57 protein-coding genes (2 of these 57 cut by a window edge) are annotated in these 55,787 nt (G+C 72.3%); 38 read left to right on the top strand and 19 right to left on the bottom strand.

The window, feature by feature from the left end; all coding sequences use genetic code 11:
- Positions 1-195, bottom strand: the start of a protein-coding gene (locus EUA06_RS09445) for a DEAD/DEAH box helicase (RefSeq protein WP_242498058.1). Its footprint begins 1,245 nt before the window's first position; 195 of the gene's 1,440 nt are visible here — the first part of the coding sequence; its start codon is at positions 193-195; its stop codon lies beyond the left edge, outside the window.
- 169 nt (positions 196-364) lie between these two features.
- Here EUA06_RS09445 and EUA06_RS09450 point away from each other — a divergent pair, with 169 nt between their 5' ends.
- Complete coding sequence (locus tag EUA06_RS09450; protein WP_129474916.1) at positions 365-1,039, top strand: ferritin-like fold-containing protein; 675 nt, start codon at positions 365-367, stop codon at positions 1,037-1,039.
- A gap of 95 nt (positions 1,040-1,134) precedes the next feature.
- Here EUA06_RS09450 and EUA06_RS09455 read toward each other — a convergent pair whose 3' ends face one another.
- The 3 genes from EUA06_RS09455 to EUA06_RS09465 form a co-directional block, all read right to left on the bottom strand.
- Positions 1,135-1,419: a GlsB/YeaQ/YmgE family stress response membrane protein gene (locus EUA06_RS09455; RefSeq protein ID WP_129474918.1), complete on the bottom strand. Its 285-nt coding sequence runs from the start codon at positions 1,417-1,419 to the stop codon at positions 1,135-1,137.
- A 118-nt stretch (positions 1,420-1,537) separates the two neighbouring features.
- Positions 1,538-1,756 (bottom strand): DUF3107 domain-containing protein, encoded by a 219-nt coding sequence (locus EUA06_RS09460; RefSeq protein ID WP_129474920.1) that lies wholly within the window; start codon positions 1,754-1,756, stop codon positions 1,538-1,540.
- Between the two features lie 77 nt (positions 1,757-1,833).
- Positions 1,834-2,421, bottom strand: coding sequence for a TetR/AcrR family transcriptional regulator (locus EUA06_RS09465; RefSeq protein ID WP_129475064.1), 588 nt, complete (start codon positions 2,419-2,421; stop codon positions 1,834-1,836).
- A gap of 237 nt (positions 2,422-2,658) precedes the next feature.
- On the opposite strand from EUA06_RS09465, the gene moeZ reads away from it, so the two are divergent.
- Genes moeZ through EUA06_RS09505 form a run of 9 tightly spaced genes read left to right on the top strand, consistent with a single transcriptional unit; the run spans position 2,659 to position 9,897 of the window.
- Positions 2,659-3,858 carry an adenylyltransferase/sulfurtransferase MoeZ gene (gene moeZ, locus EUA06_RS09470; protein ID WP_129474922.1) on the top strand — a complete coding sequence of 400 codons (1,200 nt, stop codon included), beginning with the start codon at positions 2,659-2,661 and terminating at the stop codon, positions 3,856-3,858.
- A gap of 58 nt (positions 3,859-3,916) precedes the next feature.
- The gene (locus tag EUA06_RS09475) at positions 3,917-4,792 is read left to right on the top strand and encodes a hypothetical protein (protein WP_129474924.1); all 876 of its coding nucleotides are present in this window, start codon (positions 3,917-3,919) and stop codon (positions 4,790-4,792) included.
- A 58-nt stretch (positions 4,793-4,850) separates the two neighbouring features.
- Complete coding sequence (locus EUA06_RS09480; protein WP_129474926.1) at positions 4,851-5,648, top strand: DUF4129 domain-containing protein; 798 nt, start codon at positions 4,851-4,853, stop codon at positions 5,646-5,648.
- Positions 5,645-6,082, top strand: coding sequence for a hypothetical protein (locus EUA06_RS09485; RefSeq protein ID WP_129474928.1), 438 nt, complete (start codon positions 5,645-5,647; stop codon positions 6,080-6,082). The genes EUA06_RS09480 and EUA06_RS09485 overlap by 4 nt, the downstream gene beginning before the upstream one ends.
- A complete protein-coding gene (locus EUA06_RS09490) occupies positions 6,069-7,082 on the top strand; it encodes an AAA family ATPase (protein WP_129474930.1) in 1,014 nt (337 codons plus the stop codon). The genes EUA06_RS09485 and EUA06_RS09490 overlap by 14 nt, the downstream gene beginning before the upstream one ends.
- Positions 7,083-7,089: 7 nt before the next feature.
- The gene (locus tag EUA06_RS09495) at positions 7,090-8,367 is read left to right on the top strand and encodes a DUF58 domain-containing protein (RefSeq protein WP_129474932.1); all 1,278 of its coding nucleotides are present in this window, start codon (positions 7,090-7,092) and stop codon (positions 8,365-8,367) included.
- A complete protein-coding gene (locus tag EUA06_RS22970) occupies positions 8,364-8,888 on the top strand; it encodes a hypothetical protein (protein ID WP_242498059.1) in 525 nt (174 codons plus the stop codon). Before EUA06_RS09495 ends, EUA06_RS22970 begins: the two co-directional genes overlap by 4 nt.
- Positions 8,885-9,214 carry an MGMT family protein gene (locus EUA06_RS22975; RefSeq protein ID WP_242498060.1) on the top strand — a complete coding sequence of 110 codons (330 nt, stop codon included), beginning with the start codon at positions 8,885-8,887 and terminating at the stop codon, positions 9,212-9,214. The genes EUA06_RS22970 and EUA06_RS22975 overlap by 4 nt, the downstream gene beginning before the upstream one ends.
- Positions 9,211-9,897 (top strand): lysophospholipid acyltransferase family protein, encoded by a 687-nt coding sequence (locus EUA06_RS09505; RefSeq protein ID WP_242498061.1) that lies wholly within the window; start codon positions 9,211-9,213, stop codon positions 9,895-9,897. The genes EUA06_RS22975 and EUA06_RS09505 overlap by 4 nt, the downstream gene beginning before the upstream one ends.
- Before the next feature lie 305 nt (positions 9,898-10,202).
- Here the strand turns inward: EUA06_RS09505 and EUA06_RS09510 are convergent, their stop codons facing one another.
- Genes EUA06_RS09510 through EUA06_RS09520 form a run of 3 tightly spaced genes read right to left on the bottom strand, consistent with a single transcriptional unit; the run spans position 10,203 to position 13,791 of the window.
- The gene (locus EUA06_RS09510; RefSeq protein ID WP_242498062.1) at positions 10,203-11,588 is read right to left on the bottom strand and encodes a YlbE family protein; all 1,386 of its coding nucleotides are present in this window, start codon (positions 11,586-11,588) and stop codon (positions 10,203-10,205) included.
- Positions 11,585-13,066, bottom strand: a complete 1,482-nt coding sequence (locus tag EUA06_RS09515; protein WP_129474936.1) for an FdrA family protein — start codon at positions 13,064-13,066, stop codon at positions 11,585-11,587. The genes EUA06_RS09510 and EUA06_RS09515 overlap by 4 nt, the downstream gene beginning before the upstream one ends.
- Positions 13,063-13,791, bottom strand: a complete 729-nt coding sequence (locus EUA06_RS09520; RefSeq protein WP_129474938.1) for an oxamate carbamoyltransferase subunit AllH family protein — start codon at positions 13,789-13,791, stop codon at positions 13,063-13,065. Before EUA06_RS09520 ends, EUA06_RS09515 begins: the two co-directional genes overlap by 4 nt.
- A gap of 81 nt (positions 13,792-13,872) precedes the next feature.
- On the opposite strand from EUA06_RS09520, the gene EUA06_RS09525 reads away from it, so the two are divergent.
- Positions 13,873-15,132 carry a PucR family transcriptional regulator gene (locus EUA06_RS09525; RefSeq protein WP_129474940.1) on the top strand — a complete coding sequence of 420 codons (1,260 nt, stop codon included), beginning with the start codon at positions 13,873-13,875 and terminating at the stop codon, positions 15,130-15,132.
- A 77-nt stretch (positions 15,133-15,209) separates the two neighbouring features.
- Here the strand turns inward: EUA06_RS09525 and EUA06_RS09530 are convergent, their stop codons facing one another.
- The 3 genes from EUA06_RS09530 to EUA06_RS22730 all read right to left on the bottom strand — a co-directional run bounded on the left by EUA06_RS09530 (position 15,210) and on the right by EUA06_RS22730 (position 17,008).
- A complete protein-coding gene (locus tag EUA06_RS09530; protein WP_129474942.1) occupies positions 15,210-15,602 on the bottom strand; it encodes a hypothetical protein in 393 nt (130 codons plus the stop codon).
- 134 nt (positions 15,603-15,736) lie between these two features.
- Positions 15,737-16,015 carry a hypothetical protein gene (locus EUA06_RS09535; protein ID WP_129474944.1) on the bottom strand — a complete coding sequence of 93 codons (279 nt, stop codon included), beginning with the start codon at positions 16,013-16,015 and terminating at the stop codon, positions 15,737-15,739.
- A 12-nt stretch (positions 16,016-16,027) separates the two neighbouring features.
- The gene (locus EUA06_RS22730; RefSeq protein ID WP_207208276.1) at positions 16,028-17,008 is read right to left on the bottom strand and encodes a GNAT family N-acetyltransferase; all 981 of its coding nucleotides are present in this window, start codon (positions 17,006-17,008) and stop codon (positions 16,028-16,030) included.
- A 161-nt stretch (positions 17,009-17,169) separates the two neighbouring features.
- Between EUA06_RS22730 and EUA06_RS09550 the strand changes: the two genes are divergently transcribed.
- The 11 genes from EUA06_RS09550 to EUA06_RS09600 all read left to right on the top strand — a co-directional run bounded on the left by EUA06_RS09550 (position 17,170) and on the right by EUA06_RS09600 (position 31,903).
- Positions 17,170-18,657, top strand: a complete 1,488-nt coding sequence (locus EUA06_RS09550) for a uracil-xanthine permease family protein (RefSeq protein WP_129474946.1) — start codon at positions 17,170-17,172, stop codon at positions 18,655-18,657.
- A 3-nt stretch (positions 18,658-18,660) separates the two neighbouring features.
- The gene (locus EUA06_RS09555; RefSeq protein WP_129474948.1) at positions 18,661-19,512 is read left to right on the top strand and encodes an FAD binding domain-containing protein; all 852 of its coding nucleotides are present in this window, start codon (positions 18,661-18,663) and stop codon (positions 19,510-19,512) included.
- Entirely contained in the window at positions 19,509-20,009 is a 501-nt protein-coding gene (locus EUA06_RS09560; RefSeq protein WP_129474950.1) for a (2Fe-2S)-binding protein, read from the top strand. Before EUA06_RS09555 ends, EUA06_RS09560 begins: the two co-directional genes overlap by 4 nt.
- Positions 20,006-22,435 (top strand): aerobic carbon-monoxide dehydrogenase large subunit, encoded by a 2,430-nt coding sequence (cutA, locus tag EUA06_RS09565; protein ID WP_129474952.1) that lies wholly within the window; start codon positions 20,006-20,008, stop codon positions 22,433-22,435. Before EUA06_RS09560 ends, cutA begins: the two co-directional genes overlap by 4 nt.
- On the top strand, positions 22,432-23,058 hold the full coding sequence (locus tag EUA06_RS09570; protein ID WP_129474954.1) for an SRPBCC family protein: 627 nt from the start codon (positions 22,432-22,434) through the stop codon (positions 23,056-23,058). The genes cutA and EUA06_RS09570 overlap by 4 nt, the downstream gene beginning before the upstream one ends.
- Complete coding sequence (locus EUA06_RS09575) at positions 23,055-24,449, top strand: amidase (RefSeq protein ID WP_129474956.1); 1,395 nt, start codon at positions 23,055-23,057, stop codon at positions 24,447-24,449. Before EUA06_RS09570 ends, EUA06_RS09575 begins: the two co-directional genes overlap by 4 nt.
- Positions 24,450-25,012: 563 nt before the next feature.
- Positions 25,013-27,094, top strand: coding sequence for a hydantoinase/oxoprolinase family protein (locus tag EUA06_RS09580; RefSeq protein ID WP_129474958.1), 2,082 nt, complete (start codon positions 25,013-25,015; stop codon positions 27,092-27,094).
- Positions 27,094-29,076 carry a hydantoinase B/oxoprolinase family protein gene (locus tag EUA06_RS09585; RefSeq protein ID WP_129474960.1) on the top strand — a complete coding sequence of 661 codons (1,983 nt, stop codon included), beginning with the start codon at positions 27,094-27,096 and terminating at the stop codon, positions 29,074-29,076. Before EUA06_RS09580 ends, EUA06_RS09585 begins: the two co-directional genes overlap by 1 nt.
- A 7-nt stretch (positions 29,077-29,083) precedes the next feature.
- Entirely contained in the window at positions 29,084-29,737 is a 654-nt protein-coding gene (locus EUA06_RS09590; protein ID WP_129474962.1) for an SDR family oxidoreductase, read from the top strand.
- Positions 29,738-29,822: 85 nt separating this feature from the next.
- Positions 29,823-31,148, top strand: coding sequence for a lanthionine synthetase LanC family protein (locus EUA06_RS09595; protein ID WP_207208277.1), 1,326 nt, complete (start codon positions 29,823-29,825; stop codon positions 31,146-31,148).
- Positions 31,145-31,903: a class I SAM-dependent methyltransferase gene (locus EUA06_RS09600; protein WP_129474965.1), complete on the top strand. Its 759-nt coding sequence runs from the start codon at positions 31,145-31,147 to the stop codon at positions 31,901-31,903. Before EUA06_RS09595 ends, EUA06_RS09600 begins: the two co-directional genes overlap by 4 nt.
- A gap of 2 nt (positions 31,904-31,905) precedes the next feature.
- On the opposite strand, the gene EUA06_RS09605 is transcribed toward EUA06_RS09600, so the two are convergent.
- Positions 31,906-32,550, bottom strand: coding sequence for a response regulator (locus tag EUA06_RS09605; protein ID WP_207208278.1), 645 nt, complete (start codon positions 32,548-32,550; stop codon positions 31,906-31,908).
- On the bottom strand, positions 32,547-33,497 hold the full coding sequence (locus EUA06_RS09610) for a sensor histidine kinase (RefSeq protein ID WP_242498063.1): 951 nt from the start codon (positions 33,495-33,497) through the stop codon (positions 32,547-32,549). The genes EUA06_RS09605 and EUA06_RS09610 overlap by 4 nt, the downstream gene beginning before the upstream one ends.
- A gap of 85 nt (positions 33,498-33,582) precedes the next feature.
- On the opposite strand from EUA06_RS09610, the gene EUA06_RS22355 reads away from it, so the two are divergent.
- Genes EUA06_RS22355 through EUA06_RS09625 form a run of 4 tightly spaced genes read left to right on the top strand, consistent with a single transcriptional unit; the run spans position 33,583 to position 36,576 of the window.
- The gene (locus EUA06_RS22355; RefSeq protein ID WP_165354322.1) at positions 33,583-34,119 is read left to right on the top strand and encodes an SPFH domain-containing protein; all 537 of its coding nucleotides are present in this window, start codon (positions 33,583-33,585) and stop codon (positions 34,117-34,119) included.
- The gene (locus EUA06_RS09615; RefSeq protein WP_165354323.1) at positions 34,116-34,544 is read left to right on the top strand and encodes a TrkA C-terminal domain-containing protein; all 429 of its coding nucleotides are present in this window, start codon (positions 34,116-34,118) and stop codon (positions 34,542-34,544) included. Before EUA06_RS22355 ends, EUA06_RS09615 begins: the two co-directional genes overlap by 4 nt.
- Positions 34,541-35,833 carry an ArsB/NhaD family transporter gene (locus EUA06_RS09620; protein WP_340640785.1) on the top strand — a complete coding sequence of 431 codons (1,293 nt, stop codon included), beginning with the start codon at positions 34,541-34,543 and terminating at the stop codon, positions 35,831-35,833. Before EUA06_RS09615 ends, EUA06_RS09620 begins: the two co-directional genes overlap by 4 nt.
- A gap of 14 nt (positions 35,834-35,847) precedes the next feature.
- Positions 35,848-36,576: an SDR family oxidoreductase gene (locus EUA06_RS09625; protein ID WP_129474969.1), complete on the top strand. Its 729-nt coding sequence runs from the start codon at positions 35,848-35,850 to the stop codon at positions 36,574-36,576.
- On the opposite strand, the gene EUA06_RS09630 is transcribed toward EUA06_RS09625, so the two are convergent.
- Positions 36,573-37,058: an AAA family ATPase gene (locus EUA06_RS09630; RefSeq protein ID WP_129474971.1), complete on the bottom strand. Its 486-nt coding sequence runs from the start codon at positions 37,056-37,058 to the stop codon at positions 36,573-36,575. The two genes, EUA06_RS09625 and EUA06_RS09630, sit on opposite strands and share 4 nt — an antisense overlap.
- A 91-nt stretch (positions 37,059-37,149) precedes the next feature.
- Between EUA06_RS09630 and EUA06_RS09635 the strand changes: the two genes are divergently transcribed.
- The 4 genes from EUA06_RS09635 to EUA06_RS09650 all read left to right on the top strand — a co-directional run bounded on the left by EUA06_RS09635 (position 37,150) and on the right by EUA06_RS09650 (position 45,717).
- Positions 37,150-38,085, top strand: a complete 936-nt coding sequence (locus EUA06_RS09635; RefSeq protein WP_129474973.1) for a carbamate kinase — start codon at positions 37,150-37,152, stop codon at positions 38,083-38,085.
- A 20-nt stretch (positions 38,086-38,105) separates the two neighbouring features.
- On the top strand, positions 38,106-39,212 hold the full coding sequence (gene bar, locus EUA06_RS09640) for a barbiturase (protein ID WP_129474975.1): 1,107 nt from the start codon (positions 38,106-38,108) through the stop codon (positions 39,210-39,212).
- Between the two features lie 65 nt (positions 39,213-39,277).
- Positions 39,278-42,508, top strand: coding sequence for an ATP-dependent helicase (locus EUA06_RS09645; RefSeq protein ID WP_242498064.1), 3,231 nt, complete (start codon positions 39,278-39,280; stop codon positions 42,506-42,508).
- The gene (locus EUA06_RS09650; protein WP_242498065.1) at positions 42,505-45,717 is read left to right on the top strand and encodes an ATP-dependent helicase; all 3,213 of its coding nucleotides are present in this window, start codon (positions 42,505-42,507) and stop codon (positions 45,715-45,717) included. The genes EUA06_RS09645 and EUA06_RS09650 overlap by 4 nt, the downstream gene beginning before the upstream one ends.
- 300 nt (positions 45,718-46,017) lie before the next feature.
- On the opposite strand, the gene deoD is transcribed toward EUA06_RS09650, so the two are convergent.
- Together deoD and aztD are read right to left on the bottom strand one after the other, a co-directional pair.
- Positions 46,018-46,728 carry a purine-nucleoside phosphorylase gene (deoD, locus tag EUA06_RS09655; protein ID WP_129474977.1) on the bottom strand — a complete coding sequence of 237 codons (711 nt, stop codon included), beginning with the start codon at positions 46,726-46,728 and terminating at the stop codon, positions 46,018-46,020.
- 17 nt (positions 46,729-46,745) lie between these two features.
- The gene (gene aztD, locus EUA06_RS09660) at positions 46,746-47,978 is read right to left on the bottom strand and encodes a zinc metallochaperone AztD (RefSeq protein WP_129474979.1); all 1,233 of its coding nucleotides are present in this window, start codon (positions 47,976-47,978) and stop codon (positions 46,746-46,748) included.
- A gap of 62 nt (positions 47,979-48,040) precedes the next feature.
- Here aztD and nudC point away from each other — a divergent pair, with 62 nt between their 5' ends.
- Positions 48,041-48,964: an NAD(+) diphosphatase gene (gene nudC, locus EUA06_RS09665; protein ID WP_242498066.1), complete on the top strand. Its 924-nt coding sequence runs from the start codon at positions 48,041-48,043 to the stop codon at positions 48,962-48,964.
- A 15-nt stretch (positions 48,965-48,979) separates the two neighbouring features.
- Here nudC and EUA06_RS09670 read toward each other — a convergent pair whose 3' ends face one another.
- Together EUA06_RS09670 and EUA06_RS09675 are read right to left on the bottom strand one after the other, a co-directional pair.
- Positions 48,980-49,435, bottom strand: coding sequence for a ScoMcrA-related endonuclease (locus EUA06_RS09670; protein WP_129474980.1), 456 nt, complete (start codon positions 49,433-49,435; stop codon positions 48,980-48,982).
- Positions 49,436-49,478: 43 nt separating this feature from the next.
- On the bottom strand, positions 49,479-49,730 hold the full coding sequence (locus tag EUA06_RS09675) for a mycoredoxin (protein WP_129474982.1): 252 nt from the start codon (positions 49,728-49,730) through the stop codon (positions 49,479-49,481).
- A gap of 127 nt (positions 49,731-49,857) precedes the next feature.
- Here EUA06_RS09675 and EUA06_RS09680 point away from each other — a divergent pair, with 127 nt between their 5' ends.
- The 5 genes from EUA06_RS09680 to EUA06_RS22360 all read left to right on the top strand — a co-directional run bounded on the left by EUA06_RS09680 (position 49,858) and on the right by EUA06_RS22360 (position 53,260).
- Positions 49,858-51,900, top strand: a complete 2,043-nt coding sequence (locus EUA06_RS09680; RefSeq protein ID WP_242498067.1) for an ATP-dependent DNA helicase UvrD2 — start codon at positions 49,858-49,860, stop codon at positions 51,898-51,900.
- A 140-nt stretch (positions 51,901-52,040) separates the two neighbouring features.
- A complete protein-coding gene (locus tag EUA06_RS09685) occupies positions 52,041-52,223 on the top strand; it encodes a hypothetical protein (RefSeq protein ID WP_129474986.1) in 183 nt (60 codons plus the stop codon).
- A gap of 120 nt (positions 52,224-52,343) precedes the next feature.
- Complete coding sequence (locus tag EUA06_RS09690; RefSeq protein WP_129474987.1) at positions 52,344-52,727, top strand: WhiB family transcriptional regulator; 384 nt, start codon at positions 52,344-52,346, stop codon at positions 52,725-52,727.
- 52 nt (positions 52,728-52,779) lie between these two features.
- Positions 52,780-52,974: a hypothetical protein gene (locus tag EUA06_RS09695; RefSeq protein ID WP_129474989.1), complete on the top strand. Its 195-nt coding sequence runs from the start codon at positions 52,780-52,782 to the stop codon at positions 52,972-52,974.
- 112 nt (positions 52,975-53,086) lie between these two features.
- Positions 53,087-53,260, top strand: coding sequence for a hypothetical protein (locus EUA06_RS22360; protein ID WP_165354304.1), 174 nt, complete (start codon positions 53,087-53,089; stop codon positions 53,258-53,260).
- 13 nt (positions 53,261-53,273) lie between these two features.
- Here the strand turns inward: EUA06_RS22360 and EUA06_RS09700 are convergent, their stop codons facing one another.
- Positions 53,274-53,789, bottom strand: a complete 516-nt coding sequence (locus tag EUA06_RS09700) for a hypothetical protein (RefSeq protein ID WP_129474991.1) — start codon at positions 53,787-53,789, stop codon at positions 53,274-53,276.
- 127 nt (positions 53,790-53,916) lie between these two features.
- Positions 53,917-54,075: a DUF5679 domain-containing protein gene (locus tag EUA06_RS22365; protein ID WP_090969683.1), complete on the bottom strand. Its 159-nt coding sequence runs from the start codon at positions 54,073-54,075 to the stop codon at positions 53,917-53,919.
- Between the two features lie 192 nt (positions 54,076-54,267).
- Between EUA06_RS22365 and EUA06_RS09705 the strand changes: the two genes are divergently transcribed.
- Both EUA06_RS09705 and EUA06_RS09710 read left to right on the top strand, forming a co-directional pair.
- The gene (locus EUA06_RS09705) at positions 54,268-55,095 is read left to right on the top strand and encodes an enoyl-CoA hydratase/isomerase family protein (RefSeq protein ID WP_207208280.1); all 828 of its coding nucleotides are present in this window, start codon (positions 54,268-54,270) and stop codon (positions 55,093-55,095) included.
- A 304-nt stretch (positions 55,096-55,399) separates the two neighbouring features.
- Positions 55,400-55,787 carry the start of a PHP domain-containing protein gene (locus tag EUA06_RS09710; RefSeq protein ID WP_242498068.1) on the top strand. It continues 662 nt past the right edge of the window, so 388 of the gene's 1,050 nt are visible here — the first part of the coding sequence; the start codon lies at positions 55,400-55,402; its stop codon lies beyond the right edge, outside the window.

Genomic DNA, 55,787 nt, shown 5'->3' on the forward strand with positions numbered 1-55,787 from the left:
GACGCTGCGCTGCAGCACCGGGATGCCGAAGGCGAGCGTCTTGCCGGTGCCCGTGCGGGCCTGGCCGATCAGGTCGGTGCCGAGGAGCGCGACCGAGAGGGTCATCTCCTGGATGGCGAAGGGGGTGGTGATGCCGGCGCGGTCGAGCGCGTCACAGATCTGGGCGTGCACGCCCAGTTCGCGGAAGGTGGTCACAGAGAGGTGTCGCTTTCAAGAGGTCTCAGACGAGAATGGATGTCCCACGCGTATGCGGTCAGCCACTCGAAAGGACCCTCTGGGGCTCTGCCAACCGCGCACATACAGGCGGCCACCGGCACGGTTCACCGGGGCTCGGTCACCCCGATCCTATCGCTAGGCTGCGAGCATGACTGAATCGCCCGACGAGGACTACCGCCGCGCCGCCGTCGACCTCCTCGGTGCGATCGCCTACGGCGAGCTGTCGGCCTTCGAGCGGCTCGTCGAGGACGCCAAGATGGCGCCCGGGATCGGCGACAAGATCGCGATCGGCGCGATGGCCACCTCGGAGTTCGCCCACCTGCAGAAGCTCGTCGGCCGGCTCGAGGAGCTCGGCGCCGACCCGGCCGAGGCGATGCAGGCCTTCCAGGCCAGCTTCGACAGCTTCCACGCCCACACGGCGCCGTCGGACTACTACGAGGGCCTGATCAAGGCCTACGTCGGCGACGGCCTCGCCGCGGACTTCTACCGCGAGATCGCGGCCTACCTCGACCCCGAGACCCGCGAGGTGATCATCGCGTCGCTGGAGGACTCCGGGCAGACCGCGTTCATCGTCGAGCGGGTCCGCGCGGGCATCGCCCACGACCACCGGCTCGGCGGTCGGCTCGCCCTGTGGGGCCGCCGGCTGATGGGCGAGGCGCTGACCCAGGCCCAGCGGGTCGCCGGCGACCGGGACTCCCTCACGGCACTCCTCGCCGGGGGAGTCGACCGCCCCGGTCTCGACCTGGCCGCGCTCGGGCGGATGTTCACCCGCCTCACCGAGCTGCACGCTGCGCGGATGGCGGAGCTGGGCCTGGACTCCTGAGCCCGCCCCGCACGCTCGTCAGCACGAAGGGGCGTACGACGTGACGAGGCCCCGCACCCGAATCGGGTGCGGGGCCTCGTGCGGAAGTGCGTGGGTCAGACGCGCGTGCGGCTGCCGCTGTTGCGTCCGGTGACCGTCGAGGCGATCACCACGAGGACGGCCGCGGTGATGACCGAGACGATCCAACGCGTCCAGTCGATGCCGCCGGAACCATCGCCACCGAAGAACGAGTAGATCGCGTAGCCGAGAAGGACGCCACCGATGCCGCACAGGATCGTGAGCCAGATCGGGATGTTGTCCTTGTCGCCCGGCGCGACGAGCTTGCCGAGCAGACCGATGATCGCGCCCACGATGATGAGGACGATGATTTCTACGACCATTGTTGGCCACCTTTCTTTGCCACGGGTTCGTGGACCTGGGTGCCGGCATGGTGTGCCGACGTGTTCATGATGCCGGTACCCCGTGGTGCAGGAACAATGCGCCACGCCCGAAGGGGTGTCAGCGGAAGCCGACCGCGCTCGAGGTGGGGGAGCCCAGCTCGAGGTAGGCGATCTTGTCGGCCGGCACGATGACGGTGCGGCCCTTGACGTCGGCGAGGCGCAGCACGCCGTTGCCGGCGAGTGCGTCGGAGAGGTGCTGCTCGACATCCTCGGGCGTGCTGTCGGTGTCGAGCACCAGCTCGCGCTGGGCGTTCTGCACGCCGATCTTGACCTCCACGGTGTAGCTCCTTGCTGAGTTTCGGGGGTTGCGGGGTGGTGTTCGTCCTGCCCAGTGTGTCGGGCCGGTGGTTGTGATCAGTGGTCGTCGGTCCTCGGGTAGCCGCGGATGCCGCGCCAGGCCAGACCGGAGATCAGGGACGCGGCGTCCTCCCGGGGGATGGTGCCGCCGCCCGCGAGCCAGAACCGCGCGGACACCTGCGCCATTCCCACCAGCGAGACCGCCAGCAGCTGCGACGGCTCGTCGGGCAGGCCGGTGTCGGTGCGGATCACGTCGGCGATCATGGAGGCGCACTCGGTCGTCACCCGGTCGACCCGCTCGCGCACGTCGGGCTCGCTGGTGAGGTCGGACTCGAAGACCAGCCGGAACGCGCCCTCCTCGGACGCGACGTAGCTGTAGAACACCTGCATGGTCGCTGCCACGCGGTCCTTGTTGTCGTTCGTGGACGCCAGCGCGGCGCGGCAGTTGTCGATGATGAGGTCGCACGAGGTGTCGAGCAGCGCGAGGTAGAGGTCGAGCTTGCCCGGGAAGTGCTGGTAGAGCACGGGCTTGGAGACACCGGCGCGCTCGGCGATGTCGTCCATCGCGGCCGCGTGGTAGCCCTGCGCCACGAACACCTCGAGCGCCGACTCGAGGAGCTGGGCTCGGCGCTCGCGCCGGGGCATCCGGCCGCCGCGCGGGCGCGGTGCGTCGGTGTCGGTGTCGGTGCCGCCTGCGGTCACGTCCTTCTCCTGCTGCTGGGGGTACTGCTGAGTAGTGGTGGCCGAGCCTATAGGCCACCGGCCGGGTGGGGGCACGTCCGGATGCCGGGACGTCGTACGCCGGGCTTGGGACGCGGCGGGAACATGGACGAGGTCCCGCCTGTTGTCCCGGGACCTGGTCGCCACCCTTGAGGAGTCCCCGTGTCCTACCCGCCGCTCGTCGAGCCGGCTGCCGAGCTCACCACCGACGAGGTGCGCCGCTACAGCCGCCACCTGATCATCCCGGACGTCGGGATGAGCGGACAGAAGCGCCTGAAGAACGCCAAGGTGCTCGTCATCGGCGCCGGCGGCCTCGGCTCTCCCGCCCTGCTCTACCTGGCCGCGGCCGGTGTGGGCACCCTCGGCATCGCCGAGTTCGACACGGTCGACGAGTCCAACCTGCAGCGCCAGGTGATCCACGGGGTCAGCGACATCGACAAGCCCAAGGGGCTCTCGGCCAAGGAGTCGATCGCCGAGATCAACCCGTACGTCGAGGTCGTCCTCCACGAGGAGCGGCTCGACAACGACAACGTGATGTCCGTCTTCGAGGGCTACGACCTCATCGTCGACGGCACCGACAACTTCGCCACGCGCTACATGGTCAACGACGCGGCGTACTTCCTGCAGATCCCCTACGTCTGGGGCTCGATCTACCGCTTCGACGGCCAGGCGAGCGTGTTCGCGCCGTCGCTCGGCGAGGACCTTCCCTGCTACCGCTGCCTCTACCCCGAGCCGCCGCCGCCGGGCATGGTGCCGAGCTGCGCCGAGGGCGGCGTCCTCGGCGTCCTGTGCGCCGCGATCGGCTCGATCCAGGTCAACGAGGCCATCAAGCTGCTCACCGGCATCGGCGACCCGATCGCGGGCAAGCTGATGATCTACGACGCCCTCGAGATGGAGTACCGCAAGCTGAAGGTCCGCAAGGACCCCAACTGCGCGCTCTGCGGCGAGAACGCCACCGTCACCGGGCTCATCGACTACGACGCCTTCTGCGGCGCCGTCTCCGACGAGGCCGCCGAGGCCGCCGCTGGTTCGACGATCTCGGTCAAGCAGCTCGAGCAGATGCTCGGCGAGCGCGAGGCGGGGGAGCGCGACTTCGTGCTCGTCGACGTCCGTGAGCCCAACGAGGCGGAGATCAACCACATCCCCGGTGCGGTGCTGATCCCGAAGGGCGAGTTCCTCAACGGAAACGCGCTCTCCCAGCTGCCGAGCGACAAGCAGGTCGTCATGCACTGCAAGTCGGGAGTCCGCTCGGCCGAGACGCTCGCGATCGTCAAGGGAGCCGGCTACGCCGACGCGGTGCACGTCGGCGGTGGCGTGGTCGCCTGGGTCAACCAGATCGACCCGAGCCAGCCGTCGTACTAGTAGTCCGGGATGACTACTCGCGCGTAACCCGTTCGGGTGGGGCCTCGTTGGGAATGGCATGCCCACTCCCACGAAGCTCCTGACCCTCGCTGCCGCGGCCGGACTCGTCGCGGCAGCCGCGACCAGCGCCCCTGCGTCCGCCGCGCTCGGCACGACGCAGGCCGCTGCCGCCTACGCGCCCGCCGACACCGCGACGATCCACCCCGGCGTCCAGATGTACACCGAGGGTGCCCAGTGCACGGCGAACTTCGTCTTCACCGACGGCGCCGGTGCGACGTACGTCGGCTACGCCGCGCACTGCGCCGGCCTCGGTGAGGCCACCGACACCGACGGGTGCACCTCGCCGTCGCTCCCGCTCGGCACCAGGGTCGACTTCGTCGAGGGTGGCTCGCTGGTCGGCGAGGGCACGCGCGTGGGCGGCGGCACCCTGGCCTACTCGTCCTGGCTCACCATGCAGCAGCGCGGCGAGACCGACGCAGATGCCTGCGCCTACAACGACCTCGCCCTGGTGAAGGTCGACGCCGCGGACGTCGCCAAGGTCAACCCGTCGATCCCGTTCTGGGGCGGCCCGGTCGGACTCAACACCACGGGCACGGCCGCGGGCGACACCGTCCACAGCTACGGCAACTCCAGCATCCGCGCCGGGATCGAGCAGCTCTCGCCCAAGCAGGGCGTCAGCCTCGGCACCGACCCGAGCGGCTGGACGCACCCGGTCTACACGGTGACGCCCGGCGTCCCCGGCGACTCGGGCAGCGCCTTCCTCGACGCCGAGGGCAACGCGCTCGGCACGCTGTCGACCCTCGCGCTCGCGCCGCTCGCCGGTTCGAACGGCGTCGGCGACCTCGCCCACGAGCTGGCGTACGCCCAGGCCAACGGTCCCATCGCCGGCCTGAGCCTGGTGCCGGGCACGGAGCCGTTCAGCCCCCTCCTCTGAGGCACACGCCCCCGCAACCCCCCTCGCACGGCGCGACCCGGTGACCTAGGGTCGCGCCATGCGTGCGCTCCGGGACGTCTCGCCTCCCGTACGCGCTGTGGTGACGGTGGCCGCGACCAGCCTCTTCATGGTGCTGGTCGCGTGGGCGACGCTGATCGGACCCGACGAGGTCTTCACCGGCCCGGGGCCCCGCCCCGCGCAGGACGTCACGACACCGACGTCGTGCATCCCGTTGCCGGAGGAGACCGCCCCGGACGGCATCATCACCTACGGCGTGCCCGACGACATCAACGAGCGCGACTACTGCGACCCACCGGGCGCGAGCATCGACGACTACCGCGACCTCGCCGAACAGAACCCGCCGCCCTGGTGGGTCAAGGTGCTGGTCTACGTCATCCTCTTCGGCCTCCTCGGGCTGGTCGCCGGAGGCGTGCTCTGGCTCCTGGTGACGGTCGTGCGCGCGGCCCTGTCGCGTCGCGGCGGCGAGGAGCGGGTCGACGTCGCGCTCACCGTTCTCGACGAGCCCGACCGCGTGGCCGCAGCGGTCGTCGCCGACGCGGAGGAGCAGGACGCGCTGCTGCGCGACGGTGACGCCCGCAACGCCATCGTGGCCGCCTGGCACCGCTTCGAGGTCCAGGGCGAGGCCGCAGGGGTGCCGCGCCACGGAGCAGAGACCTCGTCCGAGTACGCCCTGCGGTTCCTCGACCTGGCGGACGCCGACACCGGACCGGTGCGACGCCTCGCCGAGCTCTACCGCGAGGCGAGGTTCTCCGAGCACGAGATCACCGAGCAGCACCGCGCGGAGGCGCTGGACACCCTCGCTGCGATCCGCCGCAGCCTGGGGGTGCGCGCGTGAAGGTGTCCCGCCGCTGGAGCGGCCGGATCGGCGGCGCGGTGGTCCTCGCCGCGATCGGCTACGCGGTCGCCATCTGGCTCGACTTCGAGCCCCGCCCCTTCCCGTACGCCGTCTGGGCTCTCGTCGTGATCGCGATGACGTACCTCCTGATCGACACCGTCGAGGCCCCGGTCTCCCACTGGCAGCACCAGGTCCCGCACCACCGCTCGGACCGCGTCGACGAGGTCACGTCCGACCTGCGCGTCCTGTCCAGCCACCAGCACGCCGACCACCCCTCGACCGCGCTGGCCGAGCGGCTGGTCGCCCTGGCGAGGGGCCGCGACCCGGACCTCGCCGCCGAGATCCAGCGCGACCTCACCGGCCGGGACCGCATCCGGCCCGCCGACATCGACACCATCCTGACCCGAATCGAGGAGTCCCGTGACCGACGCTGACCACGACCCGACCGCAGCCGCTCACGTTGCAGCCGCCCCCACGGAGGTGGCCCAGTTCGCCGAGAGGGTGCTCGACGAGGTGGGCAGGGCCGTCGTCGGCAAGCGCGACGCGTTGACGCTCGTCCTCGCAGGCATCCTCGCCAAGGGCCACGTGCTGCTCGAGGACTTCCCGGGCCTCGGCAAGACCCTCGCCGCGCGCTCGTTCGCGGGCGCGCTCGGGCTGGAGTTCTCGCGCGCCCAGTTCACCCCCGACCTGCTGCCCGCCGACCTCACCGGGTCCTACGTCTACGACCAGCGCAGCGCCGAGTTCGACTTCCGGCCCGGACCGATCTTCGCGGGCCTCCTGCTCGCCGACGAGATCAACCGCACCCCGCCGAAGACGCAGGCGGCGCTGCTCGAGGCGATGCAGGAGGGGCAGGTCACCGTCGAGGGCCAGACCCACCGGTTGCCCAGCCCCTTCCACGTCCTCGCGACCGCGAACCCGGTCGAGTACGAAGGCACCTACCCGCTGCCCGAGGCCCAGCTCGACCGCTTCCTGCTCCGGGTCGCCTTCGGCTATCCGACGGCCGGGGAGGAGCACGACGTCCTGCGGCGGCGGCTGGACCGCCAGCGCGAGGAGGTCGACATCGAGCAGGTGACCGACGCCGGCGGCCTCGCCGCGGCGCAGGCGGCCGTCGAGAGGGTCGCCGTCGACGACTCGGTCGCGCGCTACTGCGTCGAGCTGGTCGGCGCGACCCGCTCGCACTCCGACGTGCTGACGGGCGCGTCGCCGCGCGGCAGCCTCGGGCTCGTCCTCACCGCGCGGGCCTGGGCCGCGATCCGTGGCCGCGACTACGTCGTGCCCGAGGACGTCAAGGTCGTCGCGCGGGCCGTGCTCGCGCACCGCATCACCATCAAGCCCGACCTCTGGATGACGCAGGCGTCCGGCTCCCGGGTCGTCGATGCCGTCCTGTCGTCGGTCGAGACGCCCCGCGCCCTCGAAGCCCGCGGCGCCCGGTGACCTCGCGGTGACCTCCTGGCGGCCCACTCCCGCGCTCGTCCGTTCCTGCCTGCTGGCGCTCGGCGGGATGACCGGCGGGGTCGTGCTGGGCCAGGAGGTGCTGGTCGTCCTGGCCGCTCCCTTCGCGGTCCTGGCCGCCATGGGGCTGGCCGCGCGACCGCGCACGGCACCGCTGGTGTCCGCCCAGCTCGACCACGTCCGCCTGCACGAGGGCCAGGCCACGACGTCGCGCCTCGAGGTCGCCGACCTCGACGGGGTCGAGCACATCGCCCGCGTCGCCCTCCCCGCGCCGCACGTCGCCACCCGGCCGGCGTACGGGGCCGCAGGGTCGTTGGTCGACGAAGAGCTGCCGACGATCGTCTTCAGCCCCCGACGCTGGGGTCGACGTGCAGTGGGCGCCGAGCGGGTGGCCCTGACCTCCGCCTGGGCGGGGTGGGTCTGGGGCCCGCTCGACCTGCCGGAGCGGGGCTTCAACGTGCTGCCCCAGACGGCGCCGTACGACTCCCGCGCTGAGGTGCCCCAGCCCGACGGGCTCGTCGGCCGGCACCGGTCGCGGCGGCTCGGCAGCGGCACCGAGTTCGAGGGGATCCGGCCGTTCGCGACCGGGGACCGGCTCAAGCGGATCACCTGGCCGGTCTCGCTGCGCACCGGTGAGCTCCACGTGATCACGACCCGGGCCGAGCAGGACGCCGGTGTGTGGCTCGTGCTCGACGGCCTCGGCGACATGGGTGTCTCGGGCGGCATCGACGGCGCGGCCAGCACGCTGGACCTGACCGTGCGAGCGGCCTCGGCGCTCGCCGAGCACCACGTCCGCACCGGCGACCGGGTGGGGATGCTGGTGGTGTCGGCGGACGGCACCCGGGTGCCGCTGGGCTCCGGTGCCCGCCACCTCCAGCGCCTGCAGGGCACGCTCGCCCGGGTCCGTACGGAGGCGCGCGGCGTCGCGCCCGACCGCCTCGACCTCGGGGCGGGAGCCGGCAGCGTGGTCTACGTGCTGTCGCCGATGTTCTTCACGCCGCTGGTCACCGCCACCGCGACCCTCCAGCGCGGCGGCGGTTCGGTGGTGGTCATCGACACCATCGGGGACGCGATGACGACACGCGACGGTGACCGGCTCGAGCTGGCCTCGCTCGCCTCCCGCATGCAGAAGGTGGAGCGCGACGACCGGTTGCAGCGCCTGGCCGAGCTCGGCACCCCGGTCGTGCCGTGGCGTGGACCGGGCACGCTCGACACCGTCCTGCAGCAGCTCGCGCGACGCGGTCGCGCGCCCAAGGTGCGTGCGTGATGGCGACGACCGGTCGGCTGGTGGCGCCGGGCACCACTCGGCCCGCGATCGCCCTGCGCGCGCTGGTCATCGCGCTGCCGTGCCTCGCGCTCGCCCTGGCGATCCCGCAGGTGCCGCACTGGTTCGTCCTCGTGTCCGTTCCGCTGAGCGCCGCCGCATGGGCCCGGACCCCCGACCACGCGGTGGGCATCGTCCCGCTGGTCCTGGTCGCCGGCTGGTGGGCCGCCCACGGTGTCGTCGACTGGCGGGTGCTGGTGGTCGCCGTCCTGCTCCTCGGGGCGCACCTGTCCGCGGTCCTGCTGTCGTACGGCCCGGGGACGCTGCCGGTCGACCCCCGGCTGGTCAGGCTCTGGCTGCGTCGCGCCCTGCTCGCCCTGGTCCCGGCGCCGGTCGCGTGGCTGTCCGTGCGGGGGATCGACCCTGCCCTCGCCCCCTCCTGGTTGTGGCTTGCGGCCGCGTCGGCGACCGCCGCCCTGCTGCTGGCGACCGCCCGGCTGACGCGCTCCGGGTCCTCGTCGTGACGACCGAGGAGGAGCGTGAGCTCTACGCCGAGCTGGTGCTGCAGTGCGCCGAGTCGGTGCCGCGGGGCCGGGTGACGACGTACGGCGCCATCGCCGACGTGGTCGGCCACCGGCTCGGGCGCGGCGGGCCGCGCCTGGTCGGCAACGTGCTGGCCACGCACGGGGCGGCCGTCGCCTGGTGGCGGGTCGTCCGCGCCGACGGTTCGCTGCCGCCGTCGCACGACGAGGAGGCACGCCAGGCGTACCTCGAGGAGGGCACCCCGCTGCGCCCGAGCGGGTCGGTCGATCTGGGACGTGCGTTCCACCAACCGACCCTCCGGGCATGATGAGCCCCATGCTCTACACGGTCGCGCACGGAGTCATCCCGCCGGTCGCCCGAGCCGTCTGGCGCCCGAAGGTCGAGGGCCTGCACCACGTCCCGACGTCCGGGCCCGTGATCGTGGCGAGCAACCACCTGTCCTTCTTCGACAGCGTGGTGATCCCCGTCGTGGTGCCCCGGAAGGTCGTCTTCCTCGCGAAGTCCGACTACTTCACCGGCACCGGCGTGAAGGGCACGCTCGTGCGGGCGTGGTTCGAGGGGCTCGGCATGCTGCCGGTCGACCGCGACGACACCAAGGCCGCGATCGCCAGCCTCGACACGGCCCTCGAGGTGCTGGGGAAGGGCGAGGCGTTCGGCATCTACCCCGAGGGCACGCGCTCGCGCGACGGCCGGCTCTACCGCGGCCGCACCGGCGTCGCGCACCTCGCCCTGACCTCCGGCGCACCGGTCGTACCCGTCGGGCTGATCGGCACCGAGGACATCCAGCCGGTCGGCGCCAACCGGCCCCGGCTCGGCAGGGTCGACGTGACCGTCCGCGTCGGCGAGCCGATCCAGGTCGCGGGCGAGTACGACGGCGTCCCCACCGGCCGCGCGCGCCGCGAGCTCACCGACCGGATCATGGCCGCGATCGCCGGGCTGACCGGCCAGGAGTCGGCGGGCGTCTACAACGAGCGACCGGCCGACGCCTGAGCTCCCGTCCGGCTGCCGCTCGAGCGGTGGTCCAGCCACATTCGGCCGCCGCCAGATGTGGCTGTGCCACCGCTGGTCGGCGCGACAGAGTGCGACACGCGAGTGAGCGGTGATCGACCTACCCTCGAGTGGTCAGGAATGTGGCTCCACCACCGCTCAGCCGGCTGACCGAGCGGTGCGTGAGGGGGAATCGGGGAGCTGCGAATGCTCCTCACGCACCGCCCTCGCGCGTGTCGGCGTACGCCGCTCCGGCCGGCGGTGCCTCAGGGGGATTCGGCAGGCGCAGAATCCTCGTCACTCACCGCTCAGCCGGGGACCCGGGCCGCCAGCGCGGCCAGCGCCTTCGGGAAGATCTCCGCGGGCGGGGTGACGAGGCCGGCGCCGACCTGGCCGACGCCGGCGACGCGGCCGGCCATGCCGGTGTTGATCTGCGGCAGGATCCCGGTGCGGCACACCTTCGTCACGTCGATGCCGGTCGGGGTCCCCTGGAACTCCAGCACGGGCACGGACCAGCGCGGGTTCTCGGCGAGGGTGATCTCGTGCATCCGCCGGGTGGTGGCCAGGGCGTCGGGCACGGAGCCGCCGACCAGGCGCACGATCGCCGGTGCGGTCGCCATCGCGAAGCCGCCGATGCCGGCGGTCTCGGTGATCGCGGAGTCGCCGATGTCGGCGTTCGCGTCGTCGGGGCCGTAGTCGCCGAGGAAGAGGCCCTCCGCCACCTGGGCCGGACCGGTGAACCACTCGTCCCCGGTGCCGGAGACCTGGATGCCGAAGTCGGTGCCGTTGCGCGCCATCGCCACGACCATCGTCGAGCCGGGCACGTCGCGCCCGGCGTCGAGCGCGAGCTTGCAGGCGGGCATCGCGAGGTTGAGGAAGAAGTGGTCGTTGCCGCCGACGAACCGCAGCACCTCGGCGACGTCGCGGCTCTCGAAGCCCGACGTGACCATCGCGGGGGAGAGGTCGCGCAGCAGCATCAGGGTGCCGGCGCGGTTGCGGTTGTGGGCCTCGTCGCCCATCTGCAGCATCTGGGTGAGGATGCCGGTGACGTCGGACGCCTCGGCCGTGCCGCGGACGGCGGCCTGCAGCAGCGGGCCGAGCACGTCGCCCATCCAGCGCAGCCGCGTCAGCACCTCGGGGCCGTACGCGCCGTAGCGCAGCACCTTGCCGAGCCCCTCGTTGAGGGAGCAGTACGTCCGCGCGCCGGTGGCGCGGTCCTCGAGGACCCACATCCACATGGACGGGGTGACCACGCCGGCCATCGGGCCGACCGCGTTGCGGTGGTGGCACGGCTCGAGGCTGACGCTGCTGCCGGACTCGAAGAGCGCGACGGCGTCCTCGGGGTCGTCGACGAGGCCCTCGAGCGCCGCGCCGCCCATCAGCGCGCCGCGCAAGGGACCGGAGGTGCGGGCCCACTCGATCGGCGGGCCGGCGTGGAGGAACTGGCCCTTCTCCAGACCGAGCACCTCGCTGGCGGGAGCGACGTCGACGAGGTGGGCGGTGACGCCGAGCATCGCCTGGACGGCCTGCGCGTTGGCGGCGATCCGGCGGGGGTCGGTGGCGACCCGGGCGAGGTCCGCCTCGGTGCCCGGCATGGGCGGGCGCCAGTCGACGCGCTCCACCTCGACGGCCTGGCCCTCGACGGCATCCGCGAACATGCCTGCGCCGACGGTCACGACGGTGGTATCGCTCACTGGAACGCTCCGATCAGGTCGAGGGCGCGGCGGGTGGCGGCCGCGTTGGAGAGGTGCACCTCGGCGCCGGCCGCGACGAGGGCGTCGCGCTGCGCGTCGAGGCCCTGCGGGTCGAGGTCGGTGCCGACCAGGCTCACGACCACCGGAATCGGGCGCTCGCTCCGGGCCGCCTCGATCGCCGGGGCGAGGAGGGCGGCCGGGTCGGGCTCGGCGCCGTGGCCGAGCACCAGGTCGAGCAGGATCACCCCGGTCGACGGGTCGGCCGCGGCGCGGGCGAGCTGCTCGTTGCGGAGCGTCGGGTCGATCATCGGGTGGGCGCGACCCTGGGTGAGGGCGTCGTCGCCGAAGTCGATCATCACGTGGCTGTCGGCGAGCAGCTCGTCGCCGAGCGCGAGGTCATCGGTCAGCGGGATGTTGGAGCGCACCGGGCCTAGGACGTCCGTCGCCATCAGCATCGACTCGTCGCACAGGGTGCCGCCGACGAAGAGGCCGCGGAGCAGCGGCCCGGTCGCCGGTCCGGTGTTGTCGGCGCCGTGCACCGGCCAGTCGGGCGCGTCGTGGCCGAGCCGCGCGAGCACCGCCTCGGCGACCGCCGTGAGGTCACGCTGGCCGCGGCCGAGGAGGCCGAGCTCGACCGGCGTGCCCAGCGTGTCGACGTACGCCGTGAGCTCGCCGGCCACCTCGGCGGCCGGCGGCTTGGAGACCACGACCACGAGGTCGACGTCGGGATCGGCGTCGAGGCGGCTCAGCGCCTCGCGGGTGGCGAGCCCGCCGACGGCCGACGAGAGGTCGCGGCCACCGACGCCGAGGGCGTGGCGGACGCCGACCTCGGCGCAGGTCCCGCCGGCGTGGTGGAGCAGGGCGAGGAGCTGCTGGCAGCCCGTGCCCGACGCGGCGACGATGCCGATCCGGCCGGGACGGACGGCGTTCGCGAAGCCGAGCCCGACGCCGTCGATCACGGCCGTGCCGCAGTCGGGACCCATCACGAGCGCATTGCGGGTCGCGGCGTAGGTCTTGAGCGCGACCTCCTCGGCGACCGGGACGTTGTCGCTGAAGACCATCACGTCGTGGCCGGCCTCCAGCGCATCCATCGCCTCGACCGTCGCGCTGGCGCCGGGCACCGAGACCAGCACGACCGCACCGGTGCCGCCGCGCCTGAGCGCCGCGCCGGTCGTGCGTGGCGGCGCGACAGTCGCGTCGCCACTGGTCGGCCGCCTCGGGACGAGAGCCGCGTCGACGGCCGACAGCGCTGTCGCCACGTCGGCGTCGTCGTCGAGGCGGAGCGCGACGACCATGTCGTTGGGGGAGGACCCGGGAACGTCGAAGCCCATGCCCTCGAGCACCTCGAGGTTGAGGCCGGTGGCCATCGCGACCTGCGCGGCCACCACGCCGGGCGTTGTCTGGACGGCCCGACTGACCTGGAGAAGGGTCACCGAGTCGGCGTACGCGCCGGAGCGGAGCTCGACGTGGTCCTTCATGCAACTCTCCCGGGGTTGGTGACGTGGTCGGTGGCGACGGAGGTGAGCGCGAGCGAGGCGCCGGTCAGCAGCCCGGCCCCCGAGGTCGCGCCGACGGCGAGCAGTGCGTGGCGGGTGGCGACCGACGGGGCGGCCAGCCACGCGGCGAGCTCGGGCAGGGCCTCGCCGCGGACGGCGCAGTCGATGAGCGTGGCGGAGAGCAGGGTGGTGACGCCGAGGCGACGGCGTACGGCTCCGGCGAGCGCAGCGTCGGGCTCGCCCAGCGCGGCCCGGGTGGCGAACCAGCCGGCGAGCACGTCGTCGCCCAGGGGCGTCAGGCCCGGACCGCGGCCGAGCAGCCGATCGAGGTGAGTGGTGGTGAGCCGGCCGTCGGCGGGCAGGTCGAAGCCGGGCGGCATCGCGGAGGGCGCTCGGCCGTGCCGTCCGACTGTCGTGGCGCGTGGGTCGGCCAGCCGGGTGATCCGCAGCTCGTCGTCGCCGAGGAGGAGGGCTCCACCGCGGACGACGACCGGGCGGTCGGCGTACGCACCGAGGTCCGGGAGCATCGACCAGAGCGCGCAGGGCACGTGCGTCGCGGTCGCGGAGACCACCCCGAGGCACCAGCCATCGAGGTCGACGTAGATCGCCGTGGCGCTCGCGTGGACCACCGGGCGCGGGCCGTCAGTGGCCTCGAGGAGCCGCTGGCGCACGCGGGTCGGCGCGGCCACCGGGATCTGGCGAGGCATCACTCGTCAGACGCTAGCGGCCCGTGTCACACTCCTCCGATGTGAGTTTGTGACAGGGAAGGGGCAGAAGTGGGCCAAGACTTGATAAGCGACCCCGAGGCGATCGCCGCACTGCACCGGGCCGACGCGCTCCACACCGCGCTGACCCACATCGTGCTCGAGGGCGGCGACCTGGGCGCGATCGCCGAGGCGGTGGGCGACGCGCTGGGCTGCGGCGTGGTGTTCACCTCGACCGACGGCCGCGAGCGCGCGGCGCACCTCGACGAGGCCCAGCGCGAGACGCTCGCGGCGAACGACCTGGTCGACCCGACCGGCCGCCTGCGGGTGGAGCGGATCGACCCCGACGGCACCGCGGTGGGCAAGGGCGAGGCGCTCGTACGCCGCGTGGTGGCCGCCGGCGTCGACCTCGCGCGGCTGGTGGCGGTGCGCCTCGACGGGAGCATCCACTCCTCCGACGCGCACGCCCTCGAGCGCGCGGCGATCGTGGCGGCCCTGCTGGTGACGCGCGTCGAGGCGGTCACCGCGGTGGAGAACAAGTACCGCGGCGACTTCCTGCGCGACGTGTTCCTCGGCCGGGCCGGCGAGGACGACTACGTCGCCGAGCACGCGCAGGCCTTCGGCTGGCAGCTCGACCGTCCGGTCATGGTCGTCGTCGCCGTGCTCGACCCCGATGCGATCGCGGCCCTGGCGCCCGGGCCGAGCGAGCGGCGGGCGTGGCAGGACCGGTTCGCCCATGCGTGGCGGCAGGTGGCCGCGACGGTCGACGAGAGCATCGCGTCGGTCAACTTCAGCCGCGAGGTGGTCACGCTCGTGCCGGTCGACCCCGAGGCGGGGGCGGGCGACGGCCACGTCGCCGTCGACCGGATCGTCCAGGCCGTGCGCGGCGACCGCGGCGGCGGGCGGATCTCGTTCTCCGCCGGTGTCAGCCGGGTCGCCCAGGACCTGAGCGAGCTGCCGGAGGCCTTCCGGCAGGCGCAACGGTCGGTGGAGATCGGCCGCCGGGTGCACGGCACGGGCTCGGTGACCCGCTTCGACCAGCTCGGCCTGCACCGGCTGCTCGCGCTCGTGCCCGACAGCGCCGAGCTGACGGCGTTCGCCTCCGACGTCCTCGGCCCGCTCGCCGAGCGGACCCCCGAGGCGGCCGACCTGCGCGAGACGCTGCAGGTGCTGCTCGACACCAACTTCAACGTCGCGGAGGCCGCCCGCGCGCAGTTCTTCCACTACAACACGATGCGCTACCGCGTCGGTAAGCTGCAGCGGCTCCTCGGCCCCGTCGCCACCGACCCGCACCTGCGCCTCGACGTCGCGGTGGCGCTCCGGGCCCTGGAGATCGTCGGCTGACGGCGTACGCCCCGGACGTCATACGGACGGGACGAGCGGTTGCCCCGTCCGTATGACGTCACGAGAAGATCAGCGGGTCAGGCTGGGGCCTCGGTGGCCGGCGGCTGCTCGGCCTGGCAGGTCGTCAGGCGCTCGGTGGCCTTGGCGAGGCGCTGCTGCTGCGCGCGCTTGGTCACCTTGGTCTCGGTCTTCGCCTGGCGGGCGTCGGCGAGGGCCTTGCGGGCGTCGGCCTTCTCCTGGCCGGCGGTCGCCTCGGCGACGTCCTCCTTCGCCGCCTCGACGCGCTCCTGCTGGCGAGCGAACACGGCCGTGACGCGGGCGAGGGCCTCGGTGGCCTTGTCGACCTTGGCCTGCTGCTGGGCGCACGGGTCGGTCGGCGGGACCTCGTCGGCGGATGCGGTGGCGCCGAATGCCGCGAGGGCGATCGCCGCGGACGCGACGACTCCGGCGAGTCGGGTGGTGAGAGTCATGGGACGAAACCTCCGGACGGGGCGTGGCCCACTGCCACACCGCTCATTCCGTTCAGCGGCAGCGCGGACGCTCGCGTTACGGCCGAGTCGGACAAATCTTCGTCATCCCTTGACTGTTTCTTGATGCCGACGGATCACGGGCGACCGCGGAAGTCGTCGCCGTACCACCGGTCGTAGAAGAGCTGGTGGCCCTCGTCCTCGACGCCGCCGCCACGCGCGGAGACGAGCCCGCCGAGCAGGAAGGGCAGCGCGAGCGCGCCGGCGAGGAGGCCGAAAACCGCTCCGTTCCGAGCTCCGAGCCAGCCGCCCACCGCGAGCCCGACGAGCCCCATCAGCAGGGCGACGACCAGGCACTGGAGGACGAGTCGCAGCAGCACGCCCCGAAGCGTGGTCGACCAGCCAGGACGCCTCATGCGACCACTGTCTCAGAGCACCTTCTCGTAGAACACCCGCACGAGACCGCCCTCCCCGCCACGGTGGGTCTCGACGTAGCCGAGCCGCTCGTAGAGCCGCTGGTTCTCCACCATCGTCACGTGGGTGAAGAGGCGGATCCGGTCCAGCTCATGGGCCCTCGCCCGTCCCTCGGCGAGGGTGAGCAGCGCGCGCCCGATGCCCGTGCCGTGGTGCGAGGGGAGCACGGCGACGTTGTCCAGCAGCAGGGCGTCGTCCTCCGCGACCAGGAGCAGGAAGGCGACGACCTCGCCGTCCCGCTCGACCACCCACGCCTCGGTGTCCGTCACGGCGGCGGCGTAGTCGGCGTCCAGCGGGCCGGGCCGCGCGCCGTCCATCCGCTCGAGGTAGGGGGAGTACGCCGCCACGGCGACCTGCGCCATCTGCGTCGCGTCCGCCGGGGTCGCGCGACGCACGCCCGGGTGTCGTACGCCGAACCACTGCTCCGCCCCGAACTCCTCGAACCGGGCGACCTCGATGAACCCGAGGCGCCCGGCGAGGGCGAGCGACCGCGCGTTGCTGCTCTGGGTGCAGAGGACCACGGGTTCGCCGAGGACCGCGTCGGCCCACGCGAGCACACGGGTGGCCGCCTCGGTGGCGTAGCCGTGGCCCCATGCGGACTGCGGGGTGACGTAGCTGAGCTCGAGGTCGGGCCGGTGCTCATCGACATGGCCGGCACCGGGGCGAGCCGGGTCGCGGCGACCGAGGCCGACCCACCCCACGAAGGCGCCGTCGTGCTCCACCACGAACTGGCCGGGCCGGTCCGCCGGCACCGCCGGCAGCTCGGCGTCGAGCGTGGCCCGGTCGCGGCCGCCCCCGAGGTGGCGGTTGACCTCGTCGTCCGTGCCCAGGTCGAGGAAGTCCGCCCGGTCGCGGGCCGCGGGCGCGCGCAGGACCAGCCGCGCCGTGCGGATCGGCGGCGGGGGCCAGTCGTCGACAGTGAGGGGCGCGGACATGCACGCAGGCTAGTGAGGGCTGGGAAGTGGCCCGAACCGCCCAAGAACTTGTCGTCGGGACCGGCGTTCCTTCGGCAGATCTCGCCAGTGAGGGTGTGAGATGTAGCGCACTAGTTTGTGCCTTCTCGGGTATCCACCCCTGCGAATCTGGAGGCCTGCACATGTCGATGTTCAAGTGGGACGTGGTCGATCCCGGCCCGGGTGAGGCGGTAGCGCCGCACCAGCGGTTGGCCTGGGGCAAGACCGTCGGTCTGGGTGCCCAGCACGTCGTGGCGATGTTCGGCGCCACCTTCGTCTTCCCGATCGTGATGGGGTTGAACGCCAACCTCGCGATCATGATGAGCGGTATCGCGACGATCTGCTTCCTGCTGATCGTCAAGGGCAAGGTCCCGAGCTACCTCGGCACCAGTGCCTCCTTCGTGGGTGGTGCGGCGGCGATCTACGCCCAGGGCGGCGGCCCGGCCGACGTCACCGGCGCGATCATGGTCTCCGGCATCGTGCTGGCGCTGGTCGGTGTGGCCATCCACTTCGCCGGCCCCGGCTTCGTCAACAACCTCTTGCCGCCCGTCGTCACCGGCGCCGTGGTCATGCTCATCGGCTTCAACCTCTGCCGCGTCGCCACCGGGATCTACATGCCGGCCGACCGCTGGGTCGCGCTGATCACCATGTTCGCCGTGGTCCTCATGGCCGTCGGCCTCAAGGGCTTCTTCGGTCGCATCGCGATCTTCCTCGGACTCATCTTCGGCTTCGTCCTCTCGCTGGTCTTCGACGCCATCGGCGTCGGTGGCGTCGAGGGTGACCGCGTCGACTGGACCAACGTCAAGACCGCGGACTGGCTGGGATTCCCGCCGCACACGGCCGAGGGTCTCGTCGGCAACCAGAGCCCCTTCTCGGGTGGTGAGAACTACGCGCTGGTCGGCTGGCACCTGCCGAGCCTGTCCCTCACCTTCACCCTGCTCGCTCTCCCGGCGGTGATCGCCCTGGTCGCGGAGAACATGGGCCACGTGAAGGCGGTCTCCGGCATGACCGGTCAGGACCTCGACCCGGTGATGGGCAAGGCCGTCGCCGCGGACGGCGTCGGCACCACGATCGCCTCGTTCGTCGGTGGGTCGCCCACCACGACGTACGCCGAGAACATCGGGGTCATGGCGGCCACGAGGGTCTACTCGACGGCGGCCTACTTCGTCGCCGCGGGTGTCGCGATCCTCTTCGGCTTCGTGCCCAAGTTCGGCGCGCTCGTCGCGACGACGCCCAGCGGCGTCCTCGGCGGGATCACCCTCGTGCTCTACGGGATGATCGGCCTGCTCGGCGCGAAGATATGGGTGGAGAACAAGGTCAATTTCGCCAACCCTGTCAACCTTGTTCCCGTGGCTGCCGGACTGACGATGGGCATCGGCCTGGCCGACAACGCCTTCTTCAACATCACGTCGGACTTCCCGCTCGGCGGCATCGCGATGGGCACGCTGATCATCGTGTTCGGCTACCACCTCGCCAGGATCGTGGCCCGGGCGGCCGGCACCGACCACGACGCGGGCGCCGTGATCGCCGTCGGCGACGCGGGTGCGCACCGGACGACCGGCCACACGCACGACCACGACCACGGCCACGGCCACACGCACGACCACGACCACCCCGACGAGACGAAGTAACCCGTGAAGCCAGCACCCTTCGCCTTCCGGCGTCCCGCCACCCTCGAGGAAGCCCTCGCGGCCCTCGCGGAGGAGCCGGGGGCGAAGGTGCTGGCCGGTGGTCAGTCCCTCGTGCCGCTGCTGTCCATGCGGCTGGCCGCGCCGTCGATGCTCGTCGACATCAACGCACTGCCCGGGCTCGGCCACGTCCGCTGTTCATCGGACGGGGGCGCCGCCGGGGTCCGGATCGGGGCCCTCGCCCGGCACGCCCACGTCCTCGCGTCGACCGAGGCGGCAGAGGTCCAGCCGCTGCTGGCGATGGCGCTGTCCCACGTGGCGCACCCGACGATCCGCAACCGCGGCACCACCGTCGGCTCGATCGTGCACGCCGACGCCGCGGCCGAGATGCCGATGGTGCTCCGGCTGCTGGAGGGATCCGTGGACGTCGCGTCGGTGCGCGGACGTCGTACGGTCCCGGCGGGGGAGCTGTTCGCCGGACCCCTCGAGTCCACCCTCGCCCACGACGAGATCGCCGTGGAGGCGTTCTTCCCGGCCCTCCCCGAGGGTGCGGGCGTCGCCTTCCAGGAGATCGCGCGCCGCCACGGTGACTACGCCCTCGTCGGCGTGGCCGCCCTCGTCGAGACCGACGGCGGCGAGGTCGTTCGGGCGCGGGTCGGCTTCGTGTCGGTGAGCGACGTGCCCGTCGTCGTCGACGTGACCGACTCGCTCGACGACCCCGCGGGCAAGGCGCTCGCCGAGCTCGATCCCGCCGCCGACATCCACGCCACTGCCGCCTACCGTGCGCACCTGGTCAAGGTGCTCACCCCCCGCGTCCTCGCCGACGCCGTGCACCACGCCCGGGAGAGGAACACATGAGCGAGCAGCTCCACGACGTCCGCCTGCACGTCAACGGTTCCGTGCACGAGGTGCAGGTGCCGGCCCGTCGGCTGCTGTCCGACGCGCTGCGCCACGACTGCGGGCTGACCGGCACGCACGTCGGCTGCGAGCACGGCGTCTGCGGCGCGTGCACCGTCCTCGTCGACGGCTCACCGGTGCGCTCGTGCCTGATGTTCGCGGTGTCGGCGGTCGACGCCGAGATCACGACCGTGGAGGGCCTGACCGAGGCCGACGACACCCCCGAGGGACGACTGAGCCCGGTGCAGCAGGCGTTCTCCGACTGCCACGGCCTCCAGTGCGGCTTCTGCACGCCCGGCTTCCTCACCACGATCACCGCCGGTCTGAAGGAGAATCCCGACCCGACCGAGGACGAGGCGCGAGAGATGATCGCCGGCAACCTCTGCCGCTGCACGGGCTACCAGAACATCGTGAAGTCGGTCCTGCGCGCCGCGGAGATCGAGCAGGAGCGCTCATGACGACCAAGCTGTTCGGCACCAAGGTCCCGCGCGTCGAGGACCAGCGCTTCCTGCGCGGCCAGGGCCGCTACGTCGACGACCTGCTCACCGACGACCCGCGGCTGCTGCACGCTGCCGTGCTGCGCTCACCGCACGCGCACGCGCGGATCACCGACATCGACGTCGCCGACGTGCTCGACGTCGAGGGTGTGCTGGCCGTCTGGACCTACGACGACCTCGTGGACGCGATGGCGCAGCCGCTGCCGCTGCTGATCCCGCACCCGACCCTGACCCACGGCCGCACGCAGTACGCCCTGGCGAAGGACGAGGTGAACTACATGGGCGAGGCGATCGCCTTCGTGGTCGCGGTCGACCGCTACGTCGCGGAGGACGCGGTCGCCCGGATCCGCGTCTCCTACGACCAGCTCCCGCCCGTCGTCGGCATCGCCGCCGCCCGGGCGGCGGACCGCCTCGTCCACGACGACGTACCCGGCAACGTCGGGGCGCGGATGGAGCAGGAGAACGGCGACGCCCGCGCCGCGATCGCCGACGCCCCGCACACGCTGAGACTCGAGCTCGACGTCGAGCGCTCGGCCTGTACGCCGATGGAGGGCCGCGGCACCGTCGCGAGGTGGGACCCCGACACGTCCCGCCTGACGGTGTGGTCGTCGACGCAGACGTCGACCGGCGTGCGGGGCTGCGTGGCCGCCAAGCTCGGCCTCGACCTGGCGAAGGTCGACGTGATCACGCCCGACGTCGGCGGCGGCTTCGGCGTGAAGATCAACCACCCCTGGCCCGAGGAGCTGCTCGTCCCGCTGGCGGCGATGACGCTGGGCAGGCCGGTGAAGTTCACCGAGGACCGGCGCGAGCACTTCATCTCCTCGGCCCATGAGCGCGCGCAGGTGCACCACGTCGAGGTCGGCTTCGACGACGACGGCCGGGTGCTCGGGCTCAACGTCGAGTTCTGGCACGACCACGGCGCGTACACGCCGTACGGCCTCATCGTCCCGATCATCACCTCGACCCAGCTGCTCGGCCCCTACAAGCCGGCCAACTACCGCGTCGTCTTCGAGTCGCTCTACACCAACACCGTGATCGTCACGCCCTACCGCGGTGCCGGACGACCGCAGGGCTGCTTCGTGATGGAGCGGACGATGGACGCGATCGCGGCCTACCTCGGCAAGGACCGCACCGAGGTGCGCAGCACCAACTTCATCCAGCCCGACGAGTTCCCCTACGAGCACGGCCTGGTGTTCCAGGACGGCCGCCCGCTCACCTACGACTCGGGCGACTACCCGGCGTCGCTGGAGAAGCTCAAGACGCTGGTCGGCTGGGACGAGTTCGAGGACTTCCGTGCCGAGATGGCGGCGCAGGGACGGCGGGTCGGCATCGGCCTCGCCTGCTACGTCGAGGGCACCGGCGTCGGGCCCTATGAGGGCGCCCACGTCCACATCGAGACCTCCGGCAAGGTGAAGGTCGCGACCGGCCTCACCACCCAGGGCCAGGGCCACCAGACCGCCTTCGCGCAGATCGTCGCCGACACCCTCGGCGTGCGGTTCGAGGACGTCGAGATCACCACCGGCGACACCCGCAAGATGCCCTACGCCGTGGGCACCTTCGCCTCCCGCGCGGCCGTGATGAGCGGCTCCGCGATCCACCTCGCCTCGTTGCGGGCGCGCGAGAAGGCGCTGCGGATCGCGGCCGAGGCGCTCGAGGCGGCCGAGGACGACCTCGAGATCGTGGACGGCGTGGTCAGCGTGCGGGGGACCGACGCCTCGATCGACCTCGGCACCGTCGCCGTACTGTCCAACCCGCTGCGCTACGCCTTCGACGAGGCGTCCAAGGCCGCGACCCAGTTCTCCGTCGGCGACCCCGGCAAGCCGCCGGTGGCCGAGGACGACGAGCCGGGCCTGGAGGGCAAGGACTTCTACTCGCCCGAGCGCTCGACCTTCGCCAACGGGATGCACGCCGTCATCGTCGAGACCGACCCCGACACGGCCGAGATCACCATCCTCAAGTACGCCGTCGTCCACGACTGCGGCCACCTGATCAACCCGATGATCGTCGAGGGCCAGATCCAAGGTGGTGTCGCTCAGGGCGTCGGCGGGGCGCTCTACGAGCGGATGGAGTACGACGAGGCGGGGCAGCTGCTCAACGCGTCCTTCATGGACTTCCTGATGCCCTACGTCACCGAGGTCCCGACGACGATCGACATCGACCACCTCGAGACGCCGTCGCCGCTCAATCCCCTCGGCATCAAGGGCGCCGGCGAGGCGGGCGTGATCCCGTCCGCCGCCGTGTTCGCCGCCGCCATCGAGGACGCCGAGCGGCCCTACAAACCAACACTGGCCATCACCGCGATGCCGATCTCGCCGTCCGAGCTCTTCGACCTGCGCCTCGCGCACGCCGACGTACCTGCTGAAGCCATCGCTGAGGAGACCCGATGAAGTTCACCGGAGAGAACGTCCTGGACGCCCCCGTCGACCGGGCGTGGGACGCCCTGCTCGACCCGGCCGTGCTGGTCCGCACGATCCCCGGCTGCGAGCGGCTCGAGGCGACCGGCGAGAACGCCTACGCCATGACCGTCACCGCGGGCGTCGCCTCGATCAAGGGCACCTACGCCGGCTCGTGCGAGCTGCGCGACCTCGTCGAGCACGAGTCGCTGGTGATGAAGCTCGACGGCGCCGGAGCGCCCGGCACGATCGGCGCGACGGTCAGCGTGCGCTTCACCCCCGAGGGATCGACGACGCGCGTCTCGTACGACGCCGACGCCGTCGTCGGCGGGATGATCGGCGGGGTCGGGCAGCGGATGCTGACGAGCGTCTCGCGGCGGATGGCCGGGGAGTTCTTCGGCAACGTGGACGCCGCGATCGCGGGCGGGCCAGTGGTGCCGTTGGTCGAGGGCGCGCAGCGCCCGTCACGAGACCCGGAGCAGGGGCAGGTCTTCACCGCACCCGCCAAGGTCTCCGCCGCCGCTTCGAAGCAGGAGTTCCTCACCGGCGTGGCCGTCGGTGCCGGCCTGGTGCTCGCCGGGGTGATCGTCGGCGGGATCTTCGGAAGGCGTCGATGACCGAGGTCTCCGTCGACTCGACCGCCCGCGACCAGGCCGCGGCGGTCAGGTCGGGCGAGATCTCGGCGGCCGAGCTGCTCGAGCTGCACCTCGACCGCATCGAGGAGCGCAACCCCGAGCTCAACGCGATCGTGTCGCTCGACGTCGAGCGCGCCCGGGTGGCCGCGGCGGTCGCCGACCAGGCGCAGGCGTCCGGCGAGGAGGTCGGCCCGCTGCACGGCCTGCCCTTCGCGGTGAAGGACACGCACGCGCTCGACGGGTGGCGCACGACGTACGGCTCACCGATCTTCGCCGACGCCGTCGCCGACCACGACGACCTGCTGGTCGAGCGGATCCGGCGAGCCGGCGCGGTCTTCATCGGCAAGACCAACGTGCCGGAGTTCGCCGCCGGGTCGCACACGTTCAACACGGTCTTCGGCGTGACCCGCAACCCCGTCGACCCGACCCGTTCCGCCGGCGGCTCCAGCGGGGGAGCGGCGTGCGCGCTGGCCTCCGGGATGGTGCCGCTCGCCGACGGCTCCGACATGGGCGGATCGCTGCGCAACCCGGCGTCCTTCTGCGGCGTGGTCGGCATGCGCCCGTCACTCGGCCGGGTGCCGGAGTGGCCGCTCTACAACCAGTGGGAGTCGACCTCGGTCGGCGGGCCGATGGCGCGCAACGTCGGCGACCTCGCGCTGCTCCTCTCCGTCATCGCCGGGCCCGACCCGCGGGCGCCGCAGGCACTCGGCGACCCCGGCGCCGCCTTCGCCCCGCCGCTCATCCCGGCCCCGCTCGCCGGGCTCCGGGTGGCGACGAGCGTCGACCTCGGCGGCGCCTTCGCGGTCGACCACGAGGTCGCGGACGTCGTACGAGCCACGGCAGTGCGGCTGTCCGACGCGGGCGCCGCGATCGTGGAGGCGCACCCCGACCTCTCGCTGGCCGACGACACCTTCCGCACGCTGCGGGCGTGGCACTTCCAGGCCAAGCTCGGTCGGCTGCTCGCCGAGCACCCGACGTCGTTCAAGCCGTCGCTCGAGGCCAACATCCGCGCGGGCGAGCCGCTGACCGGTGCCGACGTCGCCCGCGGCTACTCCCAGCGGACGGCGCTCTCGGAGACGATGCGGCTCTTCTTCGGAGACCACGACGTGCTCCTGCTGCCGACCTCGCAGGTGCCGCCCTTCCCGGTGGAGCACGAGTTCCCGGAGACGATCAACGGGCAGGAGATGCCGGACTACCTGGCCTGGATGCGCTCGGCGTACTTCATCACCGTCACCGGCTGCCCGGCGATCTCCGTCCCGGCAGGGCGTACGTCGACCGGGTTGGCCGTCGGCGTGCAGCTGGTCGCCCGCCACGGCGCCGACCGGCAGCTCCTCGAGGTCGCCGCAGCCGTCGAGGCCCTGCTGACCCCCTGACCTCTGGATAGTCCGCAGCAAAATGCTGGTCTGGAGGCACCTGCGACCAGCATTTTGCTGCGGACTATCGGGTTGGGGGGTGTGCACGAACCTGTGGACGGAGGTGTGCACAACGACGTCTGGCTGGGGATGAACTGGGGCCGATCTGGGGACGACGCGCCGGAACCCGAAGTATGTGGGAAATGACCACCGAAAGCCCTTGCGCAGCGGTTCCCCGACGGCATAGAACTCTCCCTACGCAGCCCCGCAAGGGGAGGCAGGATGGCTCCGGAAGGACGATCCGCACGATGACGAACCAGCTTGCTGGGGAGGAGTCGCAGACACCGGGTGATGCGGTGACTGGGATCTGACACAGGGAGCGATCGATCAGGACATCACCAGAGAGATCACCCGATGACCTGGACGCTTCGGCGACCTGGACATCACGAAGGGCCCTTGACGCTCATACCGTCGAGGGCCCTTCGGCCATTTCCCGGGGACCGCATGTCTTGCCGACGATGGGCGGTTTCGTCGGCAAGCTCTGCCGTGGTCACTGCGCAGCGTGGTTGAGTTGAATCGTGCCCATGACGCAGCGGCGGATCAGGATCGGCATCGACACCGGCGGCACGTTCACCGACGTCGTGGCCTTCGACGAGGACTCGGGCGAGCTGGTCACGACCAAGACCCCGAGCACGCCGGGCAACCCGGCCGACGGCTTCATCGCCGGCATCGAGAAGATCCTCGACATCGTCGGTGCCGAGGGTGCCGACATCACCGCCGTCTCGCACGGCACGACGGTCGCGACCAACAAGCTCCTCGAGGGCAAGGTCGAGGCGCTCGGCTTCATCACCACCGAGGGCTACGAGTTCATGCTCGAGATCGCCCGCCAGTCGGTGCCCGACGGCTACGGCAACTCCTACTTCTGGGTGAAGCCCGACCGCATCGTCCCGGCCGACCGGGTCCGCACCGTCGGCGGTCGCCTCGACTTCACCGGCGCCGAGATCCGTCCCTTCGACGAGGACGGCGCCGTCGCGACAGCCCGCTGGTTCCGGGACCAGGGCATCACCACGATCGGCGTCTGCCTGATCCACGCCTACGCCAACGACGACCACGAGCTGCGGATGCGCGACATCCTGCGCCGCGAGCACCCCGACGCCATCGTCTCGATCTCGAGCGAGGTGCTCCGCGAGTACCGCGAGTACGAGCGCGCGATGACCACGCTCGTCGACGCGGCGGTGAAGCCCAACGTCAGCCGCTACGTCACCAACATCTCCGAGCGGCTGATCGGGTTCACCGGCAACGTGATCCCGTTCTACGTGATGAAGTCCAACGGCGGCGTGCTGTCGGCTGACGAGGTCGTCCACCAGCCGATCACCACCGTGCTGTCCGGCCCCGCAGCCGGTGCGCTCGGCGCCGCGCTGATCGCCCAGGTCGCCGGCTTCCCGAAGATCCTCACCTGCGACGGAGGAGGTACGTCGACCGACGTGTCCGTCGTCCTCGACGGCGAGCCGACCCTCACCACCGAGGGCACGGTCGGCGCCTATCCCAGCAAGATCCCGATGATCGACGTCGTCACGGTCGGTGCCGGCGGTGGCTCGATCGCCTGGCTCTCGCCCGAGGGCTCCCTCAAGGTCGGCCCGCACTCGGCGGGCGCCGACCCCGGTCCGCTCTGCTACGCCAAGGGCGGCACGCAGCCCACCATCACCGACGCCCACGTCACGCTCGGCCGGATCCCTCCCCACCTCCTCGGCGGCGAGATCCCGCTCGACGTGGAGGCCGCGAGCGCCGGCATCGCCGACCTCGCCGACCAGCTCGGCCTCGACTTCGAGCGGTGCGCCACCGGCATCCTCGAGATCTCCGCGTGGAACCAGGCCAACGCGCTGCGCCAGGTCTCGGTCAAGCGCGGCCTCGACGTCCGCGACTTCATGCTGACGACCTTCGGCGGGTCGGGGTCGCTCCTGGCCTGCCGGCTCGTCGACATCCTCGACCTGGCGGGCGTCGTCGTACCTCCCAACCCGGGCAACGTCAGCGCCTTCGGCCTGCTGACCGTCGACGTCAAGAACGACTACGTCCAGACCCACGTCGCGAAGGAGTCGGTCCTCGACCACATGGGCGTGCAGGGGATCCTCGACGACCTCACCGACCGCGCCCGCGAGGCGCTGGCCAAGGAGGGCTTCACCGCCGACCAGCACCAGTTCCAGCGGACCATCGACGTCCGCTACGTCGGCCAGGCCTACGAGGTGCGGGTCGCAGCTCCCGAGGGCAGCGTCGATGCTGCGTACGTCGCGCAGGTGGCCGAGACCTTCCACGCCGAGCACCACCAGCTCTACGGCTACGACTTCCGCGGCGACGCCACCCAGCAGGTCGAGTGGGTCAACCTGCGAGTCACCGGCATCGGCCCGATCACGCGACCGGAGATACCCACGCTGGACAAGGCCGAGGGCGACGTCGACCGCGCGGTGCGCGGCAGCCGGCAGGTCTGCTTCGACCCCGACGACGGCTACGTCGACACCCCGGTCATCTGGCGCACCGACCTCGGCGCCGGCGACACGTTCACCGGGCCCGCCATCGTCGAGGAGTTCGGCTCGACGATCCCCGTCCACCCCGGCTTCGAGGTCGTGGTCGACGACTGGGCCAACCTCGTGATCCGAAAGGTGGTCAGCTGATGGCCGCAGTCGACCCCGCCTACGTCACCGCGAAGCCGGTCAACCCGGCCGGCCTGCCGACGGCGTACGAGCACGGCGGCCGACTCACGCCCGAGGGCTCGAGCGTCGACCCGATTCTCGTCGAGATCGTCCAGGGCACGCTGGCCAGCGTCGAGATGGAGGTGGAGACGGCCATCGGGCGGACGTCGCGGAGCCCGATGATCCGCGACGCGCACGACTTCCGCGCGGGCATCCACGACCGCCAGCTGCGCAAGCTCACCGGTCGTTCCTACAGCGCGCTCGTGCACCCGATCGTGCGCGACTACCCGATCGAGGAGATGGTCGAGGGCGACGTCTTCTTCCACAACGACGTCTACGAGTCCGAGGGCGGCATCGGCCACCTGCCCGACCTCTGCGTCACCGTCCCGGTCTTCCACCGGGGCGAGGTGGTCGCCTTCGTGCAGGCCTTCGGCCACCACGACGACATCGGTGGCGCGGTGCCGGGCTCCATGCCCAGCAACGCGACCACGGTCTACGAGGAGGGTCTGGCCGTCCCGCCGATCAAGCTGTGGGACGCCGGCGTACCGAACCGGTCCGCGTTGCGGATCATGACGCGCAACTCGCGGATGCCCGACAGCCTCGCCGCCGACCTCGACGCCGAGTGCTCGGCGTGCCTGATGGGTGCGCGGCGGCTCGGCGAGCTGTTCGAGCGCTACGGCCGCGAGGCGATCGAGACGTCCTTCGACGCGATCCTCGACACCACGACCGAGACCTACCGCCGCGAGATCCTGTCCAAGATCCCCGACGGCACCTACGTCTGGGAGGACTACGCCGAGCACGACGGCGTCGACGAGCCGCAGCTGCACACGCAGCGGATCACCCTGACCAAGGTGAGCGACGCCCCGGCGGACCCGGAGAACGGACGTCCTGCCGGACCGCGCCTGATCATCGACTTCACCGGCACGAGCAAGCAGGCGAGGGGGCCGATCAACCACTGCGGCGACTACGTCGGCGGCAACTTCCTCAAGAAGTGGCTCGCGCCGATCCTGCGCAACCTCGCCGACACCCCCGAGCGGATGGCCGAGCTCGACGTCAACGAGGGCATCGTGCCGCTGATCGAGATGCGCTTCCCGGAGAAGGGCACGCTCCTCACGCCGATCCATCCCGGCCCCACCAACGCCCGCACTTTCGTGATCCTCCGGCTGCTCGGCGTGCTCGCCGGGGTCGTGGCCAAGGCCGTCGACGGCAAGATGCCTGCGGACCAGGAGACGATCCGCTACACCGGCGTCTACGGCAAGGACCTCGACGGCAACGACTACCTCATGCGCGAGGTGCTCGGCGGCGGCTCGGGCGGTCGCTACTACGCCGACGGCGAGGACACCATCCACGTCGTGCCCGACTCGCGGAACCTGCCGACCGAGTTCACCGAGTCGCGCTTCCCGTTCATCGTCGAGCGGCTCGGCCTGGCCGTCGACTCCGGCGGCGCGGGGGAGTTCCGCGGTGGTCTCGGCTACGAGAAGCACATCCGGATGCTCAAGGACGGGCACTTCATGTCCATCGCCGACCGCTCGATCCTGGCCTGCTGGGGCGTGCGCGGCGGCAAGGCCGGGATGCCGTTCCAGGTCGTCATCGACCCCGGCGGCCCCGACGAGCGCGAGGTCGACGCCCTCGCCGACGCCGAGGAGATCAAGGCCGGCCAGCTCGTCCGGATCCGTACGACGGGTGGTGGCGGCTGGGGCGACCCGCTGGTCCGCGACCCCGCGTCGGTCGTCCGCGACGTCGTCTGGGGCAAGGTCTCGGCCGAGGCCGCGCTGCGCGACTACGGCGTGGTGCTGACGGGCTCGCGCGACGCAGGGGACCTGTCGTTCGACGAGTCCGCGACGACGGCCGAGCGCGCGGGCCGGTCAGCGTGGAGCCGCGAGGACGACGCGTTCTTCGACCGCGGTCCGGGCTACGCCTCGCTCGCCGACGGCGCGGCGCACGCGGACGTCGACCGGGTCTGAGGTCACGGTGCGGGTCGCGGTGGTCGGTGGCCACGGCAAGACCGGGCGGGCCGTCTGCGCTGCCCTCGACGACCCGGTGCCGCTGGGGCGTGCCGACTGGCCGGACCTCGCACGGGCCGTCGCCGCGTGCGAGGCGGCGTACGTCATCGCGCCGAACCTGCACCCCGACGAGCCGGCGTACGTCGCCGCCGTCCTGCGTGCGCTGACCGCGGCTGGCGTCGGGCGGGTCGTCTACCACTCCGTCGCCTCGCCCTACGTCCCCGCGATGCCGCACCACCTCGGCAAGGCAGTGAGCGAGGACCTCGTCCGCCGCAGCGGCCTGGCCTGGACGATCCTGCAGCCGGGCGCCTACCTGCAGAACCTCGACCTCACCGGTCCGCTCGAGGTGCCGTACTCCCTCGACGTCCGGTTCGGCTTCCTCGACCTCGCCGACCTCGCCCGGGTCGCCGCGCTCGTGCTCTCGGAGGAGGGCCACACCGGTGCGACGTACGAGCTCGCCACCCGCGTCGCGACCGTCCGCGACCTGGCCGCCGAGGCCGGCGTCGAGGCGCGGCAGGTGGCGGATCCGGGCACCCATCCCTGGCTGTCCGCGATGTTCGCCTACTACGACGACCACGGCCTGCCGGTGGGCACGCAGGTCCTGGCGGCTCTCCTTCGCTGATCCCGGACGTCATACGGAAGGGGCAAGCGGATGCCCCGTCCGTATGACGTCGCGCGGGCCCGCGGCCCGGTGCGATCATCGGGGCGTGACCACCTCGGAGCAGTACGCCGACCTCGGCGAGGCCGCGTGGCGGTGGGTGCTCGACCAGGTCCGGTGGGACGACGACGGACCGTGGATCCCCGAGTCCGTGCCGCACGACGGCGGGCCGCCCGAAGATCGCGACGGGATGCACAGCGGCATCGGCGGCCTCGCGCACGTGCTTGCCGAGCTCCGCGAGGCACGACCGTGGACCGACGAGGAGCAACGGCTGGCCGACGGCATCGCCACGCGGATCCGGGGCAACCTCGCGACCACGACGGCGTACAGCTACTTCGACGGGCTGGTCAGCGACCTCGGGGTGCTGTGGGCGCTGAAGAGCGACGGGGCCGAGGAGGCGGTCGCGCGGCTCGCCGAGCTGATGACCGACGACGGGTGGGAGCAGCCCTGGCTCGAATCGCCGCCGTTCGCCGAGCACAGCAGGATCAACGACGCGACCCTCGGCACCGCGGGCAACCTGCTCGGCGCGGTCTGGGCACACCGGCACGGGACGCCGGGCGCGGAGTCGCTGGCGACCCGCGCCGCGGACCTCCTGCTGGCCGAGGCCGAGCCCACGGAGGCGGGCACCAACTGGCGGTTCTTCCCCCGGCGGTTCGCCGACGACGTCCCTCCCGCGCGACGCGACCGGCAGATGCCCAACTGGTCGCACGGGCTGGCCGGCATCGCCGCGTCGCTCGCGGTCGCCGGCACGACGCTCGGCCGCGACGACCTCATCGCGGCAGCCCGCAGCGGAGCCGAGCACCTGGTCACCCTGGGCGACACCAGCGGTGGCGGGTTCGTCGTGCCGCGCGTGATTCCGGACCAGGCCGACACGGACCACGTGACCTACACGTGGTGCCACGGCCCGACCGGCACCTCCCTGCTCTTCACCGCGCTCGAGCACGCGGGCGTCACGGAGGTCACAGGCGAGACGCCCGAGCAGTGGCATCGCCGCTGCCTGCGCAGCATCCGCGTCTCGGGCATCCCCGAGCGGCTGCGCCCCGGCTTCTGGGACAACGACGGCCGCTGCTGTGGCACGGCCGGTGTCGGCGACGTCTTCCTCGATGCCTGGCAGCGCCGCGGCGTGGACGACGACCTCGCCTTCGCGCAGGTGCTCGGCGACGCGCTCGTTGAGCGGGCGGTCGTGGACGGCGACGGTGCGTGCTGGCGTTTCACCGAGCACCGCAACGAGGACCCGCTGCTCCCACCCGGCGTGGGCTGGATGCAGGGCACCGCCGGCATCGCGGCGTACCTCCTGCGCCTTGCGCGCGTGCTCCGCGAGGGACGTACGACGCCCGCTGTCGCACGCCTCGACACCTGGTGGAACCTGCCGTGACCGAACGAGCCCTCACCTTCGGATCCGTCGCCGAGGCCTACGAGCGCTACCGCCCGGGCTATCCCGACGAGGTGGTCGAGACCGTGCTGGCGTACGCCGCGCGCCCCGTCGCGACCGCCCTGGAGATCGGCGCCGGCACCGGCAAGGCGACGCGGGTGTTCGCCAACCACGGCGTGCGCGTCACCGCGACCGACCCGGACGCTGCGATGCTCGCCGAGCTCGTGAAGCACGTCCCCGCCTCGGTGCGCCCGGTGCGGGCGACGTTCGAGGAGCTGCCGCTGACCACCACCTACGACCTGGTCTACGCGGCGGCCGCGCTGCACTGGACGCGACCTGAGGGCCGGTGGGAGCGCGCGGCCGCGCTGCTGGAGCCGGGCGGCATCGTCGCCTCCTTCGGCGCACCCCGAGACCTGGCGGACCCGGTCGTGGAGGAGGCCCTGCGCGTCGCCGGGACACCCTGGCTCCAGGAGGTCGACGTGCCGTCACCCGACGGCACCCCGGAGGACAGCACCCTGCAGTGGCCGAGCACGGAGCTGGCTGCCTCTGAGCTGTTCACCGACGTCACCCAGGTCGTGCTCGAGCAGCGCACTGCGGTGTCCGCGCGTGACTACGTCGGGCTCCTGTCGACGGTCTCCGCCTTCCTGGTCCTGTCACCGGCCGATCGCGAGGCTGCACTGGCGAGCATCCTCGACGCGCTGCCGGCCGAGGTCGACGTCGTCGGCGACATCCGGCTGCACCTCGCACGCAAGGCCTGAGCTCAGGGCTCGATCAGCCCCGCCCTGATGGCGTACCTCGTCAGCTCCACCCGGTCACGCATGCCGAGCTTGCCGAGGATGTTGCCGCGGTGGCCCTCGACGGTCTTCAGTGCGATGTGGAGGTCCTTGGCGATCTCGCGCGACGAGCGGCCCTCGGCGATCAGCTTGATCACCTGGTCCTCCCGCTCGGTCAGCACGGACGCCGGCACCCGCTCGCCGCGGCGCAGCCGGTCGAGGTAGTCGCGCACGAGCGTGCTCTCCGCGCCGGGGTAGAGGAAGGTCTCGCCGCGTAGCGCCGCCCGGCACGCGCCGACGAGGTCCTCGTCGGCGACGGACTTCAGGACGTAGCCGCTCGCGCCCGCCTTGAGGGCCCCGAAGAAGTACTGCTCGTTGTCGTGCATCGACAGCATCAGGATCTTGGGAGGTGTACGCCGTCGGGCGATCTCGGCGGCCGCCTGAAGGCCCGTCATCCGCGGCATCGCGATGTCGAGCACGACCAGGTCGATCTCGGTGTCGCGCACCCGCTCGACGGCCTCGAGACCGTCGCCCGCCTCGGCGACGACCGTCAGGTCGGGCTCCTGCTCGAGGATGAGCCGGACGCCGCGGCGGACGAGGTTGTGGTCGTCGGCCAGCAGGATGCGGATCACGAGACCGGCACCCGCAGCCGGACCGTCGTGCCCCGCCGGGGCTGGCTGATCACCGACAGCTCGGCCCGCACGAGCGCGGCCCGCTCGCGCATCCCCATCAGGCCCGAGCCCTCCGCCAGCCCCTCGAACCCGCGGCCGTCGTCGGTCACCTCCAGCACGACGTGGTCCCCGTGCCGGCGCAGCGACAGCTCGACCGAACGGGCGTCGGCGTGCCGGGCGGCGTTGGTGAGCGCCTCCTGCGCGACGCGGTAGACGACCACCTCGACCTCCGGGCTGAGCGCGGGCAGGCCGGGCGCGAACGAGCGGCGCACCGAGGCAGCGCTGTGGTCGGCGAAGTCCGTGGCCAGCGCGGCGAGCGCGCTGGTCAGGCCGAGGTCCTCGAGGACTCCCGGCCGCAGCCGCCGCGCCACCCGGCGTACGTCGTCGAGGCCGGCGCGGGCGCTCTCGCGGACGGCCGCGAGCTCGGGCACCAGCGCGGGCGGTGCCTGCGACTCGACCTGCTTGAGGCCCAGCAGCACGACGGTGAGGCTCTGGCCGACCTCGTCGTGCAGCTCCTGCGCGATTCGGTGGCGCTCCGACTCCTGCGCGGCGAGCGCCCGCGCGTCACCGGCCCGTCGCTCCTCGGCCAGCCGGGCCAGGAGGGCGTTGACGCCCTGCGCCACGCCGCGGACCGGCCCCGAGCCCTCTTCCGGCAGGTGCGTCGGTTCGAGCCGCTCGATGTCGCCGACCCGCGTGATCAGCCGGGTCAGCGGGGCGAGCGCCCAGCGGATCAGGAGCGCGTTGAGCAGCAGGATCGCGACCAGGCCCAGAGCGACGACGACGATCTCCGAGCGCACGGCGTCCGACGAGACGCTGGCGGGGGAGAGGACCAGCACCACCGCGCCGAGCACGAAGACGACGCCGTTGATCAGGCAGATCGTCCAGAAGAGCGGCAGGTGCAGGCGCATGCTCCAGCCTCTCATCGTTGCCCGTCCGACCAGATGGGGTGCGGACCCCATGGGGCCTCGGGCGCGGCGCATTAAGACTTGCTGCATGCCGCCGCCGGACGAGAACACCGTGGTCGACCCGACCGGCACGGCGTGGGTCGTCTGGCTGGTGATCGTCGGGCCGGGCCTGCTGTTCGCGACCCTCGCCTGCGTACGCCGGGCAGGTCCCGGCGAGCACGTGGTGGTCGTCCGCCAGGGCCGGGTCGTGCGGTCGCGGCGCCACGGCTTCGTCGCGCGCGTGCCCGGGCTGGAGCGGTTCGAGCCGGTGCCGGTGGGGCCGCGCGTGCTGCCGCTCGTGATCCGCTCCCGCACCGCCGACGGCGTCGACGTGGTGGCGATGGCCGACCTGACGCTGGAGGTGCACCGGGTCGAGGCCGGCACCGAGCACGTCCCGACCGCGACCGTCGTACGCGTCGCGGAGGAGGCGGTCGGGTCCGCCGTCGGGCGGGTCGAGGTGTGCACGCTCGTCGACGACCTCGCGGCCCTCGAGTCGCAGTGGCCGGCCGAGGTCGGCCGGCGGCTGCCCGACGGTACGGAGGTGGCGGCGCTGGCCGTCACCGAGGTCGAGGCGCGGCTCGCGTGAACGGCACGCCCTGGCTCCTCGAGGTGGCCGTCTCGGTCGCGTTGCTCGCCTCCGCCATCGGGTTCGCCGTCGGTCTCGCGATCGGCCGCGGTCGGCAGCCGCGCTGGCAGGAGAAGGGCAGCTTCGTGCACAAGGTGTCGATCGGCTTCGCGACGCTCGACCGGCTCGACGCCGTGCTGCTGCGCTTCGAGGTCGAGCCCGCGTCCCGGCTGGCCGGCGTCGAGGTCGGCGAGCTCCGCCTGCCGCCCGGGTCGTCCGTGGCCATCGTCGCGCGCGGCGCGGAGGTCATCGTCCCGCAGGAGCGCAGCGTGCTGCGGACCGGCGACCAGGTGCTGGTCGTCGCCGCCCTCGGGCAGGTCACCGACGTCGAGGAGCGGTTGCGCTCGGTCAGCCGCTACGGCCGGCTCGCGGGCTGGGCCGCGTGATCCTCACCTCCGCCGCCCTGGCGGTCTTCATCGTCGCCTACGCCCTCATCGCGACCGAGCGCGTCCATCGCGTCGCCGCGGCGCTCGGCGGTGTCGCCGGCATGGTCGTGATCGGCCTGGTCGACGCCGAGACCGCCTTCTTCGAGGAGCACACGGGTGTCGACTGGAACGTCATCTTCCTGCTCTTCGGGATGATGATCATCGTCGGTGTCCTCAAGCAGACCGGGCTCTTCGAGTTCCTGGCCCTGTGGGCGGCGAAGAAGTCCGGCGGGCATCCCTACAAGCTGCTCGTCCTGCTGGTCCTCGTCGGGGCGGCGGTCGCGCCGATCCTCGACAACGTCACCTGCGTCCTGCTCGTCGCCCCGGTCACGCTGTCGGTCTGCCGTCGGCTCGAACTGCCGTCGGCGCCGTACCTCATCTCGCTCATCCTGGCCTCCAACATCGGCGGGATGTCGACGCTCATCGGCGACCCGCCCAACATCATCATCGGGAGCCGGGCCGGGCTGAGCTTCACCGACTTCCTGGTGCACTCGCTGCCGCTGACGATCATCCTGCTGGCGCTCTTCGTGGTGATGGCGCGGTGGCTGTTCCGCAAGGACATGACCCGGATGGGCAACGTCCACGGCCTCGACGACCTGCGGCCCGCCGACGCGATCACCAACGTCCGGATGCTGCGCCGCAGCCTGGTGGTGCTGGTCCTTGTCATGATCGCCTTCGGCTTCCACACCGTGCTCCACCTCGACCCGTCCGTCGTCGCGATGATGGGCGCCGGCGCCACCGTGCTGGTCTCCCGCACCGAGCCCGAGGAGTTCCTCGAGGAGGTCGAGTGGGACACCCTCGCCTTCTTCATGGCCCTCTTCGTGCTCGTCGGCGCGCTCGTGCAGGTCGGTGTCATCGGCGCCGTCAGCGAGTGGGCGGCCGGGGCGATGGGCGACCGCGAGCTGCTCGGCGCCACGGCGCTGCTCTTCGGGTCGGGCGTCATCGGCGCCTTCGTCGACAACATCCCCTACACGACCGCGACCGTCCCGGTCGTCGAGGAGATGGTGGCGACGACGGCGACCTCCGGCGCCGACAGCCCGCTGTGGTGGGCGTTCGTCTTCGGCGCCGACCTCGGGGGCAACGCCACGGCGGTCGCGGCCGGTGCCAACGTCGTGGTGCTCGGCATCGCGGCCAAGGCAGGGGAGCCGATCAGCTTCTGGGGCTTCACTAAGTACGGCGTCGTGGTGACGGTCGCGACGCTCCTCGTGGCCTGGCTCTACGTCTACCTGCGCTACTTCGCGCTGGCGTGAGGTAGACACCTTCCATGCGCACCCTCGTCACCGGCGGCACCCGCGGCATCGGCGCGGCGGTCGCCCGTCGTCTCGCCGCCGACGGCCACGACCTCGTGCTCGGCTACGCCCGCGACGACGCTGCAGCCGCCCACACGCAAGCCGCGTGCCGTGAGCTCGGCGTCGACTGCACGACCGTGCGCGCCGACGTCACCACGGACGACGGCATCGAGTCCCTCTTCGCCGCGGCCGGCGACCTGACCGGCGTGGTCAACAACGCCGGGGCGACGCTGCACATCGGCACGCTCGCCGACACCCCGCCCGACGTGGTGCGCGCGACCGTCGACCTCAACCTCACCTCGGCGCTCCTCGTGGCTCGCGCGGCCGTGCGCGTCCTCGGGCGCTCGCGCGGTGGCGCAGGCGGCGTGCTGGTCAACATCAGCTCCGGCGCCGCGACCCTCGGCTCGCCGGGGGAGTACGTCCAGTACGCCGCCGCGAAGGCCGGTGTCGACGCGCTGACCATCGGCCTCGCGCAGGAGGTCGCGAGCGACGGGGTGCGCGTCGTCGGGGTCGCCCCCGGCATCATCGAGACGACGATCCACGCCGACGCGGGCGAGCCCGGCCGGATCGAGCGGGTCGGACCGCTGGTCCCGCTCGGTCGCACGGGGCGGGCCGACGAGGTGGCGAACGCCGTCGCCTGGCTGCTCTCGGACGAGGCGTCGTACGTCACCGGCACGACGTTGCGGGTCGCCGGCGGGCGCTAGCGGGCGAGCCGCTCGATCTCGTCGACCACGGCGTCCAGCGGTTGCGTCGCGTCGACGGCGACGCCGTCGGGCAGGTCCTCGCGGCTCGCGTGCACCCGCAGCACGAGCGCGCGCTCGTCGCGGTCGGCGCCGAACTCGTCCGCCGGTCGCGCCGCGAGCCGCTCGACCAGCGTCGCCCGGTCGAGCTCCAGCACGAAGACCTCGTCGAAGAGGTCGACGAAGCGGGCGTGGTTGCGCGAGCCACCGCAGAAGAAGGTCACCTCAGTGCTGTGGTCGGCGACGATCCGCCGCACCTCGGCCACGTCCCAGACGTGGTGCTCGTGGTGGAAGCCCGGCACAGGCTCCCCGGTGACCGGGTCGCCCTGGTAGGCCAGCACGCGATCGCCGTGCACGACGTGGTGGCCCCGGCGTTCGAGCTCCGTCGCGACGGTCGTCTTGCCGGCGCACGAGACGCCTTCGACGAGGTAGTTGCGCACGCCCACGGAACCAGTATCAAGTATTGCCAGCGAAGGGCCGTGTCGTTGGCCGAATCTGCCGTGGGGTGCGTGTGAGCGGCGACACTACGGTTGCGCCATGAGGGTCCTGCTCGCACTCGGCGGCAACGCCATGACGAACGCCGACGGGCGGGCGCGCCCGGAGGACCAGATCGCCGCCGCCCAGGTCGCGATGGCGGCCGTCGCGGGCCTCCTCGAGCACGACCACGACGTCGTCATCACCCACGGCAACGGCCCCCAGGTCGGCAACCTCCTGGTGAAGAACGAGCTGGCTGCGGCCGTCGTACCTCCCGTTCCGCTGGACTGGTGCGGCGCCCAGACGCAGGCCACCCTCGGCTTCGTGCTGATGGACGCGCTCGACCGTGAGCTCGCCATCCGGTCCGTCGACCGACGCAGCGCCGCCGTCGTGACGCGCACGCTCGTCGACGCCGACGACGAGGGCTTCACGACGCCGACCAAGCCGATCGGGCGGCACCTCCCCGAGGCCGAGGCGAAGGTCCTGGTGGGCCACGGCGAGACCTGGGAGGACCGCGGCGAGAAGGGCTGGCGCCGCGTCGTCGCCTCGCCCGAGCCGCAGGAGATCCTCGACGCCCCGGCCGTCCTCGCACTGATCGAGGCCGGCTTCGTCGTGGTGGCCAACGGTGGTGGCGGCATCCCGCACGTACGCCGTCCCGACGGCTCGCTCGCCGGCGTCGAGGCCGTCATCGACAAGGACCTCGGCGCCGCCCTGCTCGCCGACACCACCGCCGCCGACGTGCTCGTCATCGCCACCGACGTGCCCAACGCCGTCATCCGCTGGGGCCGGCCCGACGCGGAGCCGCTCGGGCGCCTGACGGTCGCCGAGCTGCGCACGCACGCGGCCGACGGCCACTTCGCCTCCGGCTCGATGGGCCCGAAGGTGGATGCGGTGTGCCGCTTCGTCGAGGCCACCGGCCGCACCGGAGTCATCACCAGCCTCGACCAGATCACTGCAGCGGTCGCCGGCGACGCCGGCACCGTCGTCGTACCCGCGTAAGACACCCGAAAGGAACCCGCATGCCCAGCGCCATCGAAGTCCGCAAGGTCCCGATCCACTCGGTCGCCGACGCCTCGGAGCTCACCAAGCTCATCGACGAGGGCACCATCGCGGCAGACCGCGTCTTCGCCATCATCGGCAAGACCGAGGGCAACGGCGGCGTCAACGACTACACCCGGATCATCGCCGACCGCGCGTTCCGCGAGGCGCTCGTCGCCAAGGGCGCCGACCCCGAGCAGGTCAAGGGCGTCCCGATCGTGTGGTCGGGCGGCACGGACGGCGTGATCAGCCCCCACGCCACGATCTTCGCGACCACCGACGTGCCCGAGGACGACCCGTCCCGTGAGGAGATGCGGCTCACCGCCGGCTTCGCGATGAGCGAGCCGCTGCTGCCCGAGGAGATCGGCTACGTCGCGATGATCGAGAAGGTCGCCGCCGGCGTGAAGGTGGCGATGGAGCGCGCCGGGATCACCGACCCCGCCGACGTCCACTACGTCCAGACCAAGACCCCGCTGCTGACGATCCACACCATCCGCGACGCCAAGTCGCGCGGCAAGACCGTGTGGACCGAGCACACCCACGAGTCGATGGACCTCTCCAACGGCACCACCGGCCTCGGCATCGCCGTCGCCCTCGGCGAGATCGACATGCCCACCGACGCCGACGTGATGCACAACCGCGAGCTCTTCTCGTCGGTGGCGTCGTGCTCGTCGGGCGTCGAGCTCGACGTGGCTCAGATCGTCGTCGTCGGCAACGCGAAGGGCGTGGGCGGTCGCTACGCCATCGGCCACTCCGTCATGAAGGACGCGCTCGACGCCGACGGCATCTGGGAGGCCATCCGCTCGGCCGGCCTCGACCTGCCCGAGCGCCCGCGCACGAGCGACCTCGACGGCAAGCTGGTCAACGTCTTCCTCAAGTGCGAGGCCAGCCAGGACGGCATGGTCCGCGGCCGCCGCAACGCGATGCTCGACGACTCCGACGTGCACTGGCACCGCCAGATCAAGGCGTGCGTCGGTGGCGTCACCGCTGCGGTCACCGGCGACCCGGCCGTCTTCGTGTCGGTCTCCGCGGCCCACCAGGGCCCGGAGGGTGGCGGTCCCGTCGCCGCGATCGTCGACATGTCCTGACCTGATCCACCACCCTGCGCGGGGCCGACGGGCAACTGTCGGTCCCGCGTGATGGGGTGTCGTTCGTGAGTACGACGACCCGCTACCGGCTGGTGGCCCCCGACCGCTCCGTCGTGGTGCCCGAGCTCGACGAGCACCAGCAGCGCGTCGTCGACCACCAGGGCGGCCCGCTCCTCGTGCTGGCCGGTCCCGGCACAGGCAAGACGACGACGCTCGTCGAGGCGATCGTCGACCGCATCGAGCACCGCGGCGCCTCGCCCGACTCGGTCCTCGCCCTCACCTTCTCCCGCAAGGCCGCCGAGCAGCTGCGCGACCGGGTGACCGCCCGCGTCGCCCGGACGACAGCGGCCTCCTCGTGCTCGACCTTCCACTCGTTCGCCTACGCGCTCGTCCGGAAGTACGCGCCGGCCGAGCTCTACGAGGGCGCCATCCGGCTGCTGTCCGCGCCCGAGGCCGACGTCGTGCTGCGCGAGCTGCTGCGCGACAACCCGGAGTCCGTGGTCTGGCCCGACCAGCTGCGCCGGGCGGTCGGCACGCGCGGCTTCGTCCGCGAGGTGCAGGCCGTGCTGGCGCGTGCCCGCGAGAAGGGACTCGACCCCGCAGGTCTGCGCGCGCTGGGCATCGAGCACGACCTGCCCGAGCTGATCGCGGCAGGCCTGTTCCTCGAGCAGTACCTCACCGTCCTCGACAACCTCGGCGCCACCGACTACTCCGACCTCATCCGCCGCGCGGTGATCGAGGCCGAGACCCACCGCGACGAGCTCCGCGCCCGGTGGTCACACGTCTTCGTCGATGAATACCAGGACACCGACCCCGGCCAGGTCGCCCTGCTCCGGGCGCTGGCCGGCGACGGCCGCAACCTCACCGTCGTGGGCGATCCGCACCAGTCGATCTACGGCTTCCGCGGCGCGGACGTGCGCGGCATCCTCGACTTCCCGGCGGCCTTCCCGACGAGCGCGGGCACCCCGGCGCCGGTGGTGGTGCTCCGCCGCACCCGTCGCTTCGGCCCGCGGCTGCTGCTCGCCGCCGGTCGGGTCGCCGGTCGGCTCACGCTGACTGGAAGCATCGGCGCAGAGGCACGCGACGCGTTCCTGTCCCCGGAGGCCGTCCCCGGCCCGCACGGCGACGGCCGCGTCGAAGTGATCACCTACGACACCGAGCGCGCCGAGGCCGAGCGGCTGGCCGACCTGCTGCGCCGCGCGCACCTCGAGGACGGCATCGCGTGGGAGCGGATGGCGGTCCTCGTCCGGTCCGGACGCACCAGCATCCCGCCCCTGCGCCGCGCGCTGGCCGCGGCCGGCGTACCCGTCGAGGTCGCCTCCGACGACCTGCCGCTCGTCCGCGACCCGGCCGTCGTCCCGCTGCTCGACGCGCTGCGTGCCGTGGTCAACCTCGACAACGACGACCCCGACTCGCCCGACTACCTCGACCCCGGCCGGGTGGAGTCGCTCCTGCTGTCGCCCCTCGGCGGCCTCGACGCCTCCGACCTGCGCGCTCTGGTGCGCCGCCTCCGCACCCGCGAGAAGGAGCTGGCCGACCCCGACGCCCGCCGCACCTCGCGCGAGCTGCTGCGGCTGGCAGTCGTGGAGCAGGGCTTCCTCGACGGGGTCGAGGGGCCCGACGTCGAGCGCGCCGCCGCCCTCGCCACCCTGCTCGGCGACGGTGCCCGGATGCTCGCCGAGCGGGCGGGCGTCGAGGACCTGCTCTGGCACCTCTGGTCGTCGACGTCGTGGCCCGAGCGGTTGCGTCGCCAGGTCGACGTCGCCGGCGCCGGGGCCCGTCGCGCCCACCGCGACCTCGACGCGATCGTCGCGCTCTTCGACCTCGCGTCGCGCGCCGTCGACCAGCGCGACCACGTCGGCGTCGCCGCTTTCTTCGCCAGCGTCGTCGCCCAGCAGCTCCCGGCCGACACCCTCGCCGAGCGCGGCGTCCGGGGCGCTGCCGTCCGGCTGCTGACCGCCCACCGCTCCAAGGGGCTCGAGTGGGACCTCGTCGTGGTCGCCCACGTGCAGCAGGAGGGCTGGCCCGACCTCCGTCGTCGCGCGACCCTGCTGGGCGCCGACCGCATCGGCGTCGACGGGGCCGGCCACCCCGACCTCGTGCCGCCGGTCACCTCGCGCGCGCTGCTCATGGAGGAGCGGCGACTGTTCTACGTCGCCTGCACGCGCGCCCGTCGCCGCCTCGTGGTCAGTGCGGTGAAGTCTCCCGACGACGACGGCGAGCAGCCGTCCCGCTTCATCGAGGAGCTCGGCGTCACGATCGAGCACCAGGACGGCCGGCCGCCGCGCCCGCTGTCGCTGGGCGGGCTCGTCGCCGAGCTCCGGCGCAACGCCGCCGACCCGCTCGTCACGCCGGCCCTCCGCGAGGCCGCCGCCCGGCGGCTGGCCGCGCTCGCGGCCGAGGAGGTCGACGGACGCCAGCTGGTGCCCGCCGCGGACCCCTCCACGTGGTGGGGCACCCGCAGCGCCACGCGTTCGGTCGAGCCGATCCGCGACCCCGAGCGACCGGTCCCGATCTCGGCCAGCATGCTGGAGTCGATCCTCGTCTGCCCGGCCCAGTGGTTCTTCGAGCGGGAGGCCGGGGGAGTCTCGGCCGTGCACCAGTCCGCCAACCTCGGCCAGGTGCTCCACGCCCTCGCCGAGCGCGTCGCCCAGGGCGAGCTGCCGGCCGAGGTGGAGCCGCTCATGGCCGAGGTCGAGGCTATCTGGGACCGGCTCGCGTTCCGCACCCCGTGGTCGCGCCAGCGCGAGCTCGCCCGGATCCGCAAGGCCGTCGGCCGCTTCGTCCAGTGGCACACCACCAACCCGCGCGAGTTCCTCGGTGCCGAGCAGCGCTTCCAGAGCATCGTCGAGGTCGACGGCCGCCCGGTCATGCTCACCGGTTTCGCCGACCGCCTCGAGATCGACGACGCCGGGCGCGTGGTCGTCGTCGACTTCAAGAGCGCCCGCGCAGCCCCGACCGGACCTGCCGTCGCGGCCAACCTCCAGCTCGCGCTCTACCAGTACGCCGTCGACGCGGGGGCCGTCGACGAGGCAGCCGGCCGATCGGTCGCCACGGGCGGTGCAGAGCTGGTGCAGCTCGGCATCGACGACGACTCGGCCGCCGCGAAGGTCCAGGCCCAGCCGGCCCATGACGACGCGGGCCCCGAACGCCTGGTCCTGCGCACCGGTCTCGCCCGCGCCGCGCAGCTGGTGCGCGACGAGACCTTCCCCGCGGTGGCGGGCCAGCACTGCCGCGACTGCCCGTTCGTCGCCATCTGCCCCGCCAAGGGCGCCGGGAGCGTGACCGTCCAGTGACCGAGCCCCAGACCACGCCGACCCGCGAGCCGGTGCGCATCGACACCCCCGAGGACCTGCGTGCCCTCATGGGCGCCGAGCACGCTGCCAGCGACGAGCAGTGGGCAGCCATCACCGCCCCGCTCCGTCCGACGGTCGTGGTGGCCGGTGCCGGCAGCGGCAAGACGACCCTGATGGCGCAGCGCGTCGTCTGGCTGGTCGCGACCGGCAAGGTCCGGCCCGAGGAGGTCCTCGGCCTCACCTTCACCACCAAGGCCGCCGCCGAGCTGCGCCACCGGGTCACCGCCGCGCTCGGTGCCGCCGGCCTGCTCGACCGCTCGGTGGTCGCCGAGGGCGAGGACGTCCTCGAGCCGACGGTCGCGACCTACCACGCCTACGCCGCCACGCTCCTCACCGACCACGGCCTGCGGATCGGCCACGAGCCCGACACCCGGGTCGTGTCCGACGCCTCGCGCTACCAGCTCGGCGCCCGCGTGATCGAGCGCTTCACGGGCCACATCGAGCTGCTGACCGACCATCCCGCGACCGCCATCCAGAACCTCCTCGCCCTCGACGGCGCGATGAGTGAGCACCTCGTCGACGAGGACGACGTACGCCGCACCGACGAGGAGGCGCGCCGCGGCTTCGAGCGTGCTATCGCCGAGGAGGAAGCCGGCAAAGCCCGCAAGACCTATCTCGAGCCACCCGCGAAGGCGATCAACGCCATCGACCGACGCGCCGAGCTGCTCCAGCTCGTCCACGGCTACCGCACCCTCAAGGCCGACCTCGGGCTGATGGACTTCGGCGACCAGATCGCCCTCGCGGCCAGGCTCGTCGACGACCAGCCCGAGGTGGGCGAGCTCGAGCGGGCGCGGTTCAAGGTCGTCATGCTGGACGAGTACCAGGACACCTCGGTCGCCCAGGCGACGATGCTGGCGCGGCTCTTCGGCGGCGGCCACCCGGTGATGGCGGTCGGCGACCCCAACCAGGCGATCTACGGCTGGCGCGGTGCCTCGGTGTCCAACATCCTCAACTTCGCGGAGACCTTCCCGGCCGCCGACGGCGAGGCCGGCCGGCTCCCGCTGACGGTCAACCGCCGGTCCGACCGCCGCATCCTCGAGGTCGCCAACCGGCTCGCCGAGCCGCTGCTGGCCGCCTACGGCGACAAGGTCGCCCGGCTCCGCGCGTCGGAGATCGCGGGCGAGGGTCGCGTCGAGGCCCACGTCTTCGAGCGGGCGTCCGACGAGCTGGCGTGGCTCGCCGCGTCGGTGCGCGAGGTCCACGACGCCGGGACCGCCTGGTCCGACATCGGTGTGCTGAGCCGCGACAACGCGCAGGGGGAGGAGGTCTACGACACCCTGACCTCGGTCGGGATCCCGGTCGAGATCGTCGGACTCTCGGGCCTGATCCGCCTGCCCGAGGTCGCCGAGGTCGTCGCGACGCTGACCCTGATGCACGACGTCACGGCCAACTCCTCGATGCTCACCCTGCTGACCGGCCCGCGCTGGGCGATCGGTCCGCGCGACCTGAGGCTGCTGGCCATCCGCGCCGCCGAGATCGCAGGCGTACGCGGTCGCAGGGAGGCCGCGTCCGTCGCCGACCACCTGCTCCAGATCGCCGACGGGATCGACGCCTCCGAGCTGCCGGCGCTGAGCGACGCCGTCGAATCGCCCGGCGAGGCGGCGTACTCCGCCGAGGCGCTCGACCGGTGCGCGCTCCTCGCCACCGAGCTGCGGCGGCTGCGCTCCCACGTCGGCGACCCGCTGCTCGACGTGGTGCGCCGGATCATCGACACCACCGGCGTCGACGTCGAGCTGGCGTCCGCGACGTCGCCCGCAGCGGCCGCGCGACGCGACAACCTCGACCTCTTCGTGAAGGCGGTCGCGGAGTTCCAGTCCGTCGACGGTGACGTGACGCTCCCGGCGCTGCTGGCCTACCTCACCGCAGAGGACGACCAGGGCAACGGCCTCGACGTCGCGACGCCGACCGCAGCCGACTCGGTCAAGCTGCTCACCGTCCACCGCGCCAAGGGCCTCGAGTGGTCGTCGGTCTTCTGCGTCGGCGTGGGAGAGACGAAGTTCCCGAGCAACCGCTCGCGCACCCTGTGGACCTCCTCGCCCGCCGTCCTGCCGGCACCGCTGCGTGGTGACCGCGCCGACCAGCCGCAGCTGGCCGGCCACGACAAGGCCGCCCTCGACGCCTACCGCGTCGCCACCAAGGCCCACGACGCCGAGGAGGAGCTGCGCCTCGGCTACGTCGCCTTCACCCGCGCGGCCCACCACCTCTCGGTGACGTCCTACGTCTGGGGCCAGCGCGCGACGCCGTTCGGCCCGTCCGACTACCAGGGCGTGGTGCGCGACCAGCTCGAGGAGTGGGGCGACCCGGTCGAGCACTGGCTGGAGAAGCCGCCGCCGAAGTCGCCGAACCCCAACGACGACGTCGACCCCTCCCGCCCGTGGCCGGTGCCGGGACCGGGGGAGGAGGCGAGCCGACGGCTGGCCGCCGCCGAGCTGGTCCGCAGCGTCGACGTGACCGCGCCCGACGCGGACCTCGACGTGGTCGAGGCCGCCCGGGTCGCGGAGTGGGACGACGACCTCGCGCAGCTCCTCGCCGAGGCGCGGGCCGAGCGCGCGGCCGTCGTCGACCTCGAGCTGCCCGACAGCCTGTCCGCCACCTCGGTCGCCCGACTGCGCGACGACCCCGAGGCCTTCGCCCGCGAGCTCGCCCGGCCGATGCCGCGCCCGCCGGCTCCCGCCGCCCGCTTCGGCACGGCGTTCCACGCCTGGGTCGAGCACCGGTTCGGCCAGCAGGCCCTCATCGAGCCCGACGAGCTGCCCGGTCGTGCCGACGCCGGCATCGACGACGAGGCCGACCTCGGCGAGGTGGTCAAGCGGTTCGAGGACGGTCCCTTCGGCGACCGCGCCCCCCACGCCGTCGAGGCGCCCTTCGCGCTCGTCCTCTCCGGCCAGGTCGTCCGAGGCCGCATCGACGCGGTCTACGCAGAGCCTGCCAAGTCAGGCCGGGGCTTCCTCGTCGTCGACTGGAAGACCAGTCGCCACGAGACCTCCGACCCCCTCCAGCTCGCCCTCTACCGCCTCGCCTGGGCCGAGCTCACCGGCACGCCCCTCGACCAGGTGCGCGCTGCGTTCCACTACGTGCGTTCGGGCCGCACGGTCGAGCCGCCCGACCTCCCCGACCGCGCCGGCCTGGAGAAGCTCCTCGACCTCTGAGGTCCCGGCCGAGCGGTGCGTGAGGAGGATTCCGGGGCCGCCGCATCCTCGTCACACACCGCTCCTCGGCGCGCCGCCGTACGGCACGCCTGTGAGCGGTGGGTCAGGAGGATCCCGACGGTAGGAAATCCCTCTCACGCACCGCCCGGGCGGTGGTCCAGCCACACTCCCGCGCCAGGAAACGTGGCTCCACCACCGCCCGCCGGCGCGGCGTACGCCGACAAGCCAGCGAGCGGTGGTCCAGCCACATTCCTGTGTCGGAGAATGTGGCTGGACCACCGCCCAACCACGGAGTCGACGTCAGGCCAGTGCAGCCGTGAGCGCGATCTCGACCATCTCGCCGAAGGTCTGCTCACGCTCCTGCGAGGTCGTCTCCTCGCCGGTGACGATGTGGTCGGAGACGGTGCAGATCGCGAGCGCCCTGCGGCGGTGCTTCGCGGCGAGCGTGTAGAGCCCGCTGGCCTCCATCTCCACGCCCAGGACGCCGTACTTCACCATCTCGCCGAGCAGCTCGGGGCGGGCGGGGTAGAACGAGTCGCTGGAGAAGATCAGGCCGACGTGGAAGGGCGAGCCACCCTCGCGCGACTCGGCCGCCTCGACCGCGCCGCGCAGCAGCCCGAAGTCGGCGACCGGCGCGTAGTCGAGGCCGTGGAACGCGATCCGGTTCATCGAGGAGTCCGTGCAGGCGCCGGAGGCGATGATGACGTCGCGCACGCCGACGTCCTCCGTGACCGCGCCGCACGAGCCGACCCGCACGATCGACTGCACGTCGAAGTCCGTGAACAGCTCGTTGACGTAGATCGCCATCGACGGCTGGCCCATGCCCGAGCCCTGCACGGAGACCGGCTGGCCGTTCCACGTGCCGGTGAAGCCGTACATCCCGCGCACCTCGCTGTAGCAGCGGGAGTCGTCGAGGAAGGTCTCCGCGATCCACTTCGCCCGCAGCGGGTCGCCGGGCAGGAGGACGGTGGGGGCGATGTCGCCGGGCTGGGCGCCGATGTGCGTGCTCACGGCGCCCAGCCTAGGTGTCAGCCCGCGTTGGCCACGACCTCGTTGGGCGTGTGTGGCAGGTCGAGCGTCGAGACCACCCGGCCGCGGTCCAGGTCGACCACGTGCACCCGGTCGTGGCGCGGATCGGTGACGTACGCCGTCTCGTCCACGACGTGGAGCGCCGGACGGGGCTGCTGCCAGTCGAGCGGCTCACGCCACCGGTCGACGACGTCGATCGTGTCGAGGCGCTTCCCGCTCTCGGGGTCGAGCACGTGCAGGGCGCCGTCCGTGCCGAGCACGAGCGCCTCGCCCTCGGGGCCGCGGCCCAGCGAGCGGAAGCTGTAGCTCGTGCCGAGGTCCACCAGTCGCAGGGACGCGTCACGGGTGTCGATCAGCGACACCCGGGTCGGCCGCTCGAGCTCGGCGTCGGCGTCGGTCTTGTAGTCGCCGAGGAGCACCGGCGAGACCTCGGACCCGGCCTGGTTGCCGATCCGCCCGTACGCGTCCGGGCTGCTGACCTTGGTGATGTCGCGTCCGTCGACGACGACCGCGCCGTCCTCGCAGCCGAACACCGCCGCGTCCTCGGCGAATGCCTCGCCGTGGATCCCGGGGCACTCGTCGGTCTCGGCGAGGACGGCGCCGGACGGACCGACGAGGCGTACGCCGGAACGCGTCTCCTCGTCGCCGACGGTCATCAGCAAGTTGCGGTCCACGAGCTGCACGGCCACGCCGTGGTGAGCCTCGTCGGCCGCTGCGGTGGTGATCTCGGGCTGTCCCTCGACGAGGTCCTCGGGGTCGAAGACGGTGATCGTGCCGGTGCCGTCGTCGAAGAGCGTCGTGAGGCCGTCGTGCGCCACCACGTGACCCGGCTCCGCGCCCTCGATCAGGGCTCCCGTGAGCCCGGGCTCGTCACCGGTGTAGTGGTGCGCGTGGTCGCCGTGCTCGTGGCCCCAGGAGCCGAGGTCCAGCACGTTCCAGCCGAGGTTCGTGCTCACCAGTGCGTGGCGGCCGTCGCCGGCGGGGGAGACCCGGACGAAGCCCTCGAGCGGCTCGTCGGACACGACGTCGCCGCTGGTCACGTCGACGACCATGACCCCGCCGTCGTGGGTGACGGCGAGGCGGGGAGTCGCCGAGGCCGACTCGGTGCCGCCGGTGTCGGTGTCAGAGGCGTCGGGTTCGGGCCCGGGATCGCGGTCGGTCGACGTGCCGCAGGCGGACGAGCCGAGGACGACGAGGGTGGCCAGGAGGACGCGGATGCGGCTTCTATTCATGAGAATGATTCTCAACTCAAATGAGAACGATTGTCAAAAGTCGTGCCCGATAGCCTGACGGGGTGAGCTCCGAGCGCCTTCTCCCGCACGCCGCCCTGTCGGCCCACGCGCACAACCGCATCGGCCTGCGCCGCACCGACGAGGCGTGGCTCGATGCGCGGATGGCCGACCCGGCGACCCGGGTGCTGGTCGTCTCCGGCAACCGCCTGCGCCCCGCTCGAGGCGCGGTCGAGTGGGTCTCGCCGGACGATGCGCCCGACGGGACGCTGGTGCTCCTCGGCGACCGCGACGACGTGGTGCACCTGGCCGTCATCGTCGCGCCCGAGGACGCCCCCGGCGATGCCGGCGAGTGGGTGCCGCTGCGCGACGTGCTGACCCTGCTCGCGGAGGGTACGCCGGAGCAGGCGCCGCTCGTCATGCACGCGATCGGGCTGGCCGAGTGGCACCATGCGATGCGCTTCTGCCCGCGCTGCGGAGGCACTCTGGTCAGCCGCGCGGCGGGCCACGAGCTGCGGTGCACGCAGTGCGACCGGGCGCAGTTCCCGCGCACCGACCCGGCCGTGATCATGGCGATCACGCGCGGCGAGGGGGACGACGAGGCGATCCTGCTCGGCCGCAACCGAGCCTGGCCGTCCGGTCGCTGGTCCACGCTCGCCGGGTTCTGCGAGCCGGGGGAGACCCTCGAGGACGCCGTGCGCCGCGAGGTCGATGAGGAGGTCGGCGTCCGGGTCGGCGAGGTGAGCTACTTCGGCAGCCAGCCGTGGCCGCTCCCCGCGAGCCTGATGCTCGGGTTCACCGGTCGGGCGCTCAGCACGGAGATCGACGTCGACGGCGCGGAGATCGAGGAGGCGCGGTGGTGGACGCGCGCCGAGTTCGAGGCTGCCGGCCGCGCGGGTGAGATCGTCGTGCCGCGAGGGATCTCGATCTCGTCCTCGCTCATCGAGAGCTGGTTCGGCCGTCCGCTCGACGGACCGGGCTGGGACTAGCGGGTCGGTCGCTGGTCAGTCGCACTGGTCGCAGATGCCCGTGGCGGGCATCGCGATGTAGCAGCGGGGGCACAGGTTGTCGACGATCCGGTCGCTCGCGGCGACGCGTGGGCGCGGCGTGGCGCGCGGGGCGGCCGCCGCCCGCGGCGTGCGAGGCGTGGTCGACCGCGTCCCCGGCACCCGCTGGGGAGCGGGCGGCGAGTCGTCGCGGATGTCGAAGCCGAGCCGCGTCAGCACCTTGCTCGCGGCAGCGGAACCGCCGGGGATGTCGGCGGCGGTGAGGGTGCGCCCGGTGGCGAGGCCGTGGGCGATCCCGGCGATGGCGGCGGCGTCGTACTCCCGGCCTTGGTGCAGCAGGACGTGGGTGGAGACGCTTCCGTGGACGAGCATGTAGTTGCCCCCGCCCGCCGTGTCCCAGGTCTCGATGGCGGTGAGGACGTGGGGACGGTCGATCGAGTTCAGCAGGGACACGTGATCAGGCTATCCCCGCAGGTGCGGCGGCGCGCGGCCAGCCTCATGAAAGCGACGCCAGCCGGTCCTTGACCTGGGCCACCGACGGGTTGGTGAGCGTGCTGCCGTCGCTGAACAGCAGGGTCGGCACGGTCTGGTTGCCGCCGTTGGCCTGCTCCACGGTGAAGGCGGCGTCCGGCTGCTGCTCGATGTCGACGATGTCGAAGGTGATCCCCTCGCGGTCGAGCTGGCTCTTCAGGCGGTGGCAGTAGCCGCACCAGGGCGTGGTGAACATCGTGAACTGGTTGTCGGACATGTCCGGTCCAACGACGCTGTCGCCGCGGGCATTCCCGCACACGAGGCTGTGGAGAGCGGTCGGCCGGCTGTCGGCCCCGGCGCATAGGGTTGGCGCGTTCGTCCACCCACCCCGCCAGGAGCCGACGTTGCTCGAAGCGCTCGATCCCGAGCAGCGACAGGTCGCCGAGGCGCTGCGCGGTCCCGTGCGCGTGCTGGCGGGCGCCGGCACGGGCAAGACGCGGGCCGTCACGCACCGAATCGCCCACGGCGTGGCAACTGGGGTCTATGCGCCGACCGAGGTGCTTGCGCTGTCCTTCACCACCCGCGCGGCGGGCGAGATGCGCGAGCGGCTCCGCGCGCTGGGTGCGCCGGGTGTGCAGGCGCGGACGTTCCACTCCGCCGCGCTGCGCCAGCTCCGGTTCTTCTGGCCGCGGGTGCACCAGCGAGAGCTGCCCGAGCTCACCCAGTCCAAGCTGGGGATGCTCGCGCTCGCGGCCCGGCGCCAGCGGCTCGCCACCGACCAGGCCACCCTGCGCGACCTGGCGAGCGAGATCGAGTGGGCCAAGGTCAGCAACGTCTCCCCGGACACCTACGCCGCGCTCGCCCGGGCGCGCGGACGCTCGGTCTCGGGGCTCGACCCCGAGGTCGTCGCGCGCGCCTTCGGCGCCTACGAGGAGGTCAAGCGCGACCAGGGCCGGATGGACATGGAGGACGTGCTCCTCTTCGGCGCGGGCCTGCTCGCCGACAACGAGGCCGTCGCCGCGCAGGTGCGCCGTCAGTACAAGTGGTTCGTCGTCGACGAGTTCCAGGACGTCTCGCCGCTGCAGTACGCGCTGCTCGACCTGTGGCTCGGCGGCCGCGACGAGCTCTGCGTCGTCGGCGACCCGGCCCAGACGATCTACTCGTTCGCCGGTGCCGACGCGCGCTACCTCCGCGAGTTCACGCAGCGCTTCCCCTCGGCCACGAGCGTCGAGCTGGTCCGCAACTACCGCTCGACGCCCGAGGTGGTGGCCGGCGCCAACACCCTGCTGGCCGGCACCGCGAGCCAGGGCGTCGCGCTCGTCGCCCAGCGACCGGGCGGCGCCACGATCACCTATCGCGAGGCGACCGACGAGGTGGCCGAGGCCGACGCCGTCGCCGACCGGATCGCCGCCCTGCGCGCGCAGGGCACGCCGGCCAGCCGGATGGCGGTGCTGCTGCGGATCAACGCGCAGTCCGAGCGTTTCGAGGAGGCGCTCGCCGCGCGCGGCCTGCCCTACGTCGTACGCGGTGCGGCGCGGTTCTTCGACCGACCCGAGGTGCGGCAGGCGATCACCCTCGTCCGGGGTGCGGCACGCAGCGGCGAGGGGTCGGGGCCTGTTGCCGAGGCAGTCCTCGCGGTCCTGTCGCAGATGGGTCACTCCGTCCAGCCCCCGGAGGGCAGGGGAGAGGTCCGCAACCGGTGGGAGTCGCTCCAGGCCCTGGTCGACCTCTCGGCCGACTTCGCGCGTGAACAGCCCGAGGCGTCGCTCGGGGACTTCGTCGACGACCTCGACCGCCGCGCCGGCGAGCAGCACGCGCCGGTCGCCGACGCCGTCACGATCGCGACCATCCACTCCGCCAAGGGTCTCGAGTGGGACGCCGTCTTCGTCGCCGGCATGCACGAGAAGATGATGCCGATCTCGCAGGCGCAGACCCCGGCCGAGGTCGAGGAGGAGCGCCGGCTGCTCTACGTCGCGATGACCCGTGCCCGTGACGAGCTCACCGTGTCGTGGGCGAGTGCCCGCGAGCCGGGCGGCCGTGGCAACCGCAGTGCGTCGCCGTTCCTGGCGCCGCTGCTCGACGGCGCGCCCGGTGTCTCCTCGCAGCGCCGCGAGCGCGGGAAGCGCAACCGCGCGGCGATGCGGTGCCGCGAGTGCGGGGGCTCGCTGTCCACGCCTGCGGAGAAGAAGATCGGTCGCTGCGCCGACTGCCCCGCGTCCTACGACGAGGCGCTCTTCGAGCGGTTGCGGGAGTGGCGGCTCGCGCGGGCGTCGGAGGACAGCGTGCCGGCCTTCGTGATCTTCACCGACGCGACCCTGCAGCTCATCGCGGAGCACTCCCCGGCGGACGAGAGGGGGCTGCGAGCGATCAGCGGAGTGGGCCCCAGCAAGCTCACCAAGTACGGCGACGAGGTGCTCTCCCTGGTCGCCGACGCGTCCAAAGGATGATTCGGAGAAGTTTTTCCGGTAATACCCATAAAATCGTTTGCCCCTGACGCGGCGCAGGGTCTAGCGTTCTCGCAACAACCCGATGCGCATGGGATCCCTGACAAGGATCCGCGCCTGATGCCCCGAAGGAGGTGGCCCCCATGGAGAACTACACGAAGACGATGACGGCTTGGACGCCGTCCTTCGGCATGTCCACCCTCGGCCGCCCCTGCGCGCACTCGCGCGCCTTCGGCGCCGGCGTGGTGGTCGTCCAGGGCGACGCCGCCATCGTTCGCATCAAGGGCGATTTCCCGGGTTCTCCTACCTGGAGTCCGTCGACATAGGTGACTCACCTACATCGGCAGCCTCCAGGCCGCGGAACCCGACACCGGGATCCGCGGCCTTTCTGTTTGTCCAGTTCAGTTCAACCCGCGATCAGGTCAACGAGTAGGAGGTGAATACACATGACCATCAGCGTTCTCGACCGCAATCGAGCTGCCGACGCCAAGACCCAGAAGGAGCCCCAGGCCCCGCTGGGAGCACTGCACGACGCAGCCGCCGGAGTGGATGAGGAGTTGCTGCCCTGCCGCACTGGCGACGCAGAGCTGTGGTTTGCCGAGTCCCCCGCGGACGTGGAGCACGCCAAAGCCCTCTGCATCGCCTGCCCCGTGCAGGCGCTGTGCCTCGACGGAGCCCTCGAGCGGCGTGAGCCGTGGGGCGTCTGGGGAGGCGAGCTCTTCCTCCAGGGCGTGGTGATCCCGCGCAAGCGGCCGCGAGGCCGGCCCCGCAAGTCCGACCAGCTTGCTCACGCGGCCGAGCAGAAGCAGAAGGACGGGGCCGCCGCGTAGGCGCCACCGCGTACTCACTCCCACTCAGGAAACACAAGGAAAACCACCTCACATGAAGACCTACCGAAACGGAAGCAACGACATGAATCTCATGCATGAAGAACTCGCACGCGCGCAAATGACCGCGCGCCTGGGAGAGGCGCACGAAATGCGTCGTGGCCACCAGCTGGCCATGGCACGTCGGATGAGCCGCAAGGCCGAGCAGGCCGCGCAGCAGGCGCGTCTCGCCCTCGCCCGCGCGCTCTGATCCACTCACCTGATCGCGGGTGGGCACAGCACGAGCCGGTACGTCGTCACGGTGACGACGTACCGGCTCGTCGGCATTTCCGGGTCGGCGTCGCGGGAGTAGCGTCGCCCGCGTGAGTGAGGACGAGACCGTGACCTGCAGCTATTGCGGGGCGCAGGCGCCGGTCGTCGAGACGCTGAGCTGGACGACCGCGGTCGAGCGGGGCCGGCAGCAGCGCTTCTGCGTCGGCTGCTCGCGGGACAACCTGCGGGCGATGGAGGGCAAGCTCGACAGCGAGTGGTGGTGACCACCCACGTCGATCAGGCCGTGTCGAACCAGGCGCAGCCGCAGTAGGGATGGCGCTCCCACCGCCGTTGCGTCGGGAGCGGCTCGTGGTCGTGGCGCCACGACGTCAGCCAGGTGTGCGGCGGCTCCCCGACGGCCCAGGCGGCCAGGTCCCGCGCAGCCGCCCCGGCGGCGATGGCCAGCAGCGGGCGGGCGACCTCCGCCGCAGCCGTCGCCGGACGGTCATCGAGGACAGCGGCAGCCACGCATCGCGCGCACGGACCCACTCCGGGTGCGGCCCACGGCCCGACCTCGACGGACCACGGGGTGACCGCGACGAGCAGGTGGGGGAGCGACGCAACGCTCCAGTCGTCGACGGCAGCCGAGACCTCGCGGCCGGGGGCGAGGCTGATGCCGACGGGTGCGGCGGTCTCCACGGTGACCCCGGCGACCGCGAGCGCCGCCAGGGCCTGGGTCCGCCACGCGGGCGGGCAGTCGAGCTGGGCGCGCAATCCGAGGGCGTACGGGCTGCGGATGAGGGGGAGGGACATGTCCCGGACGCTGCCACGCGGGGCGGCAGCGCGGGCGGCCGTCCACAGGCCAAATGCCCGCAGGGGAAATGCAGCAGCGGCGCCACCCGAGGGGTGACGCCGCTGCTAGGTGCTCAAGGGGTGATTCTCACGCCTTGCCGAGGATGCGGTTCAGGTTGGTACCGCAGACCGGGCAGACGCCCTTGGCCATCTTGGTGCCCTTGTCGTTGACCTTGATCTCGCCCTCCGCCTCGCGCTTCTCCTTGCACTTGACGCAGTAGAACTCACCGCTCCAGGTCTCCGCCATGACGGCCTCCTTGCTTGTTTACTTCTTGGTCGTCGCGACGGGGTTGTCGAAGGGGAAGCCCGCCGGGGAGCCTGGCGGTCGCCAGCGCTCCGCGGACGACCCTACGCCACGCGTGGCCCACGCTCACGCACCACACGCGCTGAGCGTGAATCCGGGTATTTCCACGCTCAGGCCGATCAGTACCCTCGGGGCATGCCAGAGACCCCTCTCGACGCCCTGCCCGACGCTCTCCCGATGGCCCACCTCCGCCTCGAGCGCCCGACGGAGGGGGTCGTGCTGCTGACCCTCGACAACCCCGACATGCGCAACGCGATGAGCGACGAGATGACCGCGTCGTGGGTCGCGGCGATCGACGCGGTCGCCGCCGACCCGTCCGTGCGCGCCGTGGTCGTGACGGGGGAGGGGAGCGCGTTCTGCTCGGGCGGCAACACGTCGTGGATCGCCAGCGAGCCCGATGCGAGCGTCGACCAGCTGAGGTCGCGGATGATGCCGTTCTACCGGGCCTGGCTCTCGATCCGCCGGCTCGAGGTGCCGACCATCGCGGCGGTCAACGGGGCCGCGATCGGCGCGGGGCTCTGCCTCGCGCTCGCCTGCGACATCCGCTACGCCGCTGCGGGTGCCAAGCTCGGGCTCCCGTTCAACAAGCTCGGCATGCACGCAGGCATGGCGGGGACGTGGCTGCTCCCCAACGTCGTCGGCCCGGCCCACGCGCGCGACCTGCTCCTCACCGGCCGGGTCGTCGAGGCCGACGAGGCCCTGCGGCTGGGCCTGGTGTCGCGCGTGGTCGACCGCGACGGCTTCCTCGACGAGGTGCTCGAGACGGCCGCCGGCATCGCGGCCACCGCGCCCATCGCGAGCCGGCTCACCAAGATCGCGCTCGCCGACGGCGGCCACGCCGACTTCGAGTCGGCCCTGCAGTGGGAGGCGCTCGCCCAGCCGATGACCCTCGCGACCGCCGACCTGCAGGAGGGCATCGCCGCGGCGAAGGAGAAGCGGGCGCCGGAGTTCCGCGGCCGCTGAGCGACAGCTGCGTCCCGGGACGACAGAAGGGCCCCGCAGCCTTCGGCGCCTGCCTTCCCCTGCTGACGTCGAGGAGCCGTGGGGCCCTTCTGGGGAGCACGCTAGGAGTCGCGCCGCCGTCGGTCAACGGGTCGGTGTCCACGCCTGTGGACAGGGCTGTGGAGGGGGTGTGCAGTGAGCTCGGTGATCGGTGGACGACCGGGCGCGCGGTGGGGAGAGCCCTGTGGGCGACACGCCCGGCGCGTCGTCGTACTGTGCGGGTGACCAGCGCGTACGGCGCGAGCGGGGCTGTGGAGGAGAAACAGTGAGCGACCAGTCGGCGTCCGGCGAGGCCCGGGGACCGGTCGCCACCCTGCGCCGCATCGCGTTCCTCATGGAGCGCCAGCGCGAGGAGAGCCGCCGCATCGAGGCGTTCCGCAACGCCGCACGCACGATCCTGCCGCTGCCCGAGGACGAGGTACGCCGCCGCGCCGAGACCGGCACGCTCACCGAGCTCGCCGGGATCGGACCGAGCACGGCCGCGGTGATCACCGACGCGTGCAACGGCATCGTCCCCGAGCGCCTGGTGAAGCTGGAGAAGACCGCGGGGCCGCTCGCGACGGGTGGTGAGGAGCTGCGGGCACGGCTGCGCGGCGACCTCCACTCGCACAGCGACTGGTCCGACGGCGGGTCGCCGCTCGAGGAGATGGCCA

This window comes from Nocardioides glacieisoli, assembly GCF_004137245.1.
GTDB classification, from domain to species: Bacteria; Actinomycetota; Actinomycetes; order Propionibacteriales; family Nocardioidaceae; genus Nocardioides; species Nocardioides glacieisoli.

What these genes read in the sequence shown, in the direction of transcription:
- EUA06_RS22355 (WP_165354322.1), top strand. Translation starts at nt 33,583, where the DNA reads ATGCCGCCGCCGGACGAGAACACCGTGGTCGACCCGACCGGCACGGCG.
- bar (WP_129474975.1), top strand. Translation starts at nt 38,106, where the DNA reads ATGCCCAGCGCCATCGAAGTCCGCAAGGTCCCGATCCACTCGGTCGCC.
- EUA06_RS09515 (WP_129474936.1), bottom strand. Translation starts at nt 13,066, where the DNA reads ATGAAGGACCACGTCGAGCTCCGCTCCGGCGCGTACGCCGACTCGGTG.
- EUA06_RS09575 (WP_129474956.1), top strand. Translation starts at nt 23,055, where the DNA reads ATGACCGAGGTCTCCGTCGACTCGACCGCCCGCGACCAGGCCGCGGCG.
- EUA06_RS09530 (WP_129474942.1), bottom strand. Translation starts at nt 15,602, where the DNA reads ATGACTCTCACCACCCGACTCGCCGGAGTCGTCGCGTCCGCGGCGATC.
- EUA06_RS09475 (WP_129474924.1), top strand. Translation starts at nt 3,917, where the DNA reads ATGCCCACTCCCACGAAGCTCCTGACCCTCGCTGCCGCGGCCGGACTC.
- EUA06_RS09585 (WP_129474960.1), top strand. Translation starts at nt 27,094, where the DNA reads ATGGCCGCAGTCGACCCCGCCTACGTCACCGCGAAGCCGGTCAACCCG.
- EUA06_RS09695 (WP_129474989.1), top strand. Translation starts at nt 52,780, where the DNA reads ATGAAGACCTACCGAAACGGAAGCAACGACATGAATCTCATGCATGAA.
- EUA06_RS09455 (WP_129474918.1), bottom strand. Translation starts at nt 1,419, where the DNA reads ATGGTCGTAGAAATCATCGTCCTCATCATCGTGGGCGCGATCATCGGT.
- EUA06_RS09685 (WP_129474986.1), top strand. Translation starts at nt 52,041, where the DNA reads ATGGAGAACTACACGAAGACGATGACGGCTTGGACGCCGTCCTTCGGC.
- EUA06_RS09580 (WP_129474958.1), top strand. Translation starts at nt 25,013, where the DNA reads ATGACGCAGCGGCGGATCAGGATCGGCATCGACACCGGCGGCACGTTC.
- EUA06_RS09505 (WP_242498061.1), top strand. Translation starts at nt 9,211, where the DNA reads ATGATGAGCCCCATGCTCTACACGGTCGCGCACGGAGTCATCCCGCCG.
- EUA06_RS09570 (WP_129474954.1), top strand. Translation starts at nt 22,432, where the DNA reads ATGAAGTTCACCGGAGAGAACGTCCTGGACGCCCCCGTCGACCGGGCG.
- EUA06_RS09610 (WP_242498063.1), bottom strand. Translation starts at nt 33,497, where the DNA reads ATGCGCCTGCACCTGCCGCTCTTCTGGACGATCTGCCTGATCAACGGC.
- EUA06_RS09480 (WP_129474926.1), top strand. Translation starts at nt 4,851, where the DNA reads ATGCGTGCGCTCCGGGACGTCTCGCCTCCCGTACGCGCTGTGGTGACG.
- aztD (WP_129474979.1), bottom strand. Translation starts at nt 47,978, where the DNA reads ATGAATAGAAGCCGCATCCGCGTCCTCCTGGCCACCCTCGTCGTCCTC.
- EUA06_RS09675 (WP_129474982.1), bottom strand. Translation starts at nt 49,730, where the DNA reads ATGTCCGACAACCAGTTCACGATGTTCACCACGCCCTGGTGCGGCTAC.
- cutA (WP_129474952.1), top strand. Translation starts at nt 20,006, where the DNA reads ATGACGACCAAGCTGTTCGGCACCAAGGTCCCGCGCGTCGAGGACCAG.
- EUA06_RS09690 (WP_129474987.1), top strand. Translation starts at nt 52,344, where the DNA reads ATGACCATCAGCGTTCTCGACCGCAATCGAGCTGCCGACGCCAAGACC.
- EUA06_RS09560 (WP_129474950.1), top strand. Translation starts at nt 19,509, where the DNA reads ATGAGCGAGCAGCTCCACGACGTCCGCCTGCACGTCAACGGTTCCGTG.
- EUA06_RS09705 (WP_207208280.1), top strand. Translation starts at nt 54,268, where the DNA reads ATGCCAGAGACCCCTCTCGACGCCCTGCCCGACGCTCTCCCGATGGCC.
- EUA06_RS09450 (WP_129474916.1), top strand. Translation starts at nt 365, where the DNA reads ATGACTGAATCGCCCGACGAGGACTACCGCCGCGCCGCCGTCGACCTC.
- EUA06_RS09550 (WP_129474946.1), top strand. Translation starts at nt 17,170, where the DNA reads ATGTCGATGTTCAAGTGGGACGTGGTCGATCCCGGCCCGGGTGAGGCG.
- EUA06_RS09700 (WP_129474991.1), bottom strand. Translation starts at nt 53,789, where the DNA reads ATGTCCCTCCCCCTCATCCGCAGCCCGTACGCCCTCGGATTGCGCGCC.
- EUA06_RS09465 (WP_129475064.1), bottom strand. Translation starts at nt 2,421, where the DNA reads ATGCCCCGGCGCGAGCGCCGAGCCCAGCTCCTCGAGTCGGCGCTCGAG.
- EUA06_RS22365 (WP_090969683.1), bottom strand. Translation starts at nt 54,075, where the DNA reads ATGGCGGAGACCTGGAGCGGTGAGTTCTACTGCGTCAAGTGCAAGGAG.
- EUA06_RS09520 (WP_129474938.1), bottom strand. Translation starts at nt 13,791, where the DNA reads ATGCCTCGCCAGATCCCGGTGGCCGCGCCGACCCGCGTGCGCCAGCGG.
- EUA06_RS09625 (WP_129474969.1), top strand. Translation starts at nt 35,848, where the DNA reads ATGCGCACCCTCGTCACCGGCGGCACCCGCGGCATCGGCGCGGCGGTC.
- EUA06_RS09535 (WP_129474944.1), bottom strand. Translation starts at nt 16,015, where the DNA reads ATGAGGCGTCCTGGCTGGTCGACCACGCTTCGGGGCGTGCTGCTGCGA.
- EUA06_RS09635 (WP_129474973.1), top strand. Translation starts at nt 37,150, where the DNA reads ATGAGGGTCCTGCTCGCACTCGGCGGCAACGCCATGACGAACGCCGAC.
- EUA06_RS22730 (WP_207208276.1), bottom strand. Translation starts at nt 17,008, where the DNA reads ATGTCCGCGCCCCTCACTGTCGACGACTGGCCCCCGCCGCCGATCCGC.